General features: G+C 66.7%; 48 protein-coding genes, 1 tRNA gene and 1 riboswitch (2 of these 50 running past the window's edge). Of the genes, 24 read left to right on the forward strand and 25 right to left on the reverse strand.

Annotated elements, in window-relative coordinates:
* From BLT81_RS11875 to BLT81_RS11905, 7 genes are all read left to right on the forward strand, one after another.
* Positions 1 to 1,439 carry the 3' portion of an alpha/beta hydrolase-fold protein gene (locus BLT81_RS11875; RefSeq protein WP_019194801.1) on the forward strand. Its footprint begins 493 nt before the window's first position, so the window shows 1,439 of its 1,932 coding nt (coding positions 494–1,932); its start codon lies beyond the left edge, outside the window; its stop codon occupies positions 1,437 to 1,439.
* Positions 1,439 to 1,924: a hypothetical protein gene (locus BLT81_RS11880; protein ID WP_019194800.1), complete on the forward strand. Its 486-nt coding sequence runs from the start codon at positions 1,439 to 1,441 to the stop codon at positions 1,922 to 1,924. The genes BLT81_RS11875 and BLT81_RS11880 overlap by 1 nt, the downstream gene beginning before the upstream one ends.
* A gap of 8 nt (positions 1,925 to 1,932) precedes the next feature.
* Positions 1,933 to 2,874, forward strand: a complete 942-nt coding sequence (locus BLT81_RS11885) for a cutinase family protein (protein WP_019194799.1) — start codon at positions 1,933 to 1,935, stop codon at positions 2,872 to 2,874.
* 37 nt (positions 2,875 to 2,911) lie between these two features.
* The gene (locus BLT81_RS11890; RefSeq protein ID WP_019194798.1) at positions 2,912 to 4,720 is read left to right on the forward strand and encodes a FadD32-like long-chain-fatty-acid--AMP ligase; all 1,809 of its coding nucleotides are present in this window, start codon (positions 2,912 to 2,914) and stop codon (positions 4,718 to 4,720) included.
* A gap of 32 nt (positions 4,721 to 4,752) precedes the next feature.
* Positions 4,753 to 9,483: a type I polyketide synthase gene (locus BLT81_RS11895; protein ID WP_019194797.1), complete on the forward strand. Its 4,731-nt coding sequence runs from the start codon at positions 4,753 to 4,755 to the stop codon at positions 9,481 to 9,483.
* The gene (locus BLT81_RS11900) at positions 9,467 to 11,008 is read left to right on the forward strand and encodes an acyl-CoA carboxylase subunit beta (protein WP_019194796.1); all 1,542 of its coding nucleotides are present in this window, start codon (positions 9,467 to 9,469) and stop codon (positions 11,006 to 11,008) included. Before BLT81_RS11895 ends, BLT81_RS11900 begins: the two co-directional genes overlap by 17 nt.
* A 737-nt stretch (positions 11,009 to 11,745) precedes the next feature.
* Positions 11,746 to 13,023 (forward strand): HNH endonuclease signature motif containing protein, encoded by a 1,278-nt coding sequence (locus tag BLT81_RS11905; protein WP_231908951.1) that lies wholly within the window; start codon positions 11,746 to 11,748, stop codon positions 13,021 to 13,023.
* On the opposite strand, the gene BLT81_RS11910 is transcribed toward BLT81_RS11905, so the two are convergent.
* From BLT81_RS11910 to trmB, 5 genes are read right to left on the reverse strand one after another with little or no spacing between them, the layout of a single operon-like run.
* Positions 13,020 to 13,367: a DUF3054 domain-containing protein gene (locus tag BLT81_RS11910; protein ID WP_019194794.1), complete on the reverse strand. Its 348-nt coding sequence runs from the start codon at positions 13,365 to 13,367 to the stop codon at positions 13,020 to 13,022. The two genes, BLT81_RS11905 and BLT81_RS11910, sit on opposite strands and share 4 nt — an antisense overlap.
* A 10-nt stretch (positions 13,368 to 13,377) precedes the next feature.
* Positions 13,378 to 14,385 carry a lysylphosphatidylglycerol synthase transmembrane domain-containing protein gene (locus BLT81_RS11915; protein ID WP_019194793.1) on the reverse strand — a complete coding sequence of 336 codons (1,008 nt, stop codon included), beginning with the start codon at positions 14,383 to 14,385 and terminating at the stop codon, positions 13,378 to 13,380.
* Complete coding sequence (locus BLT81_RS11920) at positions 14,386 to 16,689, reverse strand: MMPL family transporter (protein ID WP_019194792.1); 2,304 nt, start codon at positions 16,687 to 16,689, stop codon at positions 14,386 to 14,388.
* 9 nt (positions 16,690 to 16,698) lie between these two features.
* Entirely contained in the window at positions 16,699 to 17,382 is a 684-nt protein-coding gene (locus tag BLT81_RS11925; RefSeq protein ID WP_019194791.1) for an NYN domain-containing protein, read from the reverse strand.
* 4 nt (positions 17,383 to 17,386) lie between these two features.
* Positions 17,387 to 18,157: a tRNA (guanosine(46)-N7)-methyltransferase TrmB gene (trmB, locus tag BLT81_RS11930; RefSeq protein WP_040421713.1), complete on the reverse strand. Its 771-nt coding sequence runs from the start codon at positions 18,155 to 18,157 to the stop codon at positions 17,387 to 17,389.
* Between the two features lie 425 nt (positions 18,158 to 18,582).
* Between trmB and BLT81_RS11935 the strand changes: the two genes are divergently transcribed.
* Positions 18,583 to 20,409 (forward strand): phosphoenolpyruvate carboxykinase (GTP), encoded by a 1,827-nt coding sequence (locus BLT81_RS11935; RefSeq protein ID WP_040421711.1) that lies wholly within the window; start codon positions 18,583 to 18,585, stop codon positions 20,407 to 20,409.
* Here BLT81_RS11935 and BLT81_RS11940 read toward each other — a convergent pair.
* Positions 20,406 to 20,732: a leucine zipper domain-containing protein gene (locus tag BLT81_RS11940; protein ID WP_155860867.1), complete on the reverse strand. Its 327-nt coding sequence runs from the start codon at positions 20,730 to 20,732 to the stop codon at positions 20,406 to 20,408. The genes BLT81_RS11935 and BLT81_RS11940 overlap by 4 nt on opposite strands.
* 164 nt (positions 20,733 to 20,896) lie before the next feature.
* Between BLT81_RS11940 and BLT81_RS11945 the strand changes: the two genes are divergently transcribed.
* Complete coding sequence (locus BLT81_RS11945) at positions 20,897 to 21,262, forward strand: integrase core domain-containing protein (RefSeq protein ID WP_231908952.1); 366 nt, start codon at positions 20,897 to 20,899, stop codon at positions 21,260 to 21,262.
* Positions 21,263 to 21,359: 97 nt separating this feature from the next.
* On the opposite strand, the gene BLT81_RS13230 is transcribed toward BLT81_RS11945, so the two are convergent.
* Complete coding sequence (locus tag BLT81_RS13230) at positions 21,360 to 22,682, reverse strand: ABC transporter ATP-binding protein (RefSeq protein WP_331712323.1); 1,323 nt, start codon at positions 22,680 to 22,682, stop codon at positions 21,360 to 21,362.
* The gene (locus BLT81_RS13235; protein WP_019194787.1) at positions 22,679 to 23,011 is read right to left on the reverse strand and encodes an ABC transporter transmembrane domain-containing protein; all 333 of its coding nucleotides are present in this window, start codon (positions 23,009 to 23,011) and stop codon (positions 22,679 to 22,681) included. The genes BLT81_RS13230 and BLT81_RS13235 overlap by 4 nt, the downstream gene beginning before the upstream one ends.
* A gap of 527 nt (positions 23,012 to 23,538) precedes the next feature.
* On the opposite strand from BLT81_RS13235, the gene BLT81_RS11955 reads away from it, so the two are divergent.
* The gene (locus tag BLT81_RS11955) at positions 23,539 to 23,892 is read left to right on the forward strand and encodes an integrase core domain-containing protein (protein WP_081582981.1); all 354 of its coding nucleotides are present in this window, start codon (positions 23,539 to 23,541) and stop codon (positions 23,890 to 23,892) included.
* A 36-nt stretch (positions 23,893 to 23,928) separates the two neighbouring features.
* Here BLT81_RS11955 and BLT81_RS11960 read toward each other — a convergent pair whose 3' ends face one another.
* Entirely contained in the window at positions 23,929 to 24,687 is a 759-nt protein-coding gene (locus BLT81_RS11960) for a class I SAM-dependent methyltransferase (protein WP_019194786.1), read from the reverse strand.
* 5 nt (positions 24,688 to 24,692) lie between these two features.
* On the opposite strand from BLT81_RS11960, the gene BLT81_RS11965 reads away from it, so the two are divergent.
* The gene (locus tag BLT81_RS11965; protein ID WP_019194785.1) at positions 24,693 to 25,757 is read left to right on the forward strand and encodes a glycosyltransferase family 4 protein; all 1,065 of its coding nucleotides are present in this window, start codon (positions 24,693 to 24,695) and stop codon (positions 25,755 to 25,757) included.
* On the opposite strand, the gene BLT81_RS11970 is transcribed toward BLT81_RS11965, so the two are convergent.
* The 4 genes from BLT81_RS11970 to BLT81_RS11985 all read right to left on the reverse strand — a co-directional run bounded on the left by BLT81_RS11970 (position 25,754) and on the right by BLT81_RS11985 (position 28,567).
* Positions 25,754 to 25,978, reverse strand: coding sequence for a three-helix bundle dimerization domain-containing protein (locus tag BLT81_RS11970; RefSeq protein ID WP_019194784.1), 225 nt, complete (start codon positions 25,976 to 25,978; stop codon positions 25,754 to 25,756). The genes BLT81_RS11965 and BLT81_RS11970 overlap by 4 nt on opposite strands.
* A gap of 24 nt (positions 25,979 to 26,002) precedes the next feature.
* Entirely contained in the window at positions 26,003 to 26,185 is a 183-nt protein-coding gene (locus BLT81_RS11975; protein ID WP_019194783.1) for a hypothetical protein, read from the reverse strand.
* Between the two features lie 344 nt (positions 26,186 to 26,529).
* Complete coding sequence (locus tag BLT81_RS11980) at positions 26,530 to 27,897, reverse strand: hypothetical protein (protein WP_019194782.1); 1,368 nt, start codon at positions 27,895 to 27,897, stop codon at positions 26,530 to 26,532.
* The gene (locus BLT81_RS11985) at positions 27,884 to 28,567 is read right to left on the reverse strand and encodes a porin PorA family protein (protein ID WP_019194781.1); all 684 of its coding nucleotides are present in this window, start codon (positions 28,565 to 28,567) and stop codon (positions 27,884 to 27,886) included. The genes BLT81_RS11980 and BLT81_RS11985 overlap by 14 nt, the downstream gene beginning before the upstream one ends.
* Before the next feature lie 75 nt (positions 28,568 to 28,642).
* Here BLT81_RS11985 and BLT81_RS11990 point away from each other — a divergent pair, with 75 nt between their 5' ends.
* From BLT81_RS11990 to BLT81_RS12000, 3 genes are read left to right on the forward strand one after another with little or no spacing between them, the layout of a single operon-like run.
* Positions 28,643 to 29,605: an acyltransferase family protein gene (locus BLT81_RS11990; protein ID WP_019194780.1), complete on the forward strand. Its 963-nt coding sequence runs from the start codon at positions 28,643 to 28,645 to the stop codon at positions 29,603 to 29,605.
* A 16-nt stretch (positions 29,606 to 29,621) separates the two neighbouring features.
* On the forward strand, positions 29,622 to 30,227 hold the full coding sequence (locus BLT81_RS13450) for a DDE-type integrase/transposase/recombinase (RefSeq protein ID WP_414835976.1): 606 nt from the start codon (positions 29,622 to 29,624) through the stop codon (positions 30,225 to 30,227).
* On the forward strand, positions 30,193 to 30,390 hold the full coding sequence (locus BLT81_RS12000) for an integrase core domain-containing protein (RefSeq protein ID WP_081582979.1): 198 nt from the start codon (positions 30,193 to 30,195) through the stop codon (positions 30,388 to 30,390). Before BLT81_RS13450 ends, BLT81_RS12000 begins: the two co-directional genes overlap by 35 nt.
* A gap of 90 nt (positions 30,391 to 30,480) precedes the next feature.
* Here the strand turns inward: BLT81_RS12000 and BLT81_RS12005 are convergent, their stop codons facing one another.
* Together BLT81_RS12005 and BLT81_RS13160 are read right to left on the reverse strand one after the other, a co-directional pair.
* Entirely contained in the window at positions 30,481 to 30,972 is a 492-nt protein-coding gene (locus BLT81_RS12005; RefSeq protein ID WP_019194779.1) for a MarR family winged helix-turn-helix transcriptional regulator, read from the reverse strand.
* Positions 30,969 to 31,244 carry a hypothetical protein gene (locus BLT81_RS13160; RefSeq protein ID WP_231286668.1) on the reverse strand — a complete coding sequence of 92 codons (276 nt, stop codon included), beginning with the start codon at positions 31,242 to 31,244 and terminating at the stop codon, positions 30,969 to 30,971. The genes BLT81_RS12005 and BLT81_RS13160 overlap by 4 nt, the downstream gene beginning before the upstream one ends.
* 338 nt (positions 31,245 to 31,582) lie before the next feature.
* Between BLT81_RS13160 and ribB the strand changes: the two genes are divergently transcribed.
* The 3 genes from ribB to BLT81_RS12025 are packed head-to-tail and all read left to right on the forward strand — an operon-like array spanning position 31,583 to position 35,751.
* Positions 31,583 to 32,335, forward strand: a complete 753-nt coding sequence (gene ribB / locus BLT81_RS12015) for a 3,4-dihydroxy-2-butanone-4-phosphate synthase (protein WP_019194777.1) — start codon at positions 31,583 to 31,585, stop codon at positions 32,333 to 32,335.
* Positions 32,336 to 32,343: 8 nt separating this feature from the next.
* A complete protein-coding gene (locus tag BLT81_RS12020; RefSeq protein WP_019194776.1) occupies positions 32,344 to 33,588 on the forward strand; it encodes a lysophospholipid acyltransferase family protein in 1,245 nt (414 codons plus the stop codon).
* Positions 33,589 to 33,591: 3 nt separating this feature from the next.
* A complete protein-coding gene (locus BLT81_RS12025) occupies positions 33,592 to 35,751 on the forward strand; it encodes an MMPL family transporter (protein WP_019194775.1) in 2,160 nt (719 codons plus the stop codon).
* Between the two features lie 275 nt (positions 35,752 to 36,026).
* Here BLT81_RS12025 and ptsP read toward each other — a convergent pair whose 3' ends face one another.
* From ptsP to BLT81_RS12050, 5 genes are all read right to left on the reverse strand, one after another.
* A complete protein-coding gene (gene ptsP, locus BLT81_RS12030) occupies positions 36,027 to 37,718 on the reverse strand; it encodes a phosphoenolpyruvate--protein phosphotransferase (RefSeq protein ID WP_019194774.1) in 1,692 nt (563 codons plus the stop codon).
* An 8-nt stretch (positions 37,719 to 37,726) separates the two neighbouring features.
* On the reverse strand, positions 37,727 to 38,836 hold the full coding sequence (locus tag BLT81_RS12035) for an HPr family phosphocarrier protein (RefSeq protein WP_019194773.1): 1,110 nt from the start codon (positions 38,834 to 38,836) through the stop codon (positions 37,727 to 37,729).
* Positions 38,837 to 38,840: 4 nt separating this feature from the next.
* Positions 38,841 to 40,838: a glucose PTS transporter subunit IIA gene (locus BLT81_RS12040; protein WP_019194772.1), complete on the reverse strand. Its 1,998-nt coding sequence runs from the start codon at positions 40,836 to 40,838 to the stop codon at positions 38,841 to 38,843.
* Positions 40,839 to 41,001: 163 nt separating this feature from the next.
* Positions 41,002 to 43,932, reverse strand: coding sequence for an alpha-(1->3)-arabinofuranosyltransferase domain-containing protein (locus tag BLT81_RS13240; RefSeq protein ID WP_019194771.1), 2,931 nt, complete (start codon positions 43,930 to 43,932; stop codon positions 41,002 to 41,004).
* A 9-nt stretch (positions 43,933 to 43,941) separates the two neighbouring features.
* Positions 43,942 to 44,139 (reverse strand): DUF2613 domain-containing protein, encoded by a 198-nt coding sequence (locus BLT81_RS12050; RefSeq protein WP_040421702.1) that lies wholly within the window; start codon positions 44,137 to 44,139, stop codon positions 43,942 to 43,944.
* A 30-nt stretch (positions 44,140 to 44,169) separates the two neighbouring features.
* Here BLT81_RS12050 and BLT81_RS12055 point away from each other — a divergent pair, with 30 nt between their 5' ends.
* The 4 genes from BLT81_RS12055 (at position 44,170) to BLT81_RS12070 (ending at position 49,376) form a co-directional block, all read left to right on the forward strand.
* Complete coding sequence (locus BLT81_RS12055) at positions 44,170 to 45,357, forward strand: glycoside hydrolase family 3 N-terminal domain-containing protein (protein WP_051011551.1); 1,188 nt, start codon at positions 44,170 to 44,172, stop codon at positions 45,355 to 45,357.
* A gap of 182 nt (positions 45,358 to 45,539) precedes the next feature.
* Positions 45,540 to 47,111: a VanW family protein gene (locus BLT81_RS12060; protein ID WP_051011557.1), complete on the forward strand. Its 1,572-nt coding sequence runs from the start codon at positions 45,540 to 45,542 to the stop codon at positions 47,109 to 47,111.
* A 124-nt stretch (positions 47,112 to 47,235) separates the two neighbouring features.
* A complete protein-coding gene (locus BLT81_RS12065) occupies positions 47,236 to 48,570 on the forward strand; it encodes a YjiH family protein (protein ID WP_019194767.1) in 1,335 nt (444 codons plus the stop codon).
* Positions 48,571 to 48,671: 101 nt separating this feature from the next.
* Positions 48,672 to 48,792, forward strand: a riboswitch (SAM riboswitch).
* Positions 48,793 to 48,806: 14 nt separating this feature from the next.
* On the forward strand, positions 48,807 to 49,376 hold the full coding sequence (locus tag BLT81_RS12070) for a hypothetical protein (protein WP_019194766.1): 570 nt from the start codon (positions 48,807 to 48,809) through the stop codon (positions 49,374 to 49,376).
* Here BLT81_RS12070 and BLT81_RS12075 read toward each other — a convergent pair.
* Together BLT81_RS12075 and BLT81_RS12080 are read right to left on the reverse strand one after the other, a co-directional pair.
* Positions 49,373 to 50,080, reverse strand: coding sequence for a CPBP family intramembrane glutamic endopeptidase (locus BLT81_RS12075; protein WP_019194765.1), 708 nt, complete (start codon positions 50,078 to 50,080; stop codon positions 49,373 to 49,375). The genes BLT81_RS12070 and BLT81_RS12075 overlap by 4 nt on opposite strands.
* Positions 50,081 to 50,174: 94 nt before the next feature.
* Positions 50,175 to 50,248, reverse strand: a tRNA-Gly gene (locus BLT81_RS12080).
* Between the two features lie 65 nt (positions 50,249 to 50,313).
* On the opposite strand from BLT81_RS12080, the gene dcd reads away from it, so the two are divergent.
* On the forward strand, positions 50,314 to 50,877 hold the full coding sequence (gene dcd / locus BLT81_RS12085; protein WP_019194764.1) for a dCTP deaminase: 564 nt from the start codon (positions 50,314 to 50,316) through the stop codon (positions 50,875 to 50,877).
* Positions 50,878 to 50,921: 44 nt separating this feature from the next.
* Positions 50,922 to 52,238, forward strand: coding sequence for a UDP-glucose dehydrogenase family protein (locus BLT81_RS12090; RefSeq protein WP_040421696.1), 1,317 nt, complete (start codon positions 50,922 to 50,924; stop codon positions 52,236 to 52,238).
* Between the two features lie 81 nt (positions 52,239 to 52,319).
* Here BLT81_RS12090 and BLT81_RS12095 read toward each other — a convergent pair whose 3' ends face one another.
* The 3 genes from BLT81_RS12095 to BLT81_RS12105 form a co-directional block, all read right to left on the reverse strand.
* Positions 52,320 to 53,219, reverse strand: coding sequence for an endonuclease domain-containing protein (locus BLT81_RS12095; RefSeq protein ID WP_155860865.1), 900 nt, complete (start codon positions 53,217 to 53,219; stop codon positions 52,320 to 52,322).
* A 148-nt stretch (positions 53,220 to 53,367) separates the two neighbouring features.
* Positions 53,368 to 54,669 (reverse strand): pyridoxal phosphate-dependent aminotransferase, encoded by a 1,302-nt coding sequence (locus BLT81_RS12100; protein WP_019194761.1) that lies wholly within the window; start codon positions 54,667 to 54,669, stop codon positions 53,368 to 53,370.
* 48 nt (positions 54,670 to 54,717) lie between these two features.
* Complete coding sequence (locus BLT81_RS12105) at positions 54,718 to 55,332, reverse strand: DUF1707 SHOCT-like domain-containing protein (RefSeq protein WP_051011549.1); 615 nt, start codon at positions 55,330 to 55,332, stop codon at positions 54,718 to 54,720.
* 341 nt (positions 55,333 to 55,673) lie between these two features.
* Between BLT81_RS12105 and BLT81_RS12110 the strand changes: the two genes are divergently transcribed.
* A protein-coding gene (locus BLT81_RS12110; protein ID WP_019194759.1) for a Rib/alpha-like domain-containing protein crosses the window boundary here: on the forward strand, positions 55,674 to 57,671 show its 5' portion. 354 nt of this gene lie beyond the right edge of the window; 1,998 of the gene's 2,352 nt are visible here — the first part of the coding sequence; the start codon lies at positions 55,674 to 55,676; its stop codon lies beyond the right edge, outside the window.

The following is a 57,671-nucleotide window of genomic DNA, read 5'->3' on the forward strand; positions in this document are numbered from 1 at the left end:
TCTACGCCGACTGGCAGCGCCCGAACAACGGCAAGAACTACAAGTGGGAGAGTTTCCTCACCAAGGAGCTCGTCCCGATCATGACGAACCACTTCCGCTCGAATGGCAAGCGTGCCGTCGTGGGCATCTCCATGGGCGGCACCGCCGCGGTGAACCTCGCGGAGCGCAACCCGCACCTGTTCGACTTCGTCGGGTCCTTCTCCGGCTACCTCGACACCACGACGACCGGCATGCCGACGGCCATCAAGGCGGCGCAGATGGATGCGGGCGGCTACAACTCCGATGCGATGTGGGGCCCGCCCGGCTCCCAGGACTGGATCGACCACGACCCGAAGCTCGGCATCGAAAACCTCCAGGGCATGACCGTCTACGTCTCCTCCGGCTCCGGCCGCGACGACTTCGGCGACCCGAACTCCGTGGCCCGCGGCGCGGCAAACCTCGCGGGCACGGGCCTGGAGATCATCTCCCGCCTGTCCACCCAGACCTTCGTCGACTACGCCTCGCGCACCAACGTCAAGCCCATCGTGATGTTCCGCCCCTCCGGCGTCCACTCGTGGGAGTACTGGCAGTTCGAGATGACGCAGGCGTGGCCCTACATCGCCGACGCGCTGGAGGTCCCCCGCGAGGGCCGCGGCGCTGACTGCGCCCCGATCGGCGCGATTGCGGAGACCACGAAGTCCGGCGTGATTGGCTCCTGCGTGAACAACGAGTACGACGTGGCCAACGGCGGCAAGGCACAGGACTTCCGCGGCGGGCAGGCGTTCTGGTCGCCGACAACCGGCGCGCACGCCCTCTTCGGCGCGATCCTGGCCAAGTACAACGGCCTCGGCGGCCCGGCTGGATGGCTGGGCTTCCCCACCACCGGAGAGACACCCACGCCGGACAAGCGCGGGCGCTTCGTTCACTTCGAACACGGCTCGATCTACTGGACCCCGGAGACCGGCGCCTACGCCATCCCGGGTGACATGTTCAAGGCTTGGGGCACCCACGGCTACGAGAACGGCCACCTGAAGTACCCAGTGGCGGAGGCCCAGAGCATCAACGGCGGCTTCGTGCAGCAGTTCGAGAACGGCTTCCTCACCCGCAACCCGAACGACGGCGGCCACTACATCGTCCACGGCGCGATCGGTGCCAAGTACGGCGAGATGAACACCGCGGCCTCCGGCCTCGGCTACCCGAAGGGCAACGAACGCGCAATCCGGGGCGGCTTCTTCCAGGAGTTTGAGAAGGGCAACATCTACTGGTCGCCCGAATCCGGCGCCCACGCCATCTACTACGGCGAGATCTTCGATGCCTGGGGCAAGGAGGGCTACGAGCAGGGCCGCCTTGGCTGGCCGGTCTCCGACATGAAGGAGATTCCCGCCGGCGGGCTCACCATCGACTTCCAGCGCGGCACCCTTGAGCAGGTCAACGGCACCGTGCGAGAAAAGAGGCGCTAATGCGTCTCACGGCAACCAGCGGGGTGCTCGCCGCGCTCGTCGCCTCCTGCCTTGCGCTCTCCGGCTGCGGCTCCGCGACGGTCGAGAGCACCGACGAGACCACGGAGGAGACGACGTCGGAAAGCGCCACAGCGACGACGCCGGAAAGCGCCACAACGACGACGGAGAGTGCGACCACGACGGCGGCGTCTGAGGAACCGCCCGCCGACGGCGAGCGGCCCGCCCGTGAGGTGGAGTCCGTCCCGCCCGCCGGGCCGAGCTACACCGCCGAAGAAGAGCGCTTCCTGGATGAAATCAGAAACAACGGAGTGAACGTCGAGGGAGTTGAAGACCAGCTCACAGCAACGGGGCATAGCCTCTGCGCGGGTACAAACGTCACGCGTGACGCGGTCGCCGGCCAGCTTGTGGAGCAGCGGCGCACCAACCTTGACCCCGCTGACCTAGCAACGCTCATCGAAGAGACCGCGCACGCACACCTCTGCTAAGGAGATTCATGCGTAAGCCTCTCATCGTCGGCGCGGTCGTGATCGTGCTGGCTCTCATCGGCCTGGGCATCTACCAGTGGCAGGTTGGCGAGACCCCGCTGCCCCCGGGGGAGCACGAGCCGCCGGCGAGCTCCGAGGCCCTGCCCCCGCCGGAGCCGGACTGGTGCCCCGCCGTCGAGGTGGTGTCCATCCCCGGCACGTGGGAGTCCTCCCAGGACGACGACCCGTTCAACCCGCAGGCGAACCCGTATTCCTTCATGCTGTCGATCACCCGCCCGCTGCAGGAGGCCTACTCCATCGACGACGTGCGCGTGTGGACGACGCCGTACACGGCCCAGTTCCGCAACATCCAGACGGCCGCGGGCCGCACGGAGATGACCTACGACGAGTCCCGCGCCGAGGGCACCGCCCGCGCCAACGGCGAGCTCGCCTTCGTCAACGAGACCTGCCCGAGCACGAAGTTCATCGTTATGGGCTTCTCGCAGGGCGCGGTGATCGCCGGCAACATCGCCAACCAGATCGGGACCGGAGCCAACGCCGTTCCGCCGGAGAAGCTCCTGGGCGCGGTCATGATCGCCGACGGCCGGCGCGAGCCGGGCGTCGGCGTCAACCCTGGCGTGGAGATCCCGGGCACCGGCGCGGAGATCGCCCTCCAGCCGCTCAACCGCGTCGTCCAGGCGGTGACGCCGGGGGCGACCATGACGGGGGCGCGCGAGGGTGGCTTCGGCGCCGTCGCGGACCGCGCCTTCGAGATCTGCGCGCCGAACGATTCGGTGTGCGACGCGCCGCAGGACTTTGGCACGCTGCTTGACCGCGCGGGCGAGCTCTTGCTGGCCAACGGCAACCACGCGCAGTACGCGACCAACCCGGAGGTCATCCCCGGCACGACAACGACCCAGTGGTCGATCGATTGGGCCCGTGGCGTGATCGACCAGCAGCTCGGGCGGTAACATTTCAAACGCCCAAACAAAACAACGAAGGAGTCTCATGGACCTGAGCGTCATCATCCAGCGCTTCATCGACGACGACGGCACAATCGCCCTCCCGCAGAACTTCACCATCCCCGCGCTCACCGAAATGCTGTATTTCATGGGTGCGCAGCTGGGGCAGTTGGATGAGATCAACATCCGTTTCTGGGACTTCTCGGAAAGCTCCGAGGGCGAGCTGCGCACCATGACGCGCCGGGAGGTCAACACCCGCGTGAAGGCTGTCGCGGCGCGCCTCATGCAGGTGGGGCAGCCGGGCGACCGGGTCGCCATCCTGGCGAACAACTCCCCCGAGTACCTTTTCGGTTTCATGGGCGCGATGTACGCCGGCCAGGTGCCCATCCCCCTCTACGACCCGAACGAGCCCGGCCACGGCGAGCACCTGCGCGCCGTGCTCAGCGACTCGGGGGCGACAACCGTGCTGACCAACAAGGCGGGCGGGCCCGCGGTGCGCGCCTTCTTCGCCGACCTGCCCGCGGCCCAGCGCCCCCGCATCCTCTCGGTGGATTCCCTGCCCGACTCCCTGGCCGAGTCCTGGGTGCCCCTGGAGACGCCTGAGGGCACGGACACGGCGAACGACACCGCCTTCCTGCAGTACACCTCGGGGTCGACCCGCATGCCGGCCGGTGTGATCATCACCAACGAGTCCATCGTGACCAACGTGATCCAGATTTATACGGCGGTGGACCTGCAGCAGCCGCTGCGCGCCCCGATCTGGCTGCCGCTGCACCACGACATGGGCATCATCGTCTCCATGCTGCTCGTCGTGCTGGGCAACGAGATCGAGCTGATGTCCCCGCGCGACTTCATGCAGCAGCCGAAGCGCTACATCAAGCAGCTGTCGCGCCGCGAGGACGACCCGGACGACGTGCACATTTACTCCCTCGTGCCCAACTTCGCCCTCGACGTCATGGCCCGCTACGCCAAGCTGAGCGAGGAGGACGGGGTGGATCTGTCCGCCGTGGAGGGCCTCATCATCGGCTCCGAGCCCGTCACTGAGCGGGGAGTGGAAACCTTCGTGGGGGCCTTCGAGGAGTACGGCATGCGCCGCCCCACGATCCGCCCGGGCTACGGCCTCGCGGAGGCGACGCTCATCGTCACCACCGCGCAGACGGAGGACCGGCCGAAGTTCCTCAAGCTCGACCGCGAGAAGCTCACGGAAGGCAAGGCGGTCGCGTCCGAGGATGGCGTGACGATGGCGTCGACAGGCCAGCCGGTGCGGTGGATGAACTTCGCCATCGTGGACCCGCAGACCCGCAACGAGGTGCCCGAGGGCACCGTCGGCGAGATCTGGATCAACGGCGCCAACGTCGCCGGCGGCTACCTCGACCGCGAGGAGGAAACCCGCGAGGCCTTCTCCAACACCATCGGGGAGACGCTGCAGGAGGGCCTGCCCGAGGACAACTGGCTGGCCACGGGCGACCTCGGCGCGCTCGTCGACGGCGAGCTCTACATCACCGGCCGCCTCAAGGACCTCATCGTGGTCGCCGGGCGCAACCACTACCCGCAGGACATCGAGGACACGGTGCAGCGCGCCACCGAGCACGTGCGCACCGACTCAGTCGCGGCCTTCGCCGTGCCGGGCGATAACGTTGAGTGCCTCATCGTCTTCGTCGAGCGCGCCGACGACGCTGACCCGGCCGGGGACGCCGCCGCGGAGGACGCCATCCGCTCGGCCGTGACCTCGGTCCACGGCATCTCGCCTGACGTCATCGCCTTCCACGCCCCGAACGAGATCGCGCGCTCTTCCTCTGGCAAGATAGCCCGCCGGGTGAACATGACGAGGTTCCTCGAGCGAGATAACGGGTAACGCTCGGGCCCTCGTCAGCGATAGGGAGTGCTATGACTGAAAATGAGCTAAGCGTCTGGCTGCAGAAGTGGGTCGCGGAGGCCGTCGGCCTCGAGCCAGATGAGGTCGAGCCGACGAAACCGCTGGAGGCCTTCGGTTTATCCTCCCGCGACGCGGTCATCATGTCCGGCGAGCTGGAGAACCTGCTCGGCCGCCGCGTCGACCCCACCGTGGCGTACCAGTACCCGACGATCGCCACGCTCGCGGCCGCGCTGACGGCGGCCGAGGGGGAGAGGCGCCCGGTGAGGCGTCGTCACGCGAGCTCGTCCCCGGGGGCGCACGACATCGCGATCATCGGCTCGGCCGGGCGCTTCCCCGGCGCCGAGAACAACGACGAGTTCTGGCAGGTGCTTATCGACGCCCGATCGACCACCGGGCCCCTGCCGGAGAAGCGCTGGTCGGAGTACGCGGGCGACCCCGTCGTGCGCTCGAAAATGGCGGAGGAGAACACCGACGGCGGCTACCTGTCGGACATCGAGAGCTTCGACAACGAGTTCTTCGGCCTGAGCCCGCTGGAAGCGGTGAACATGGACCCGCAGCAGCGCGTCATGCTGGAGCTGGCGTGGGAGGCGCTCGAGGACGCGAAGCTGCCCGCGAGCTCGCTGCGCGGCGAGCCAGTCGGCGTCTTCGTCGGCTCCTCCAACAACGACTACGGCATGCTCATCGCCGCGGACCCGGCGCAGGCGCACCCCTACGCGCTGACGGGTTCGTCGAGCGCGATCATCCCGAACCGCATCTCCTACGCCTTCGACTTCCGCGGGCCCTCTATCAACGTTGACACGGCGTGCTCCTCGTCGCTGGTCTCGGTGCACCACGCGGTGCGCGCGCTTCGCGACGGCGAAGCCGACGTCGCTCTCGCCGGCGGCGTGAACATCATGGCGAACCCCTTCGCCTCCCTCATGTTCGCCGAGCTCGGCGTCATCTCCCCGACGAGCAACATCCACGCGTTCTCCGAGGATGCCGACGGCATTGTCCGCTCGGAGGCGGCGGGTTTTGTCGTGCTCAAGCGCGTTGACGACGCCCTGCGCGACGGCGACACCATCCTCGCCGTGATCAAGGGCTCCGCCACCAACTCCGACGGCCACTCCAACGGCCTGACCGCGCCGAACCCCGACGCGCAGGTCGACGTGCTCGAGCGCGCCTACGCGGACGCGGGACTCGACCCCGCCGCTGTCGACCTCGTCGAGGCGCACGGCACCGGCACCCTGCTCGGCGACCCGATCGAGGCGACGGCCCTGGGCACGGTGCTCGGACGCGGCCGCGACGGCGCCAGCCCGCTGCTGCTCGGCTCCGCGAAGTCGAACATCGGGCACTCTGAATCCGCCGCGGGCGTGGTCGCGCTGATCAAGGTGCTCGAGGCGCTCAAGCACGACACGATCCCGGCCTCCGTGAACTACGTCGGGCCGAACACCTACGTCGACTTCGACGCGCAGCACATCGAGGTGGTGGAGGACCCGCGCGAGTGGCCGCGCTACTCCGGGCGTCGCGTCGCGGGTGTGTCCGGGTTCGGCTTCGGCGGCACGAACGCCCACGTCGTGCTCGCGGACTTGGACCCGGCCGAGTACGACACCGACGCGGCCGCCACGCCCGCCGAGCTGCTCGGCGCGGGCGCCGTGGGGCTGCCGGTGTCGGGCCTTTTGCCCTCGCGCCGAGCCGCGGCTGCCGCCGGGCTCGCCGACTTCCTCGAGGGGCGCCCGGACGCGGACCTGCAGCCGGTGGCCCGCTCGCTGGCCACACGCAACCACGGCCGCAGCGCCGCTGTCGTCCAGGCGTCGACCGTCGAGGAGGCGGTGAAAAAGCTGCGCCAGGTCGCCGAGGGCAAGGTCGCCCCCGGCATCGCCGTGGCGGACGCGCCCGCCGCGATGGGCCCCGTCTTCGTCTACTCCGGCTTCGGCTCGCAGCACCGCAAGATGGCGAAGCGGCTGCTGGAGACCTCGCCGCTGTTCCGCCGCCGCATGGAGGAACTCGACGAGTACGTGCAGTTCGAGGCGGGCTGGTCGATGCTCGAGATCATCCGGGACGACGAGCTCACCTACGACACGCTCACCGGCCAAGTCACCATCACCGCCATTCAGATCGCGCAGACGGACCTGCTGGCCTCCCTGGGCATCACGCCCGCCGCGACCATGGGCATGTCCATGGGGGAGATGGGTGCCGCCTACGGCGCGGGCGGGATCACCGCGCGCGACGCCATCCTCATCGCCTGCCACCGCGCCCGCCTCATGAGCGAGGGCGAGGCGATGATCGCCGGCACCGCCCAGGAGGGCGCGATGGCGGTCGTCGAGCTCAGCCGCGAGGAGCTGAGCGATTTCGTCGACGCCCACCCCGAGGCGCAGGGCGCGGAGCCCGCCGTCTACGCCGGGCCCGGCATGACCACCATTGGCGGCCCCGCGACGGCGGTCGAGTTCGTCGTCGCCGAGCTGGAGAAGCAGGAGAAGTTTGCCCGCACGCTCAACGTGCGCGGCGCGGGCCACACCAGCATGCTCGACCCCATCATGGGCGACCTGGCCGGCGAGCTCGCCGGGCTCGAGCCCTCCCCGCTGACGGTGCCGCTGTTTAGCTCCGTCGACCGCGGCGTGGTGTACCGCCCCGGCGAGGTCGTCCACGACGCCGAGTACTTCCTGCGCATGACCCGCCACTCCGTGTTCTTCCAGGACGCCACGGAGGCGGCGCTGGCCGCGGGGCACACTGCCTTCGTCGAGATCTCCCCGAACCCCGTCGCGGTGATGGGCATGATGAACACTGCCTTCGGCGCGGGCAAGCCCGACACGCAGCTGCTGTTCACCTCGAAGCGCAAGATCGACGAGGTGGCCAGCCTGCTCGACCTCGCCGCGAAGCTCTACGTCCAGGGCGTCGACGTCGACTTCCGGGGCTTCTACGGGCCGGGCCGCGTCATCGACGCGCCGCGCACGCCCTTCAAGCGCACCCCGCTGTGGACAAAGGCCCGCCCCTCCTCCGCGTCGACCTCCCTGTTGGGGGCGAAGGTGACGCTGCCGGACGCGACTGTCGCCTACTCTATCCAGGCCGACCAGGTGTTCAGCCCGCACCAGCTCATCGAGTCGGTCGCGGAGGAGGTCGCGCCGGGTGCGCGGGTCGTGGCCACCGAGGAGTCCGGGTACCTGCCGGCCGACGGCGAGCTGACCACCATCGTCGCCACCTCGCTCGGTGGGGCGAGCATCAAGGTCTACCACGGCTCCGAGCTCGTGGTGGAAGGCTTCGCCACCGCCCTCGAGCTGGGTGAGAAGCGCGGCCTGCAGGGCGTCGCCGACGTCACGCCGACCCCGACCCCGGCGCCCCTCGACGAGGAGATCGAGGCCGTGCGCTGGGACCCGCACAGCGGCGAGACGGTGCGCGAGCGCCTGCGCGCGATCGTGTCCGAGTCGATGGGCTACGACGCCGAGGATCTGCCGGACGAGCTGCCGCTCATCGACCTCGGCCTCGACTCCCTCATGGGCATGCGCATCAAGAACAGGGTGGAAAACGACTTCCAGATTCCCCCGCTCCAGGTACAGGCGCTTCGCGACGCCTCCGTCGCCGACGTCATCAGCATGGTCGAAGACGCCGTGGCGGGCCGCCCCGACGCGCCGCAGCCGCTACCGTACAACTCCGAGAACCGCACCCCGGCGGCCGCCGCGACGAAGGCGCAGGGCGTGGGCGTCGCCCCGCGCGATGCGGCGGAGCGCCTTGTCTTCGCCACCTGGGCGAACTACGTCGGCGCCGCCGCGGCGGGCGTCACCTCGGAGCTCCCGCAGATCACCGAGGAGCAGGCCGAACACATCGCCGCGCGCCTGAGCGAGCGTGCTGGGGTGGAGATCACCGCGGCGTTTGTTCGGGGCGTCGATACGCTCGAGCCCCTCGCCAACGAGGTGCGCGAGGGCCTGGAGACCCCCGTCGAGGGCAACATCCGCGTGCTGCGCGAGCGCACGGAGGGGATGGACGCCCCGAGCGTGTTCGTGTTCCACCCGGCGGGCGGCTCGAGCATCGTGTACGAGCCGCTGGCCCGCCGACTCGGAGAAAACGTGCCTGTCTACGGCGTGGAGCGCCTCGAGGGCAGCCTGGAGGAGCGCGCGGAGGCGTACCTGGAGGACATCGAGCGGCTTGCCGCGGGCCGCCCCGTGGTCCTCGCCGGGTGGTCCTTCGGCGGCGCGCTGGCCTACGAGGTCGCCGAGCGCCTCGGCGACGACAAGGTCGCCTTCATCGCGCTTCTGGATACCACCCAACCCTCCGAACCCACCCCGAACACGCCGGAGGAGACGCGCGCCCGCTGGGAGCGCTACGCCGCCTTTGCCAAGGGCGCCTACGGCCTGGATTTCCCGGTGCCCTACGAGCTGCTCGACTCGGCTGGCGAGGAGGCTGTGCTGAACATGCTCGGCGAGTTCCTGGCCACGACCGACGCCTCCGAGCACGGCCTCGCCGCCGGCGTGCTCGAGCACCAGCGGGCCTCCTTCGTGGACAACCAGATCTTGGCCAACCTCGACTTCGGCCGGTGGGCCGCGGTGTCCGTGCCCGTGCTGCTGTTCCGCTCGGAGCGCATGCACGACGGGGCAATCGTGCTCGAGCCCGCCTACGCGCACATTGACGACGACGGCGGGTGGGGCGCTATCGTGGATGACCTCACCATTGTCCACCTGCCGGGCGACCACCTCGCGGTCGTGGACGAGCCGGCGGTGGGCATCGTTGGCAAGCACATGAACGAATGGATTGACAATGTCGACAGCCTCTAAGCTCGCTGACCTGCGCGCGCGGCTGGAAAAGGCCCAGGACCCCGGGTCGGAACGGGCGCGCAAGCGCCGCGACGACGCCGGGCAGACCACCCCGCGCGAACGCATCCACGCGCTCCTCGACGAGGGCTCCTTCGTCGAGATCGGCGCCCTCGCCCGCACCCCAGGCGACCCCGACGCCGTGTACTCCGACGGCGTGGTCACCGGCTACGGCCGCGTCGACGGGCGGCCCGTGGCCATCTACGCTCACGATAAGACCGTGTACGGCGGTTCCGTCGGCGTGACCTTCGGGCGCAAGGTGACCGAGGTGATGGAGATGGCCATCAAGGTCGGCTGCCCCGTCATCGGCATCCAGGACTCCGGCGGCGCCCGCATCCAGGACGCGGTGACCTCGCTGGCCATGTACTCCGAGATCGCCCGCCGCCAGCTGCCACTGTCGGGGCGCTCCCCGCAGATCTCCATCATGCTGGGCAAGTCCGCCGGCGGCGCGGTGTACGCCCCCGTGACCACCGACTTCGTCGTCGCCGTCGACGGGCAGTCCGAGATGTACGTGACCGGCCCGAACGTCATCCGCGAGGTCACCGGCGAGGACATCTCCTCCGCCGAGCTCGGCGGGGCGCGCATCCAGGAGCAGTCCGGCAACATCCAAGCCGTTGTCGCCACCGAGGAGGAGGCCTTCGACTACGTCCGCGACCTGCTCGCCCTCCTGCCCACCTCGGCTTTCGACGACAGCCCCGTCGCCTGGGCACCCGCCGACGAGGACCTCGACGATTCCGAGTTGGACACCTTCATGCCGGACGATACCAACGCCGGCTACGACATGCGCGAACTGCTCGCCCAGCTCGGCGACGACGACGACCTCGTCGAGATCCAAGCCAACTACGCCGAGAACATCATCTGCGCCTTCGGGCGTATCGACGGCCGAACCGTCGGCTTCGTGGCTAACAACCCGATGCACTACGCCGGCTGCATCGACGCCGACGCCGCCGACAAGGGCGCCCGCTTCGTGCGCACCTGCGATGTGTACAACATCCCGCTCGTCTACGTGGTAGACACACCCGGCTACCTCCCCGGCGTGGACCAGGAGCGGCAGGGCCTCATTCACCGCGGCGCCAAATTCGCCTTTGCCAGCGTCGAGGCCACCGTCCCCAAGGTGGCCCTCATCGTGCGCAAGGCCTACGGCGGCGCCTACGCCGTCATGGGCTCAAAGAACCTCGCCGGCGACATCAACCTGGCGTGGCCCACCGCGCAGATCGCGGTCATGGGCTCCGCCGCTGCCGTCGTGATGATCCAGGGCAAGCAGCTCGACGCCATCGAGGACCCCGCCCAGCGCGAGGCGATGAAGAAGATGTTCATGGACTTCTACGACGAGACCATGACCTCTCCCTACGTCGCCGCTGAGCGCGGCTACATCGACGCGATGATTCAGCCCTCGGAAACGCGTCTCGCGCTGCGCCGAGCTCTGCGTCAGCTGTCTACCAAGTACGACGCTGACCTGCCGAAAAAGCACACAATCTCGCCGCTGTAACGTTTTGGTTACGTCACACGTTAGACTCCTCTAGAAGTCATCGTTCCCAAGAAAGGTTCCGAAACCTATGCTCTCCAGCGCTTTCGACATCGCCGGCGACCTGATCAACTACCTCGTGTGGACCTTCAAGGCCCTCTCCAGCGGCAACCCGCTGTTCAACCTCGGTTCCAGCTTCCCGCGCTAGAAGCTGCGCCTGCGGCACCCGCCCCCAATGGGGTGGGTGCCGTTCTTTGTAATTGCGTGGGCATATTCGGTGGAGCCGTGTGTGGGGTATGCATTGCATAGTCGGGGCGCTCGCCGGCTGGGCGTTGATCCGTATGCATTGCATAGTTGCGGCGCTCGCCGGCTGGGGGCTGATCCGTATGCATTGCATAGTCGCGGGCCCGTCCGCTTCGGGGCCGGGGTGTATGCATTGCATAGTTGGGGCGGTCGGGGGCTGATCGGTATGCATTGCATAGTCGCGGCGCTTGGTTGTCGGGGGTTGATCCGTATGCATTGCATAGTCGGTGCGCTCGACGCTCGGGCGCTGATCCGTATGCATGGCATAGTTTCGGGCCCGTCCGCATGCGGCCGGGGGTATGCGTTGCATAGTTGCGGCGCTCGACGGTCGGGGGCTGATCGGTACGCATTGCATAATCCGTTGCATTCAAACACGCGCGCTATGCAAACGTCGAAAAGCTGCCTTTAGCCAGCTCAACCCACATGTCCGAAGCGTTGTTATACTGTCAATCAAACACATGATCGACACGCTTGGGGGAGCAATGGACACACCACCAACCACCGTCAGCAGGGACAGCGCGCCCTTGCATATCGCGCACACCATCGAAAAAGGGTTCGGCGTATTCTCGCGCCGCAAGGCGCAGATACTCTACGCCATAGCACTTTTCGACGTCCTCGGGCTCGCCCCCCAGTTCGGCGCACAAACGACCGCATTATGGCTTGTTAGGAGCATCGCGGTGCCGAACTCCACCGCCCACGAGTACGTCAGGGTTGCCCGCGCAATGCTGCGCTTCGAGGTGATGGCACAAGCATTCTTGGAGGGGCGAACAAACTACTCCAAGGTCAGATTGATACTGCCGCTGCTCACAAAGGACAACGAGGCTGAGCTGGTGGAGCTGGCCTGCACCATGACGTTTCACGAGTTGGAGATCGCGCTGCTGCAATTCCGCCAGCCAGCAAAGAAAGCGACGAGGACGTCCTACGTGCGTCTAAAAGCCGCGCCGGATGGGCGTATAAAGCTGTGGGCGGATTTCAACGCGGCGGAAGGCGCGCGTGTGATGGCGGCGATGAAGGTCGGGGAACTCGCCTGGCACGACGTGGACTGGGCATCCTTGGCGGGCAACGACGGGGCGGTGGATCCGGAGCGTATCGACGGTGAAATGGACCGTCAGGATAAGCAGGGTAAGAAAGCGCGCGGCTGTTCCGGTTTCGGCCTGCCCATCGGTCAGGTGCTGGTCAGCGCGTTTATGGGTATGGTGAACATGACGTTGTCGCGGCCGCGTAACCCGTTGCGCGCACCGGGGGCGCACGTCAACGTCGTTATGACCACCGACGGCAAGGCCTACCTGCCCTACAACCCTGGTGCGCCCTCGGAGGCGGTGAAAAACTTCCTCGCCAACGCCTCCTACCGGCTCAACAGGGTCGACGATAAAGGGCTGGTGCTCAACAGTGGGCGCGCGTTTCGGCTTGCCTCCGACGCCCAGGTTAACGCGCTGATGCTCATGTGGCGTCACCAGTGCGCGATGCCCGGGTGTAGTCACACGCGCTTCATTGAGATGCATCACGTCCGTGACTGGGCGGACGGCGGGCCGACGGACCTGGACAACTTGCTGCCGTTGTGTTCGGCGTGCCACAGCCTCGTCAGCGACAAGCACATCACGATTTTGCGCGACGGTGGGGACTTTCATTTCCTGGGCCCGGGCGGGGTGCGCTACGTCAGCACAGACCGCGGGCTGCCGGTGCGCAACGACGACGCCCGGACGCTGGAGGAGTTCAACGAGCTCAGCTGGGTCTAGCGGCGCCTCGACACGGCGAGCCTCGCGATGCCGCGCCAGCCGAGCATCAGCGCCGCGGAGGTCGTGCCTGCCACAAGGACGAAGGACCAGTGAGGCAGCTTGTCGCGGTAGAAGCCCCAAATGATCAGGCCGACGACAAGGGTGATCAGCCAAATCAGCCACCCCGTGTTGCGCCGCACCGCAAGCCACGCAAGGGCCAGGCCGACGCCGAAAGGAACAAAGGTCTCGAGCCAACCGAGGAACGTGAACGGCATCTCTTCGGTTTGGTGGGCAGCGCGGGCGAGGAGGGCGAAGGCGGCGATGGCGACGAAATCGGCGGCGATGGCGTAGGGCTTGTGCAACATGACAGGAAGCCTAGCGCTCGGGGGTAGCGGGAGCGCCTAGGACGTAGCCCCGCCCCGCGTAGAAGATGAAGTAGTACACCCAGCCGATGGCGGTGATCAATACGAAGGAGATCAGGCGATAGAGGAGGGTGATGGCGGTGGCGTCGCCAAGCGAGAAGCCCCCGGCGGCGAGGACGCCGACACCGACGGCGTCGACGGTGCCCACGCCGCCGGGGGTGACTTGGGCCGTGCCGGCGAGTTTGGTCATGACGAACGCGAGCATGACGGAGCGCAGAGCTGGGTCGTCGGTGATGGCCAGGGCGGCAAAGTAATACGTGGCCGCGTCGAGGACGCGGTTGAGCAGTGACAGAACGGCCGAGGAGGCGAAGGTACCCGTGGACATGTGAACGGCGGCGATCTGGCCGACGACGTCGGCGACGGGACGTTCGATCCGGCCGGGCAGGTGCCGTACCGCGCGCTGCATGGTGTTCGGGTTGCGGGCCACCCAATACAGGGCTAGGGCAACGCCGACGGACGCGGCCAGGGACGCGGCGAGCGCAGGCAGGGAGAGGTCGGCGCCTAACACGGCGACCGAGAGGACGCCGATGGCCACTAGCCACACCGTGGACAGGGCGCTGGAGATCACGATGAACCAGCCGCACAGCCCGACCGAGGCGCCCCACGAGCGATGCACCTTGAAGGTGAACCAGGCGGAGATCGCGGGGCCCCCAGGGACGGTGGTGGACCACGCGTTGGAGGCCAGCGACAAGCGGTTGCAGGGCGGGAAGCCGACGATGTGGCCCTGGCTGTTAAGCAGCACCTGGCGCACCCCGGACATGGCCACGATGGAGACGTAGGCGACGACGACGGCGGCGATGACGGGGCCCACTCTCGCCCGCGCGAGCGCGTCCCATGCCTCGCCGAGGAAGGGAAGCTGGTCGCGAAGAAAAAACAACGCGAGGATGAGGGCGACGAGGGGCAGGAGCCACCGCGCCCACTTCGCTGCCCGTTCGCGGGCGGTGGTGGCGGGGGTGGACATCTACCGCTCCAGCTCGCGTGGGCCTTGCTCGGAAAGACGGCGCATGAGCTCGTCGAAGGGCACGAGGGAGGAGTCCTCGTCGATGCTGCGGCCGCCGCGGACCGGCAGGGTGTCTGGGATGGTGTCTGAGATGGCGATCTCGCCGGTGCGCGGGTAGGACTCCGGCGTCGCGGGGGCGGGCCCGGAGGAGGACTCGCCGAGGGACGAGTAGGCGCGTTTGACCCAGCGCGGCGCCCACCAGTTGTCCTCGCGCAGCAGGTGCATTACGGCGGGCACGAGCAGGAGGCGGATGATGGTGGCGTCGAGGGCCAGCGAGAAGATCATGCCGAAGGCGATGTACTTCATCATGACGATGTCGCTCATCGCAAACGCCGCCGCGACGACGATCATGATCGCGGCGGCGGCGGTGATGATCCCGCCGGTGCGCGCGGTGCCCGCGGCGATGGCCTCGTCCGTCGACGCCCCGTGGTGGCGCGCCTCCACCATGCGCGAGACGAGGAACACCTCGTAGTCCGTCGACAAGCCGTACAGGATGGCCACGATGAGCACGAGCACGGGGCTCATGAGCGGCCCCGGCGTGAAGTTCAGCACACCCGCCCCCAGCCCGTCGACGAAGACGGCGGTGAGGAAGCCGAGGGTGGCGCCGATCCCGAGCACGTTCATGATCACGGCCTTCGCAGGCAGGATCAGCGACCCGAACAGCAGCGCCATGAGCACGAACGTAGCCACGACCATGTACAGGGCCATCCAGGGCAGCCGCTCGAGCAGCGCCTCGATCGACTCGACCTCCATCGCCGGGGTGCCGCCCACGTACAGGTCGACGCCCTCGGGCGCGTCGATGGCACGCAGTTGCGTGACGACGTCCTCCCCACCGTTTCGGTCCTCCAGCGGCGCAGACAGCACCGTGGTGCCGTCCTGGGAGGGGTGGGTCGGCTCGAGCGGGGAGGTCAGGCCGGTGACCTGGCGCGCTTGGAGGACGACGTCGACAAGCTGCTGGTTGTCCGCCCCGGTGACGACGAGCTTGATGGGGTCGGTCCGGAAAGCGGGGAACGTCTCGTTGAAGGTGTCCTGCGCCTGGCGGGTTTCCTGGTCGGGCGGGAGGTAGGACTCGTTGATGCCGCCGAAGCTGATGCCCACCATCGGGATGGTCAGGGCGATGAGCAGGGCGGACACACCGACGGCGACGCCCTTGGCGTGGCGCATGGCCCAGCGCGGGACCTTGTACCAGACCGTGTCCTCGAGGCGGCGGGCGCGGCGCGACGTGCGGCGCACGGACCACCGGTCGATGTTGTGGCCCAGCGTCCCGAACAGCGCAGGCAGCACCGTCACCGAGATCACGGCCGCGAGGACGACGGCACTGATCGCGCCGTAGGCGACAGACTTGAGGAAGGCCTGCGGGAACATGAGCAGGCCCGACAGGGCGACGCCCACCATAAGCGCCGAGAAGAACACCGTCTTGCCGGCCGTGGTCGTGGTCGCCGCGACGGCCTCCTCGACGTCGACGCCGCGGTCGAGCTCCTCGCGGAAGCGCGAGACCATGAACAGGCCGTAGTCGATGGCCAGGCCCAGGCCGAGCAGGGTGATCACCGACTGGGAGAACACGTTCACCTGCTGCACTGTGGCCAAGATGGACAGCAGCGACAGGGAGCCGAGGATGGAGAGGATGCCCACGATGAGCGGCATCGCCGCCGCGATGACGCCGCCGAAGACGAACAGCAGGATGACGGCGACGAAGATGAGGCCGATGCGTTCGGCGCGGGCGATGTCGTCGGACATGCCGTCGTCGAGCGCGTCCGCGACGGTGGTCGCGCCGGCGATGTGGACGGTAGCGCCGTCGGGCAGCTCGATGCTGCGAAGCGCCGGTTCGATGGTGCGGAAATCCTTGAGCGTCTGCTCCCCGTCGCCGGCGAGGCCGATGGCGGCGAAGGCGCGGGTGCCCTCGGCGTTGACCTGCTGCGGGTTCGGCGAGGCGAAGTAGCTGGCCACCGAGTCGATCTCGGCGGGGAAGCGCTGCTGTAGTTCGGTGATCTGCCGGTTGGCCTCGTCGAAGACGGGGCCGGAGGTGACGCCCGTGGGGGCGTCGACAAGCAGGATGACGTCGCCCGAGTTATCGCGGCCGAAGGTCTCTTCCTCGATGACCGCGGCCGTGGTCGAGTCGGCGTTCGGGTCCTCCCAGCCCTCCTGTGACAGCCGCTCCGGCAGCTTCGAGCCGAAGAAGACCTGCATGAGGATGATGATGGCGATGACCACCACGGGGATGATCCGGCGGAACCGGTAGGCAATGCGCCCCCACGTATAGAACAAGCGAGCCTCCTACTTGTGGTCGCGGTGGTTGTGCAGCAGCGACGACAGCGGGCGGAACGGCTGCAGCCACGCGCCCTCCTCGGGAAGCTGCTCCAGGTTGACCCGGGGCAGAGGCTCGCGGAACACACCCGGGATGTCCTCCAGGTCGACGAAGGTGATCTCCTTCGAGCTCACCGCCCACGAGGCGTGCTCGTGGAAGCCGAGGACGATGACCGGCACGCCGGCGGCGATGAGCTCCTCGATCGGGCCGTGGAAGTTCTGCCCGTCGGCGGAGGCGATGACCACGCCGCGCAGCACGCCCTCGGAGCGGCGGCGCTCGATGTGCGCGAGCATGTCCTTGTCCACGTCCGAGTCGTCCTCGCTCTTCGGCTTGGCAAAGACAGCGAAGCCGACGTTGCGCAGCGCCTCCACCCACGGGCGCACCACGTCCGCGCCCTGCGGCGAGATGTTGGTGAACACGGTGGCCTCGGGCTCGACGCGCTCCTCGATCTCCCGGGAACGCGCCTGGGCCTGGGAGATCAGCCAGCGGCCGATGGCGTCGAAACGCGGGCGGTAGGCCGCTGTGGGGCGGCCGCCGAGGATCGCGCCGAGGCCCATGTCCAGGTTCGGTGCGTCCCACACCAGCAGGAAGCTGTTCGGGCCCGGCGTCGCGCCGGGGGAGTAGGGGTGCGTGATTTCGTGCAGGTCCTGCATTGTCTTAGATCCTCTCCCACAGGTATTCGCGGATAGTGTGGTCCTTGGTCAGGCCTTTGCCCTCGAACTTGGTTATCACCTGGCGGTCCGTGAGCAGCGGCGCCTCCGGCCACGGCCAGCCCCGGTAGGCCAGGCGCGGCTCGACGTCGACCCGCTCGTCGATCCACTCGGCGTAGCCCGCGTGGTCGGTGGCCACATGGAGCACCCCGCCCGGCGCCAGGCGGGAGGCGATGAGGTTCAGGGTGCCGGACTGGATGATGCGGCGCTTGTGATGGCGCGCCTTCGGCCACGGGTCGGGGAAGAAGATGCGCACCCCGGCGAGGGAGGCCTCCGGGATCATGCGGGCGAGGACCTCGACGCCGTCGCCGCGGACCATGCGGATGTTCTCGATGCCGCCGCGCACCACGGCGCCGAGCAGCTTGGCCAGGCCGGGCTTGTACAGCTCGACGGCGATGACGTTGGTGTCCGCCTCGAGGGGGGCCATCGCGGCGGTCGAGGTGCCGGTGCCCGAGCCGATCTCCACGATCGTCGGGTGGCCGGTGCGGCCGAACCAGGCGTCGACGTCAATGGGGTCGTCGCTGAGCACGCGGCCGAGACGCGGCCATTCGGCGTTGAAGAGCGCTTCCTGGTTGTCCGTCAGGGTGCCGCGGCGGAAGGTGACGGAGCCGAGGCGCGGGTAGTCCAAACCGGTGTCGAACTCGGTCTGAAGTGGCCGGCCGTGGGGCAGTTCGCCCACGCCTAGCCGTTTAATTTTAGGGTTATCAGAACTATTCATCACGTTAATTGTCCATATGACGTGGGTAAAGGCAAGTTTCTGGGCACTCTATCGGGCGAGGGAGCACCCGCGTGGCGTCCCACCCCTTAATGGGGGTAGTAAACGGTCACGCGGGGAGGGTTGGGCCGCTTGACTCGGGTGGGGGTGGCGATTGGTGCAGCGTAACGGCCATAACTACGGGGCGACAGGCAGACATTGCCACCCCCGCACAGGGGTAGGATGCCGCGTGTTGTGCGTGGCCTGCGTCACCGGTGGGGACCAATCTGGGGTGCGTGTTATGCGCATTTGTGCAAGATGTGCCGCCCTTTCGGCGTGATTCGATAACCTAGGTGCCTATGTGTCGCCCACCGGCGATCCCCGGTACCCCCGCGGTCGACACGGTGAACGTACAACTGAGGATGCACAGCAATCACACAGGAGGGCAGATGGCCACTGCAGTAAAGGGCATGGCGCAGCCCGCGCCGACTGAGAACGAAGAACTCATCGCGTGGGTCAATGAGGCCGTCGAGCTGTTCCAGCCGGAACGCGTCGTGTTCGCGGACGGCTCCCGCGACGAGTGGGACCGCATGGCGGCCGAGCTCGTGGAGAAGGGCACGCTGACCAAGCTCAACGAAGAGAAGCGCCCGAACTCCTTCCTGGCGCGCTCCAACCCGACAGACGTCGCGCGCGTGGAGTCGCGCACGTTCATCGCCACGGAGAAGCAGGAAGACGCGGGCCCAACGAACAACTGGATGAAGCCGGCCGCGCTCAAAGAGGAGATGCTCTCGCACTTCCGAGGGTCGATGAAGGGCCGCACGATGTACGTCGTCCCCTTCTGCATGGGCCCGATCACGGACCCGGACCCCAAGCTGGGCGTGCAGCTGACGGACTCCGAGTACGTCGTCATGTCCATGCGCACCATGACGCGCATGGGGCAGACGGCCCTAGACAAGATCGAGGGCGATAACTTCGTGCACTGCCTCCACTCCGTGGGCGCCCCGCTCGCCGAGGGCGAGGAGGACGTCGCCTGGCCATGCAACGAAACCAAGTACATCTCCCAGTTCCCGGCGACCAAAGAGATCTGGTCCTTTGGCTCCGGCTACGGCGGCAACGCGATTTTGGCGAAGAAGTGCTACGCCCTGCGCATCGCCTCCGTCATGGGCAAGGAGGAAGGCTGGATGGCGGAGCACATGCTCATCCTCAAGCTCACCTCCCCGGAAGGTAAGAGCTACCACATCGCAGGCGCTTTCCCCTCGGCCTGCGGCAAGACCAACCTGGCCATGATCAACCCAACCCTCGAGGGCTGGTCCGCCGAGGTCGTCGGCGACGACATCGCCTGGCTGAACCTGCGCGACGACGGCCTCTACGCCGTCAACCCGGAAAACGGCTTCTTCGGCGTCGCGCCGGGCACCAACTACGCCTCGAACCCCATCGCGATGCAGACGATGGAGCCGGGCAACACCTTGTTCACCAACGTCGCGCTCACCGACGACGGCGACATCTGGTGGGAGGGCATGGACGGCGACGAGCCGGAACACCTCATCGACTGGCGCGGCGAGGACTGGACGCCGAGCTCCGGCCGCGACGCCGCCCACCCGAACTCGCGCTACTGCGTGCCCATCGAGCAGTGCCCGACCGCGGCCGCGGAGTTCAACGACCCGCAGGGCGTGCGCCTTGACGCGATCCTCTTCGGCGGCCGCCGCGCCGACACCGTCCCGCTGGTGACCCAGGCCTACGACTGGGAGCACGGCACCCTGATCGGTGCCATGCTCTCCTCCGGCCAGACCGCCGCCTCCTCCGAGGCGAAGGTGGGCACCCTGCGCCACGACCCGATGGCCATGCTGCCCTTCATGGGCTACGCCGTCGGCGACTACTTCCAGCACTGGCTCGACATGGGCGCCAAGGGCGGCGACCGCATGCCGGCTATCTTCCTGGTCAACTGGTTCCGCCGCGGCGAGGACGGCCGCTTTCTGTGGCCGGGCTTCGGCGAGAACTCGCGCGTGCTCAAGTGGATTGTCGACCGCATCGAGGGCCGCGTCGGCGCCGAGGACACCCTGGTGGGCCACACCGCGCGCACCGAGGACCTCGACCTCGCGAATCTGGGCACCCCGCTTGACGACGTCAAAGAGGCCCTCTACCCCGACCCCGACCTGTGGATGGAGGACATCGACGACTCCCGCCGCTACCTCGAGGGCCTGGGCCAGCGCGTCCCGCGTGAGCTGTTTGAGCAGCTCGACGCCCTGGAGAAACGCGCGGAGGAGGCCCGCGGCTAGGTGTGCTTCCCCCGTGGCGTTGTGGACGCGTTGTGCGGGGGGTGAGGCTGTCGGTGGCGGTGTGTACCCCACTGGCGGGTCAATCGCAGCTTGATGATGCGTCGTTGGGCGCGCATCGGCAGCTGGTGCGGGCAGCTGCGGGGCCGACTGGACCGGTCGGTGAGCGCTTTCCCCCGGCGGGCCCGGCTCACCCACCTGTCGGCGGTGGCTGGGCAGACCTGGAAGGGTTCAGTGACTCGGCGCTGCGTCCATCCGCGAGTGATGACCAGCTCAACCATCCTTGCTCTGCCGGCCGGGGTCAAGGGTGCGTTGCCGTGTGGCACGGAAGCCTCCGTTGTGGATGTTCGAGTCGGTACCTACAGCTTCCCCCATCCGCTCACACCGTTCACAACCTCCCAGGGAAGTACAGACCGCGTGTACACGGGAGATTGTTGGCTGGCAGATCACCAACCACATGCGCCCATCACTGGCTAAAGACGCGCTCGAGATGGCCTTGTCAGCGCGCGTGCGCGCCGGTGAAGATGTCTCCGGTCTGACCCGTCACTCAGACAGTAGCGTGCAGTACCGGTCGGTCGTCTATGGAGAGACCTTGGCTCAGTCGCAGGTTATCGCTTCGGTTGGCTCGCGGGGAGACTCCTACGACAACGCGATGGCAGAAGCGCTGAACTCAGTGTTCAAAGCTGAACTCATCAACCGTAGAACCCGGCCCTGGCCGGGGCTGCGAGATGTTCTCGTCGCGACGTCGACATGGGTCGGCTGGTACAACAACCGTCGTGTGCACTCGGCGCTGGGGTACCGCTCACCCTGCAAGGCCCATCAGGAATACACCGCCGCGAAAGCCCAAGCGGCCTAATCGACAACAATAGGGCCCTTTACAAAACCTGGGGCTTGATACTTTGTCGTTGAACTATCGACCGATGCCCTTGGTCGCGCCGGTGACGAGAACGTGTTTACGCATCTGAAGACTCCCTGCCGGTCGGCGTACTTTCGACGATTCTCCCGTCGGTGACCGTTAGAACCCGTTCTGCCAGATTCACGATGTTTGCATCGTGGGAGGTAAAGATGATTGTGGCTTCTGTCTCTAAGAGCCTGTTCATTGACAACTCTGCTGATTTTGAATCAAGAGCGGATGTCGGCTCATCTACCAGGATGACCGGCGATTTTTGAAGGACAGCACGGATGATGGCAACTCGCTGTCGCTCTCCTCCGGACAATCCGCTATTGCCGAATCCTACTAACCGGTCGAGGCCGTCGGTACTAGCGAAGTTTCTCAGTCCGAACTGATCTAGCATCGTGATAAGAATTTCGTCTTCGAAACTTTCCTCTGTCCCTAGAGTAAGGTTTTCTCTAAGTGTTCCCGAAAGCAAGTCAGGTTCCTGCTCTACGTAGGTGATCACTGTGCGAAGATCCTTCCTGTTCCAGCCACTAAGATCCCGCCCGCCGACACGGATGTGGCCGGCCGAGGTGTCATAGAATTTCAGTAGAAGACTGAATATTGTGGTTTTTCCCGCACCAGAAGCTCCTGTGAGTGCCACTTTCTCACCTGGTCGAACTGTTACAGTTGCGTTATCTAAGATGGTTCGGCCCTCTCGGCTGTACGATACCGACTCGAATTCGATGGATCCTGGGGGAGCGGGCCAACGCTCTGGAAGTGAATCGTGTTCGATTGAATCTTCAACTTCCAGATCGAAGAGCTGGTTAATTCTGCCCAGTGCCCCCCTAGCCGCAAAGAAGGTTCCGAGGGACTGAGACACCTGCACGATTGGGGCGAGCATCAGGAACAATGCGGTAACGAAGACGGTAAGTTCCTCTCCCGACAAATCACCGTTGTTTAGCCTAATGGACCCGAACAGGACGACCGCGAGAAGTGCCAGGTAGGAAGCCACAGTGCTCAAGGGGTCGAGAACAGCTTCGACGAAGCTCATTTTTCGCCGGCTCCGGTAGGCGTGGTCAATTTCGGTGGACAAGTTGCGAATGACCTTCGTCTCGACCCGGAAGGCCTTGATAGTCCGAATTGCTGATAACGCCGACTGTAAGATTTCCCCCAGCGCTGCGAGGTGGTCCTGGACTTTCGACGAGATATTCTGTAGGGAACTTGAAATAGCTAGAATTATCACTAGGGCTATCAACAGCACTACAACAACGACCAAGAGTAATTTCCAGTCCACCACAGCCATATAAATGAGCGCACCGATGATGACGGTGAACCCACCCACGAAGTCAGTGAGGGTAGAAGAGAGAGCGGTGCTGACGATGGAGGTGTCCGACGTTATCCGTGTGGTGAAGCTGCCCGCCCCCCCTTCTCAAACTCCTTCATCTGCAGGTAAAGAAGGTGGTTCGTGATCTTCTTACGCATGTCGCGGACTGTTCGATCCGCCGCGATGGATACCACGTACATGGTGGCGGCTGTCAAAACGGACGTTCCCAAAATAGTCAGAAGTAGGAGCATCAGTGGTCTCTGAAGCTCTCCGCTACTCACTCCGGATATCAACTGGCCAACAAGTGCGGGTTGAAGAAGAGTAACGGCGGTAGCCAACAATGACAGGAGGATTCCCAGGCTGATCAGTACAGCATTGCTTCGCAGAAGGTTAGAGGCTGTCATTGGTTCGTACTACTCCTCGGTTCAGGCTCTCGCCGGGGGCTGGGGTCACTGCGGAAAGTGTTCGATTCCGTTCCGGACCATGAAACGGTAGTAAAAGACAGGCTCCCCATCATGTGCGTAGCCTGCGTAATGAACCAGTATAACCTCATACTCGGAGGTATGCGTCGACATTTCGTTGGCGGTGGTAACCATAAAATCGGCGACAGCTGGCGTCTTCCCTGAATGACCGCGCTGTCTCCTTTGGAGAGGCCTGTCCAAAAAGACTGTGCGTCTTTCTTCTCGATCGCGCCCTGGGGGGTGTCGCGCCAGGAGTCGAGGCGGCTGCTCCAATAGTGTTTGTAGACGTCGAGTTTGTACCGCACATCGGCACGACTTAAGCGGTGAGTAGTCGCGGAGGTCACCTATCCACCATAAGTACTTCCCCACAAACTACGATCTACCTCACTTATGGTGTGAGTTTTCTCCTCAAAAATCTCCAAAAAAGAGAGCTAGATAAGGGGTACCTGCCTACAGGCAGGCGAACTACCGTGTCAGCGCGCGTGCGCGTCGGTGATAACGTCTCCGGTCTGATCCATCACTCAGACAGGCCCGTGCAGTACAGGTCGGTCGTCTATGGAGAGACCCTGGCTCAGTGGCAGATTATTGCTTCGGTTGGCTCGCGGGCAGACTCCTACGATAACGCGATGGCAGAAGCGCTGAACTCAGTGTTCAAAGCTGAACTCATCGACCGTAGGACCTGGCCGGGGCTGCGAGATGTTCTCGTCGCGACGTCGACATGGGTCGGCTGGTACAACAACCGTCGTGTGCACTCGGCGCTAGGGTACCGCCCACCCCGTCAGGCCCATCAGGAACACGCCGCCGCGAACACCCAAGCGGCCTAATCAACAACAATAGGACCCTCTACAAAAACCGGCGTTCTAGCTTGCGCGCAGCACCACCACGAGGTTGGACACTGCGAACTCGCGCAGCACCGGGACACGGGCGAGCCACCACGCCCACCGGGGGTGGTAGCGGGGAAAGGCGAACACGAACTCGCCTTTCCCTGCTGTCTGCATCTCGCGGGCCCAGTTGAGGCCGGCGGCGGCGGAGACGTCGAAAAGCGAGGTGCCCCACACGTTTTTCGGCTCGCGGCCGTGCTTTCTCACGTAGCGGCGCCGGGCGAACTCGCCGCCAACGTAGTGCTCCCACAGTCCGGTCTCGTGGCCGCCGAAGGGGCCGAGCCACACGGTGTAGGACAGCACGACCAGCCCGCCGGGGCGGCACACGCGCAGCATCTCTGCGCCCATGTCGCGCCAGTTGGGGATGTGCTCGGCCACGTTGGAGGAGTAGACGAGGTCGAAGGAGGCGTCGGCAAAGGGCAGGGCGGCGCCGTCGCCGCGCACCGCGCCGTAACCGGTGAGCCCGGCCGCGCTCATCTCGGAGACGCTGGGCTCCAGGCCGACGTAGAAGGAGTCGGCGAAGGCGTCGGCGAAGTAGCCGGGCCCGCCGCCGACGTCGAGCACGCGTGCGCCGCGGACGGGCGTGCCGGTGAGGTCGGTGGAGAGGGCGTCGAGAAGCTGGCGCGTATCGCGCGCGAGGCCGGAGTAGAAGATGCTCGGGCGCACCTGCTCGTAGGGGAAGGACCGCAGAAGCCGAAGGGAACGGCGGAGCGTGGCCAGGCGGCGGGTACGGTACATAACCTATGAAGATACTTCTCCTATGCTGGCGCGATACCACCCACCCGCAGGGCGGCGGTTCGGAGCGCTACCTCGAACGCGTGGGGGAATACCTCGCCGGGCGGGGCCACGAGGTGGTCTACCGCACGGCGAAGCACACGGACGCGCCGCGGCGCTCGACGCGCGGCGGGGTGCGCTACGAGCGCGCGGGCGGGAAGTACGGGGTGTACCTGCTGGCGCCGCTGTCGGTGTGGAGGCACCGCCCGGACGTCATCGTGGACACCCAAAATGGCATTCCTTTCTTCGCGCGCGCGTACTCGCGAGCGCGATCGGTGCTGCTGACCCACCACTGCCACAAGGAGCAGTGGCCGGTCGCGGGCCCGTTCATCGGGCGCTTCGGGTGGCTGTTGGAGTCTGTGGTGGCCCCGTGGGTCTATCGCGGGGCGCAGTACGTGACGGTGTCGGAGGCGTCGAAGGCGGACCTGGTGTCCCTCGGCGTCGCCCCCAGCGACATCGCGATTGTGGAAAACGGGGCCGACCCGGTGCCCGAGGGGGTGCCCTCGCTTGTCGACGACGGTCTCGTCCACGTCCTCACCCTCTCGCGCCTGGTGCCGCACAAGCGCCTCGAGCACGCCATCGACGCGGTCGCAGAACTCGACGGGGTGGTGCTCGACATCGTGGGGTCCGGCTGGTGGGAGGATAAGCTGCGCGCCTACGCCGAGCCCTACGGCGACAAGGTGGTGTTCCACGGGCACGTCAACGAGGCGCACAAGCACGCCCTGCTCGAGCGGGCGGAGCTGCACCTCATGCCCAGCGCGAAGGAGGGCTGGGGGATCGCGGTGACGGAGGCGGCGCAGCACGGGGTGCCCACCGTGGGCTACTACGACGCAGGCGGCCTGCGGGACTCCGTCATCGACGGGGCCACAGGCCGCCTGGCGCGCAATCGCGCTGAGTTCATCGAGGTCACGAGGGCGTTGCTTGACGACGCCCCCGCACGCGCCCGCCTCGGCGCTGCCGCGCGGGAACTGGCCACCCGGCTGTCTTGGGCGGAAACGGGGCGCAAGTTCGCGCAGCTGCTCGCGGGTGGTTAGAGCGCCCCGCTGCGCAGGCGGTCGAGCATCTCGGCCTCGACGAGAACGGGCAGGAAGTTGTCCACCGTTGCCTTTTCGCGGTGCGAGGCAAGGACGGAGTCGAAGTTGTCGCTGATCTGGTTCTCCGCGTAGCGGTCAGACCAGGTGGAGATGAGGTCCTCGCGAATGTTGCGCAGGGCCTTCTCGCGGATGATGCTGAAGTCGATGGTCTTCTTGGTCATGGTGTTTCCCTCCTTGGGGAATTGTTAGAGAGAGCCGAAGCGCATCCGGCCGAGCATTTCGGCCTCGAGGAACAGGGGCATGAAGTTCGTCTCGCCGAACTTATTGCGCTGGGCCATCTCGTAGGTGTCGCGGACGCGGTTCGTGCGGTGCCGGTTGGCGCTGATGTTTTCGCGGATGGTGTGAAGGTTGATGTTCTTCTTGGCCATAGTGGAACTCCTTAGGGTTGGTCGTGGTGCCTTAGAGAAAGGCGGGGCAGGAGGCGGTGATTGCTGCCGCCGCTGCGGAAGGTTGGTCGTGTGCGTCGGTCATTGTCGGAATCACCCTTTCGCTTCGAATCGCGGTTACCGTGGTATGTAACCTGGCGTTCAACTGAAGTTCACTTTATACCTGGAGGTATGTGGTGGCAAGCCGGGAACGATCCCACGGCGCAAAAATGCTGGGCTTTAGCCAACTTATGCGCATGTCCATGCAGGTCAAGGCATTGATAACAAAAGTATAACAATGGGTCGTGGCCCACGGTTCCGGGCGAAAAGGGCAGATTAACCGAAGGTTAATAAGGTGTCCTTCTCGTGCATCCCCACAGCCCCAGGGCGACCCAGATGACCAGGAGCGCGACCCCCGTTGGCGGCAGATCGCGCGCCGGCGCCCCCGTATCCACGACGCGGCCGTCCGGGTACACGACAAGCCCGATACCGAGGCCGCGCAGGGCCCCCGCGTCGCCGACGTTCTCCGCGGCGGCGCGCCACCGCGGAGAAACCTCGTCCACCACGACGCCGTCGACGACGAGCTCGCCGGGCTCCACCACGTTCATCACCTTGGGCGCCGGGTCCACCGCCGGGGCGCCGTCGGGGCGCAGCACGAGCGCGGGCCGGTCGACGAAGAAGACGTCGCGGCCGCGGTGGTCGACGGCCGGGACTTCGACGCCATCGACCGGCCGCAACGCCGCAACGGCCACGGCGGCGTCGGGCACCTGCAGAAGCGCCAGCGCGAGGGCGGCCGGCGCGGCCCGCGGGGGCAGGGCACCGGCGGCGCGGACGAACGCGGGGAGGGCGAGGATGAGCCACTTGTGGGCGTCGCGAAGCAGCCCACCCCCGGGCAGCTCGGTGACGGCCCACGCCAGCGCGCCGCCCCACGAGGCCAGGGCGATCCCGACACCGAGCGCGGCGAGAACGAGCAGGCGCGCCTCCACGCCGCGCCAGCCGGCGGCGAGAACCACGACCAGGGCGATGCCGAAGAGGGCGAACCCCGCCTCGCGCGAGTCCGGCACCGCGGCGCCGTTCCAGATCCCGCCCAGCCCGGCGAGCGTGCCGAGCGTGCCCGCGGCCTCCTCGGCGCGGGGGGCAAACACATCGGCCGATGCCGCCGAGGCCGTCCCTGACCCAGAGGCGAGCATGCCGGGCACCACCCACGGCAGGCACAGCGCGGCCGAAAACACGGCGGTGCCCAGGCTGCGCGAGCTCACCACCGCCGCGAGCGCACCGGTCGGCGTGAGCGAGGCCAGCCAGCGCCACCCCCACGCGGGCGCGACCGCGATCCACGGCATGAGCCACGCCGCCACCGCCAGCGACCACTGCCCCTGCAGCAGGCGTTCCACCACGAAGGGGTTCCACACCGCCACCGTCATCGCGGCGGAGCGCCCCCACGCGGTCTCCGCCGCGCGCCACCCCGCCCGCGCAGCGCACGCGGCGGCCGCCACCACCATCACCCGCACGATGAGCACCGGAACGGGAAGCACTCCGAGCAGCGCGTCCTGCGGCACGTTGCGCGCGGGAAGGTCGCCGAAGCCCAGCGCCGCGCGGGTCAGCGCCATGTCGGGCAGCACCATCATGTCGCGCAGCGCGAACGCCTCGCCCGGCAGGAAAAAGGGCCACGTCAGAGCGAGGACGAGGACGACCCCCCAGGCCTTAGCGGCGCGCAACGGCCACCGCCAGCCACGCGAGGGTGAGCACCGCGACGGCGCGCGAGAGCCACGACAGTACCTCGAAGCCGCGCAGCATACGCACGCTGCCGCGCGCCGTATCGACGGCCGCTCGGCGCGACTCCTCCGACAAACGGAACAGCCCGTCGGCGGTGGACCACGTCTCGTCGAGCACGCGCCCGGTGCGCCTCTCTAGGTCAATGATGCGCTCGGCCTGGTAGTCGCCCTCGTCCACCACGGCGCGGTACTGGTAGGTCTCCACGCCCGCGACGTTGCCGGGGCCGACGTAATCCAGGGGCACGGCGCCCGACGCGAACGGGTCGGCGTAGGGGTAGCTGCGCGGCCGCGGCACGGCGGGGAACAGATAGGTCAGGCCCGGCCGGTCGTCGACGGGCAGGGCGGTGTCGGCGCGGGCGGTGTAGGAGTCGCGGTGCTCTGTGGCGTCGATAAGCATGCGTGCCTCAATGGCGACCTCGCCGCGGGTGGCGCCGCGCGTATAGGAGACCTCGAGGGAATAGGGCACCGGCCCGTCGTAGGTTGCGGTGGTTGTCGACGGGAGGGGCAGGGCGCGCTGCGCGGAGACGAGGGCGGGGATGAGCAGGTTGAGCGCGAGGCAAGCGAGGAGGACGGCCGCGGCGATGCGCAGGCGTCTGACTCCTACAATGAACACATCAGAAACAATAACCTACTGCCCGAACTCGAGGGCCTGCGCGCCGTCGCCGCCCTCGGGGTCCTGACCACGCACGTGGCCTTCCAGACCGCCACCGAATCGCGCATCCTCGAACGCTTCGACTACTTCGTCGCGGTGTTTTTCGCGCTCTCGGCGTTCCTCCTCGCGCGCGGCGGGCGCACACCCGGCTACTACCCGCGCCGCCTCGCGCGCCTCGCCCCCGCCTACGTGGTATGCGTCGTCGTGGTCGCGCTCACCCTACCCGAGCTGACGAACCTGAGCGTGCCCACCTTCCTGGCCAACCTCTTCCTCGTGCAGATCTACGTGCCCGACGCGCTCATCGCGGGCCTGACGCAGATGTGGTCGCTGTGCGTCGAAGTGGCCTTCTACCTCGTCCTTCCGGCGTACCTCGCCCTCGGCACGCGCGGGCGCTGGGCCGCGCTCGCGGTGGCGGTGCCGCTCTCCTTCGCCTGGCCGTGGCTCATCGACTCCGTGGACTGGGTCAACATGCAAATCTGGCCGCCGTCCTACATCTCGTGGTTCGCGGTGGGCCTCGCCGCCGCCGAACTCGAGCGCGCCGGGGTGCGCTGGCGGTGGCCGCGCTGGCCCGTCGCCCTTCTTTTCCTGCCCATCGCCTGGCTCGGCGGGGTCGCCGGCCCCCCGGGCCTCGAGCACCCCACCCCCGCGGAGTTCAACCTCCGCATCCTCCTCGGCGCCTGCTTCGCCGCCGTCCTCGTCGTGCCCTTCGCCCTCGGGCCGCGTGACGACGCCCCCCTGGCCTCACCCCTCATGACCCGCCTCGGCCGCTGGTCCTACTCCATCTTCCTCTGGCACGTGGCCGTCCTCTCTTTCGCGTTCCCGATCCTCGGCGTGCCGCTTTTCAGCGGGTACTTCCTCCCGGTGCTCGCGTTCACCGCAGCGTTCAGTATCGCGGTTGCCTACGTCTCCTACGAGTGGATCGAAGTGCCGGGAGCGCGGTGGCTGCGCCGCGCACTCGCGACGGGCACGCCGCGCGGCCAAGAGACAGTGGGGCGGTAGGGCGCCGGGGTATGCATTGCATACCCCTGGCCTGAATCATCTCGATCTATTCGCGACCGACAACTACTCTTGCCATGGAGCGCGCACACTATGGGCCGAGGTCAACCGCCGAGGCGAGTTCGGTCGCCTCGCCCGGTGCACCGTTGAGCGTCTCGTGGCACTCGACAACATCCGTGGTATCCGGCGCCGGAGGAAAAGGCCTTCCACCCGCAGCGCTGCCCCCGATAACTGCCCAGTCGACTTGGTCGAGCGCGACTTTTGTGTCGATGCGCCGAACCGGCTGTGGGTCGCGGATATCACATACATCCCCACGCGTGTCGGGTGGGTGTACGCCTCGTTTGTCCTCGACGCGTATACCCGGGAGATTGTTGGCTGGCAGATCACCAACCACATGCGCACGTCACTGGCTAAAGACGCACTTGACATGGCCTTGTCAGCGCGCTTGCGCGCCGGTGAAGATGTCTCCGGGCTGGTCCATCACTTTAGACAGGGGCGTGCAGTACAGGTCGGTCGTCTATGGAGAGACCTTGGCCAAGTCGCAGGTTATCGCTTCGGTTGGCTCGCGGGGAGACTCCTGAGACAACGCGATGGCAGAAGCGCTGAACTCAGTGTTCAAAGCTGAACTCATCGACCGTAGGACCTGGCCGGGGCTGCGAGATGTTCTCGTCGCGACGTCGACATGGGTCGGCTGGTACAACAACCGTCGTGTCCACTCGGCGCTAGGATACCGCCCACCCCGCCAGGCCCATCAGGAATACACCGCCGCGAAAACCCACACGGCCTAACCAACAACAATAGGACCCCCTACACAACCCGGGGCTTGACATGTTCTGGATGCGAGTGTTGATTCGATCCGGCCGCGATGGGACTGGAACCTAGAGCTTGTTGAACAGGTGTGGGTAGCGCTTCTTCATGGCTGCGCTTAGGGAGGGGTCAGTCAGTAGACAGGTCAGTTGGGTGAGGATGTCCTCCGGGTGAGCGCTGAGCGCGTGGGCGAGGGCATCACCGATACTGTCGTCGAAGTTCTTCTTGAGATTGGTGATCGCGGCAACCATTTCACGACCGGCCGGCGTGAGAGCGTGGAGGGTTGCCCGTTTATCTGTGGTGGACTGGGAGGTCATTGTCAGCCCTTTGGATGCGAGAGTGGTGAGCAGGCGACTGGGACTGCCGGATTCGCAGACGAGGTAATCGCCGACTTCTCGAGTGCTCATCGGGCCGTAGGTGCCGATGACTTCGATGGCTTCGGCTTGGGAATTGGTCAGGTCCAGCTGTGCAAAGAGATTGTTGAGTTGTCGGTTTCCTTGCCGTTGGAGGGCGAGGATCAGGTAGCGGAACTCTTCAGGGTGGTCGGCAATGGTCTTGTTCATGAGGGGATGTCGTGTGGGGAGGAGTTGTTGAGGGTCTGGGCGAGGCGGGTCAGGCGTTTGTGGGGGACGAGCGAGGCTTCGTGGTCACCGATGATGGCGGTGAGGACACCGTGCTGGTTGATGGTGTGGGCGACCGTCGTGCCGCGAGGATCTGGGGTGAGGGTGAAGGTGGATTCTTCGGTGAGGCCCGGGATCTCGATATGAAACGTGATGACGTCAGGGGAGGGTTGCGTGTAGGTTAATTTTCCTTTCAGGAGGCTACGGACGGTCACGGAATGCGCACCGTCGGAATCTTCTGGCCCGATATTGCTGAAGGCAGGGTTCCATGTGGAGAGATTGCTGATGTCGAGCAGGATTTTTCTAATCATAGACGGATCATGCTCAAGAGTAATAACCGCGGAATTCTGAGTCTTTAATGACATGGCATGAATGATAGGTGATCACCCTGTAAAAAGCGAGTGCTTACTCATTACGCTGGAGTTATATAGCAAACTACCCCCAATTTTGGGTACTTTACCGTTCGTGTGGAGCACATTTGCGGCCTGGAGTACAAATACCAATGACACAACATCGATGTTGCGTCACGGGTATTTCTTGAAAGGATCTGACCATGACCCGCATGCTGACCGACATTCCACAGACCAACGACACCAAGACCACCGCTCGCCTCGATGCAGAAACCCATCTGGCTCCCATTGAAGACATCGTCGCGGATATTGCCGCCGGCAAGATGGTCGTTCTCGTCGACGATGAAGATCGAGAAAACGAAGGCGACCTCATCATGGCCGCCGAAGCGATCACTCCCGAGACTGTCAACTTCATGATCTCCCAAGGCAAGGGACTGCTGTGCGTTCCCATGACCGCTGAGCACGCCCGCACCCTCAACCTCGCTCCCATGGTCGAACGCAACGAAGACGACTTCGGCACCTCCTTTACCGTCTCTTGCGATGCCACCGCCGACTTCGGCATCACCACTGGCATTTCCGCCTCCGACCGCGCCGCAACGATCAACCTGTTGGCCTCCGGGGGAGTAGCCAGCAACTTCCACCGCCCCGGCCACGTCTTCCCACTCATGGCACGCGAGGGCGGCGTGCTCACCCGCATCGGCCACACCGAAGCAGGCAGTGACCTCGCCGCCATGGCTGGATTCGCTCCCGTGGGAGCCATCGTCGAAATCATCGGCGACGACGGCGAAATGCTGCGCCTGCCACAGCTCGTGGAATGGTGCGCCGAACGCAGCATCGCACTATCCACCATCGAGCTCTTGCGCGCCTACCGACAAGAACAGGTCGCCGCCGGTGTCGCGATCACCCAACGTCCCGACGGCTCCCCACTGGCCACCCCCCTGACGAGCGTGAAGTAAGTGCCACCATGGTCAACCACAACACCACCCGCATCGGGCAATACATCCGCAAAATATCGACCCCTCGCATCCACGACCTCGTCCTCCGACACGTCGGTTATGTCGAAGGACTAGAGAATATCCCACGCACAGGACCGGTCATCCTCGTCGCCAACCACTCGTCCTACATGGACCACTTCGTGATGAAAACCCTCGCCGAGTCTGTTCGCCCCGGCCGCATCTGGTTCCCGACAAAGGCGGAAGCCTTCGGCACCTTCTTGTCGCGCGTCTGGCACGAATCCATGGACTGCTACCCCGTGGATCGCAACGCGCCCAGCGAAGAAATCTTCCAACGTGCCCGCGACGTCCTGGATCGTGACGACACACTCGTTCTCTACCCCGAAGGAACCCGCAACACGGGAGAGGGGCTCCTCCCGTTTAAGTCCGGAGCGTTCCGGATGGCATTGGCCAACAAGACGCCCGTCATTCCCGTCGGGATGACCGGCCTGGCCGAGGTGCTTCCGAAGGGTGCGTCCATTCCCCGCCGCCGGTTGTTCTCTGTCGCGATTGGTCAACCGTTGACGGTGCCGACCAGTGGTGATGAACGTGCCCGAGCGCGCGCCATGCGCGATGACGCTTTCGACAAGATCTCGGGTCTGAAGTACCGCTCCAGTCACGTCACCGCGAAAGATTCCGGCCAGGCGCTCGACGGGATGGTTACGCTCTCCCACACCATGGTGGCTGAGAACCTCACGGTGGACGGAAACCTGCCCGCCGAGGTTGTCTCCCGGATTCAGCTTCTGCTGAGACTTGCAGATAAAACGTCCCGACGGCGCTTGGACTTGCAGGTACAGAAAACACGCATCGACGGCTTCCGCGCTTTAAACTCACTGACTCCCGTGGGCACGATGGTGCGTGCCGCTGTCGTGAATCAAAAAGCCGATCGACTTTCCGACCTGCATTCGTCCTACGACTTCGCGGCCTACCTCGCTGGTCGTAGCTCTCTGGTCCTGCCGCCATGGATGGGAGGCGGCACAGGCAAAGCGAGCACGCACTTCAAGCGTGCCGTCGCCCGCGAAGGGCAGATGACATCACAGGCCTATGTGGGGCTTGGGGAGTCTCTTGCTGCCGCCGGTGACACCTCCGGCGCCGTCGACGCCTACGAACACGCACTACACAACATTGATGCTTCTGACCCCCGAGGAGTCGCGCGCAAAGAGAAGATCTCTCGTGCCGTAGCCCAGCTCACCGGCGCAGCACACGGGAGGCCATAACTCATGATTCTTACGTTTGTTCAGCGTCACGCCAAGCTCGTGATTCTCCTGTGGGCAGTAGTGTTCGTCCTCAGCGCGGTCGGCGCATGGCACCTTAACGACTCCGTCAAAGCCGGCGGCTTCAATGACCAACACGGTCAATCGTTCGCCGGCCAAGACGTCAACCGCGAGGCCTTCGGTGATGCCGACAATGAACTCTCCGTGGTGCTCACCTCCGACGAGACCGTTGATTCTTCAACACTGGATGCCGTGGAAACTGCCATCCACGAGCTGCCACACGTTGAGTATGTGACGGATGGACGACAAGTCGCGCAGCTCGGCTCTGACTCCGGGCAGACGCAGATCGTCCAAGTCGGCTTCGACGCCGACAACACGACGACACAGAACATGGTGCCCACACTCCGTGACAAAGTCGCCGAGGCTGTCGACGGCACCGCGGTAGACAGTCACGTTACGGGCGCCGCGGCACTGGACTATGACCTGAATATTCAGTCCCAGCAAGATGCCCTGCACGCGGAAATGATCGCCTTCCCGCTGCTCATCCTCGTGCTGCTGTTCATCTACCGCGCCGTCGGTCCAACCGCGGTCACGCTGATCACGGCAGGCATCTGCCTGGCGGGAACACAAGGTGCCGGGACGGTCTTGGCTCAGTTCATGGATGTGTCGAACATGTACGTCACGGGTGCATCATTGATCGGCTTGGCCGTGAGCGTGGACTATTGTCTCTTCCTCACTGCTCGTTACAAAGAGAACATCCACGCTGGGGTGGACACACCGGAGGCATTGCGCCTGGCGACGCATACCGCGGGGCATGCCATCCGCTTTGGTGGCCTGAGCGTCATCGCCGCCTTGTGCGCCCTGTTTATCGCTCGGAATATGGTCTTTTCTTCTATTGCGTTAGCAGGGATCATTGTGACGACGATTGCGCTGCTTGCTCTGTCCACCCTGGTGCCGGCCATCATCACCGTGCTCGGCGACCGACTCTTCTTCGGCAAACTGCCGGGCTTCCACGACGCGCTGGTTATCGAGGAGGAAAAAGATTCACCGATGCTCCGCACCGCGCTGACCAAACCAGCCATCGTGGCTCTCTCGGTCGTCGTGCCACTGCTCGTAAGTGCCGCACCGTTAGCGGGAATCAAGCTGCAGGTCCCAGTCGCCAGCGTGTCGATCCTCCCAGAGGGCAAGGATTCCCGTGAGGGCATCGAAGCGATCCAGTCCGAACTCGATGCCCGCGCCTTGTTCCCCACGAGCGTGACCTTCGAAGGGGCACCAGGCGAATCAGCTGAAGACGTGCAGGCGAAAGCCACAGCATTCGCCGACCAACTTGATGGCGTCAGCAACGTCGATCAGGTGCTTGTCCCGGGGACGCCAGAGGAAAAGTTCTCCCCCTACCCACTATCGGGATCGCAACAGTCAGTGAATTACTCTCGCGTGCTCGTCACCTCGACGGGACTGCCGGATTCTGATGACGCCCACGAGATGATCCGAGATATTAAAGATCTCACAGGCGACCAGGCTGATGTCTACGTCTCGGGAGCCACCGCCCAGGGGGACGATTTCGACCGCTTGGTCGAAAGCTCCATTCCCTGGATCATCGCAGCCGTGGTGCTCATCTCGCTGGCCCTGCTGGGCTGGGCATTCCGCTCGTGGCGCCTGCCCGTCCTCGCGGTTGTCCTCAACGGACTGGTGGTGTCTGCGGCGATGGGACTGTTGTCCTTTATATGGAAAGCCGTGACGGGTGATTCCATCAACTCGGTCACCCCGATCGTTATCTTCGCAATCGTCTTTGGCCTATCGATGGACTACATGGTCCTCATGGCCTCCCGCATGAAAGAAGAATTCGTTAACGGTGCGGCCCACCGTCGTGCCATTGCGTTGGGAATCGCCAAGACGTCACGGTTGGTGATCTTCGCGGCGATCATCATGATCGGAGTATTCCTGTCGTTCCTAGTCGCGGAAATCAGCATTGTGCGCGAGATCGGTCTGGGCTTGGCCATGGCCGTCGCGATGGACGCGCTGATCGTCCGTCCACTGCTGCTGCCGTCGATCTTGACGCTGATCGGGCCGAGCGTGTGGGGTGGTACCTCCACTACCACGACGGAGTTGGGGGGAGATGAAGCCTATGACCCCCGACGCCCAGAGCCCACACCCGTGGCCGTTTGATGACGCGGACATCGTGAATATCTACCCCGTGCAATTGGCCCATGACCCGCAGGGTGGTGTGGGCGCCGGGGTATGCATTGCATAGTTTTTGGGGCCGCCGGCCTAGGAGCAGTGTGGGTGCCGGACTATGCATTGCATAGTTTTTGCGCGGGGCTGCGGCCACGAAATGGCCTGGACGCCGGGCATGCATTGCATAGTTGGTATGCATTGCATAGTTTTTGGGCGGGGCCTCCCCACACTCCCCGGATACATGAACCCGCAGGGCCACTACCGGATCAAAGCAACGCCTCGAGCTTCGGGTTGGCGAGCGCGGCGACGGCTGCCTTGGCGTCGGCGGCGGTGAGGGCGTCGACGGCGTAGGCGGCCATCTGCTGGCAGGTCGCGCGGTCGTGCATGTGCAGGGCGGCGCGCACGGCGGGGATCTTCGAGGGGGCCATGGACAGGGAGCTCACCCCGAGGCCGACGAGCACGAGGGCGAGCAGCGGGTCGCCGCCCGCTTCGCCGCACACGCCGATGGGTTTGCCGGTGGCGTCGCCGCCCCGGCAGGCGGTGCGGATCATGGTGAGGACCGCGGGTTGCCACGGCGAGAGCAGCTCGGAAAGCGCGCCCTGCATGCGGTCGGCGGCCATCGTGTACTGGGAGAGGTCGTTGGTGCCGATGGACGCGAAATCGACGACGTCGAGAAGCTGCTTGGCGCTGATGGCGGCGGCGGGCACCTCGATCATGATGCCCACGTGGGGCAGCTGGCGGGCGCGGGCCTTGTCGGCGAACCAGCGGGCCTCCTCCATCGTGGCCACCATGGGTGCCATCACGCGTAGGTCGGCGCGGCGGTCGGTGGCCTCGAAGGCGGCGGCGAGCGCGTCGAGCTGGGTGTCCAGCAGGTCCTCGCGCGCCTGGGAGAGGCGCAGCCCGCGGCGCCCGAGCGCCGGGTTGTCCTCCTCGCCCAGGTTGGCGAAGGCCAGGGGCTTGTCGGCGCCGGCGTCGAGGGTGCGCACGACGACGCGGCGGGTGCCAAAGGCCTCGAGGACGCGGGAGTATGTCTCGGTCTGTTCCTCGAGCGTGGGGGCGTTGGCGTGGTCGAGGAAGAGGAACTCGGTGCGGAACAGGCCGGTGCCTTCGACGTCGCGGGCGGTGGCGGCCGCGCCGTCCTCGGCGGTGCCGATGTTGGCCAGCAGGCTCACGGGGTAGCCGTCGGCAGTCCTGCCGGGGCCGGTGGATTCCGCGAGGGCCGCTTGTCGACGCTCCGTGCGGCGCCTCATCTCGTCGACCTCCTCATCGGAGGGGCGGACGATGACCTCGCCGGCCCCGCCGTCGAGGGCGACGAGGGTGCCCTCGGGGACATCCATGACCCCCTCCGCCCGGACCACGGCGGGGATGCCGAGCTGGGCGGCGAGGATGGCGGTGTGGCTGGTGGGGCCGCCAGCGGCGGTGATGATGCCGACGACGAGCTGGGGGTCGAGCCCGACGGTGTCGGCGGGCGCGAGGTCCTCGGCGAGCAGGACGGAAGGTTCGTCGATGGTGGGGACGCCGGGCTTGGGCAAGCCGCGTAGCTCGCAGATGGTGCGGTCGCGCACGTCGTAAAGGTCGGTGACGCGTTCGGCCATGTAGCCGCCCAGGTTGCTGAGGATCGTGGCGTAGTCCTCGACGGCCTCGTGGACCGCGCGGGTCACTCCGGCGCCGGCTGTGAGCTTCTTGTCCGCGGCCTTTGCCAACGCGCGGTCGGAGGCGAGCTGGGCGGTGGCCTCCAGGATGGGGCGGGCCTTCGGGCCGGCGGTTTCGGCCTGCTGTTTGAGGGACGCGGTGACCGCGGCCATCGCGGCGCGGATGCGCTCGCTGTCGGCGGCGGGGTCGGTGGAGGCGGGCTCGTCGGCGTCCACGCCCGGCGCGGGGAGGACCTTGACTGCCTCGGCGCTCGCTGTGCCAGGGGAAACGCCAATGCCGTAGATGACGGTGTGCTGTTCAAACATGGTTCCTCCTACTCAGAGCTGAGGTCGCGTTCGAGCATAGCGGCGAGGGCGTCGAGCGCGTCGGCGGCTCCGTCGCCGGTGGCGGAGAGGGTGACCACGTCGCCGTGCTTGGCGCCCAGCGCCATGACCTCCAGGACGGAGGCGGCGTCGGCCTGCTGCCCATCGAAAGATACGGTCACGTCGGCGCCGGACGCCGCGGCCGCTTCGGCGAAGAGGGAAGCCGGGCGCGCGTGGAGCCCGATCGGCGCGGCGATCGTGGCGGTGCGGGTGGGGGTGGCCGCCTCCACCATGCGGGCGATGTGGAGGGTCAGGTAGGACACCTCGTCCTCGGTGAGGGCTGCGCCGAGGCGCAGCTCGATAAGCGCCGCGAGGCGCTGGGCGCTGCGGTAGGCGCCGGGGGAGGAGTCGCGGATGGCGCGGCCGATGGCGGAGGAGTGCTCGCTGAGCTGCTCGTGGTTGGCGATGCGCACGAAGAGGTAGCGCAGGTGGGTGATAAAACGCGCGACGCTCACCGACCCGGAATCGAGGGCGATGCCGTAGTCGCTTTCGACGTGGTCGAGCAGCTGGTTGAGCATGCCCGTCATCGTGTAGGTGAAACTCAGGTCACCGGTGGAAAAACCGGCGTTGACCAGGTGCAAGGCGATGGCCACGGCCTCCGCGTCGGGTAGCGGGGCGAGCTCACGCTGCACCACGGCGCGGTTCACCGCCGCGACGATGGCCTTCGCCTGGCGGTACTCCTCGCCGTAGAGCTGGCTCACCTCCGCCTGGAGGGGATAATCGAGGCGTTGGCCGCTCGCCGCGCGGGAGATGGCGAAGCCGATGTGGTCCGCCAGCGCGACGAGCAGCGAGGCGCTGTGCGCCAAGGAGTCCGGCAGCCCGGCCTCCGCGACGGCGTCGGTGACCAGGGTGACATGCGCCAGCGGGATCGAGCTGAGCATCGTGGCCACGTGGTCGGGGTCCCGCCCGTCTTCGGGAACGAAGGTCCTGGCAACGCGGGCGTCGTCGATGACGTCGCCGGGGTGCGCCTTGAAGCCAATGCCCCGGCCGGTGACGATCTTCTCGCCGGCGGAGTCCTTGGCCAGGACCACGTTGTTGTTAAAGACGCGCAGAATCTCCATGGCGCTACGGCTGCACCTCAATGACGGTGGTTCCGGCGCCGACGGTGCCGCCGGTGATGGGCTCGACGTGGGACATCTTCTTCGTGTTGGTCACTGTGACGAGTGTGGTCGTGGGGTAGCCCGCCTCGGCGATGGCAGTGAGGTCCACAGTGGCCAGCAGGTCGCCTGCCTCGACGCGCTGCTTCTTTTCTACCGCGACCTCGAAGCCCTCGCCGTCCATCTTCACCGTGTCGATGCCGATGTGGACGAGCACCTCGACGCCCTCGTCCGTCTTGATGCCGAAGGCGTGGCCCGTCTTCGCCACCGTCATCAGCGTGCCGGCGACGGGGGAGACCACCGTCGGCTCGCTCGGGATGATGCCCAGGCCCGCGCCGAGGGCGCCGGAGGAAAACACTTTGTCGCCGGTGTCCTCCAGGCTGATCGCCTCCCCGGCGACGGGGGCGGTGACGTGGACGGTCGACGGGGCGTCGTCACGCGGCGCGGGCTCCGCCGTCTCACGCTGGGCCTGCTCCGCGGCGGCGACGCGCGCCTTGACCTCGGCCCGCTGTTCGGGCGTGCGGTAGTCCGTGAGCACAATCGCGAACATGGCGACGAAGAAGGCCACCGCGATGGAGATGGCATACACCCACATCGGGCTGAAGACCACGGTGGTCAGCAGCGATGTGAACACGAAGGCTTGGGTTTGCACCCCGTCGAAGGGGGCGGAGAGCACGGCGATGGTGATGCCGCCGGCGAGGCAGCCGAGCAGCATGCGCGGGTAGATGCGCTTGAAGCGCAGGTGGATGCCGTAGAGCGAGGGCTCGGAGATGCCGCCGAACAGGCCCGCGGCGAGCGCGCCGGAGGCGGTCTGGCGCATCTGGGTATCGCGGTCGCGCATGGAGAGGGCGAGGACGCCGGCGGTGGCGCCGAAGCAGGCGAAGTTCCACACGCCCATCGGGCCCTGGATGAAGTCGTAGCCCAGCGTCTGGATGTTCACCAGCATGAGCGCGTTGAGCGGCCAGTGCAGGCCCAGCGGGACGAGGAAGGGGTAGAGCAGCGGGATCATGACCGCGAAGACGAACGGCGCGTTGGAGTTCATCCACGCCAGGCCCTCGCCAATGCCGTTGCCCAGCCACACGCCCAGCGGGCCGATGAGGAAGGCGGTCAGCGGGATGATGATGAGCATGGAGATGAACGGCACGAACACCATCTGCACGTTCTCCGGGAAGACCTTCTTCAGGCCGTGGTAGACCAGCGCGAGGATGGGCACCATGAGCAGCGGCACGAAGACCTGGGAGCCGTAGTCGTTGAGCTGCATCGGGATGCCGAAGATTTCGGTGGTGAAGAACTCCTGGCCCAGCGACTCGTTGACGGCGGAGGTGGTGTCGGCGAAGCGCTCCGGGTCGGACAGGCTCATGAACTCCGGCGTCATCAGCGCGGCCATGACGGCGGCGCCGAGCCACGGGTCCACGCGCAGCTTCTTCGCGGCGTTGTAGGCGATCATCAGCGGCAGGAAGTAGAACACGCTGCGCCACATGGCGTCGACGAACACCCAGGTCGCCGGCTTGTCCTCCGCGCGGAAATCGACCACGCCGAGCGCGTCGAGCACGGCGGCGATGGCGATGATGAGCGAGGCACCCAGCAGGACGCCGAGGATCGGGCGGAAAGAGTCGGACAGGTACTCGAAGAAGTTGTCCAGCCAGGAGAACCTCCCGCGCCCCCTCGCCCGCGCGGCGGCCTTGACGTCGGCGTCGGAGGCGCCGCCCTTCATCTCCGGGAGGTTCTTGATCGCGGCGTACGTCGACTCGACGCCGCCGCCGCAGATGACCTGGTAGCGGTTGCCTCCCTGGCGCACGACACCGAGCACGCCGGGGGTGTTTTCGAGCGCCGTGTCGTCTGCCTGGGCGGGGTCGTTGAGCTCAAGCCGCAGACGCGTCGCGCAGTGGGTCAGGCTGGAAATGTTGCCTGGCCCGCCGAGGTTGGCGACGATATCGCGGGCGGCGGACTCTGTGGTCGTTGCCATCGTGGCCTTCTTTCTTCCGGAGGTGACTGTCGCTCGCATGAAAAAAGACCCGAGGCACCACGACGTGGCGGCCTCAGGTCTTGCCTCGTGCGAGTAACAACCCTGAATCAGTTCCTACGCTTCCCTAATGTAGCCGCAAGGTTGCCGCGCGGTAAAGGCCGCGCTACCCCCGGGTGGAGGGCTCGTCCGGCAGGGCGAGCGCCGCGACGGCGACGCACCCGGCCACGAGGACGAGCAGCGAGTCCCCGGCGTAGCCCTCCTGTGGCCACGGTGCCCGCGCCAGCCACAGCCCCATGACCACGGCCGAGCCGCCGGCCAGCACGCGCGAGCTGATGAGCGTGTAGCGCCGGATCGCCCACACCGCCGCGGCCGCCACCGCGCCGGGCACAAGGCCCACGCCGACCGCCGCCACCAGCGGGGACAGGGCGCGGGGAGCGTCCTGTGGCTCGGCGCGCGGGGAGCGGCGGCGCGCGGCCAGCGCCAGGCAGGCAAGCACGGTGGCGGCGGAGAGCGCGCCGCCGAGGAGAAGGCTCAGGCGGTAGGGGCGCTCGCCGGCGAAGGAGAACGTGAGCTCGCCGCTCACACCCGGGGGGACGCGGAAGGCCTGGGCGTTGGCGTCGATACGCTCGGGCGCGAGCTCGACCCCGCCGACGTGCGCGCGCAGCCCCTCGTTGAAGGCTCGCGTGGTCAGGATGAGCTGGTCGCGTGTCGACGCCCCGACCTCGCCCCCCAGGGGCTCCCAGCGCGGCAGGTGCAGCGGCGCCCGCGACACGAGCAGCGTCTCGGCCTCCGTCAGCACCTCGTGCGTCCCCGCCGCCAGCGCCACGGTGCCCTCGACCTCCTCGCCGTCGATGACGGCGGGCGCGCTGAGCGTCCACGTGGCGTCGTGGGCGGTGGTGAAGCGGCGCTGCACGAGGTCGGTGGCCGGAAACACGCGCTGGAAGAAGTACGCGTCCGCGGTGCCGGGCACGTCGACGATGCGCGTGGTGCCGGTGTCGAAGGCGCTGATGCCGGCGGGCTCCGACAGCGTGATGCGCACCGGCCCGGCGGGCACCGCGAGCGAGCGCGGCTCGTCCGCGACGAGCGAGACCGTCCGCTCGGCGCCGCCGGCGGTGACGGTGACGGTGGTGTCGCGCGTGGCGGTGATGCTCACCCGCCCGTCGGGGGATTCGGACTCGATCCATCCGGTGGTGTCCCCGGGCGCGGGCCACCAGGCGGTGGAGTCGAGCCCGTCGAAGGCGGCGGTGAGCGAGGCAGAGGGGTCGGCGCCGCCGAAGGCGGTCGCGTCGGCCGCGGAGCTCGAGGCGCGCGCCGTTCCCTCCTGCGCCACCCCGACGCGGGTGCCCGCCGAGGGGTAGTCCTTCAGCCGGTTGCGCACGTCCGCGCCCTCGGATTCCGTGAGCAGGTGGGCCGAGACCGGCGAGTCGAGCGTGCCGTAGTTGCGGGCGGCCAGCGCCGGGGTGTCGGTGACAATGTCGGGGCTGTCGCCGGAGACGAGCCGCGCCGGGGCGTAGCCCAGCTCCCGGTAGAGCAGGGCCAGCACCTCGCCGCCGCCGTCGACGCGGAGGGGCTCGTCGGCGGTGACCATCATGTCGCGCTGCTGCTCCAGCAGGTGGATGTCCACCTCGCCGAAGCTGACCGTCGGCTCGCCGAGGTCCGGCGGCTCGGGCCCGTCCTCGAGGTCGTGGCGCACCACCACGGCGCTAACGCCGATGGAGCGCAGCGCCTCGGCGTCCACGGCGGCGACCTGGCCGTCGAGTCCGCGGATCGCCTCCGGGTCCACCAGCGGGATCGCGTCGCGCACGGCGAAGCGCGCGCCGGTCAGCGCCTGGATCGGCTCGTCGCGGGTCCACCCCCACGTCTGGCGGGCGAAGGGCGCCGCGGGCACGACGAGCGTGCGCGTGCCGGCGGCGTGTTCGTCGAGCCAGCGGCCCGCCTCCACCCAGTCCGGGGAGACCTCCGTCCACGTCCCCTGCGGCAGCAGGCGCAGCGTCCACGCCGGGGCGACGGCGACGGCGAGGGCGAGCGTGGTGGCGACGGCGGCGGGTGGGCGCACACGGGAGCACAGCCAGCCCAGCCCGATGGCGAGGGGCAGGCGCACCAGCGGGTCCAGTTTGTGCAGATTGCGGACGGGGGCGAGGGGGCCGTCGTAAAGCGGCGTGACAAAGTGCGCGGTGCCGAGCACGAGGAAGCCGAGGCTGAGAAGGAGGACGAAGTAGCCGCGCCACGGCGAGCCGCGGCGCGCCACGCCGACGAGCCCGGCGGCGGCGACGAGCGTCGTGGCCAGGATGAACACGGGCTCGGTGACAAGCAGGTAGCCGGCGGTGCGCTCGGTGTCGACGAAGGGCGCCCAGCTGGTCGTGCCGCGCAGGATCTCGACGGGGTTGAGCCACTGCGTGGTCACGGCGGCGGACTCGATGAACTCGAGGAACGGCGGGGAGTAGCGGCCGAGCACGAGCAGCGGGCCGATCCACCACGCGCTGACGAGGGCGGTGCCCGCCGACCACAGCGCCAGCGGCGCCCACGCGCGGCGCCACGCCAGCAGCACGAAGGCGGGCAGGCACGCGAGGACGGTGGCGGTGGCGTTGACGGCGCCCATGAGCGCGACCGCGACGAGCGAGGCCGCCACGTTCGGCCGGCGGGAGAGGAGGGGAAGGAGCGTCCACGGGACGAGCGCCACCGGCCAGGCCTCGGAGGAAATGGCGGTGAGCGTGGTCAGGATGCGGGGGCTGAGCGCGTAGGCGAAGGCCGCGGCGACGGCGGGCACGCCTGGGGCGACGCCGACGCGGCGGGCCACGGCGAGCGTGCCGGAGAACGCGAGGCCGAGCAGCAGCGCCCACCACAGGCGCTGCAGCACCCATTCGGGCAGCGGGAGCAGGAAGAACGCGCCCTGCGGGAAGAGGTAGCCGTAGGCCTGGTTCTGGATCTGGCCGAGGGTGAACTGGTCGGTGTAGGCGTGGGTGGCCTGGCTCAGAAAACCCGCCGGGTCCTGCGTGAGGTCGAACTTCGTGTCCGCGGCCACCCGGCCGGGAGGTTGGAGGAAGCTGAGCAGGGTGAGCACTGCCCAGCCGACAACGTGGCCGCGCACGTTCACGCGGCGTGCTTACTGGCGCGAGCCGTACTCCGGGCCGCCGAGCACGGCCTGGTCTGCGGGGACGGCGTTGCCGGCGGGGATGGTGCTCTGGCCGGAGAAGGAGGCGATGCCGATCACGCCGACGGCGCCGAGCATGACGCCGACCACGATGCTGGCCACGAGGGGCGAGACGGTGCGGCGAAGCAAAGACGGGTTCTCCTGAGACATGCTGGCGAGTCTAGCAGCGCTAGAGTAGGTATGTTCAGCGCACGCACGGGGCAGGTGACGTGGGAGGTGAGGCCTGTGCGCTACCCGAGGGGGAAGGTTGCTGTCGCGCTCGCCGCGGCCGGCATCGTGGCGGGGTGCGCGGCGGGGGAGGAGCCCGAGCCCATGGTCGAGCCTGCGGCCCCGTCTCCGTTTGTCGTGGAGCCGCCGCCGAGCGAGGCCGAGGCGCGCGTGCCCGAGGACCTGCGCGCGAAGGTCGCCTCGCTCATGGTGGTCGGCGTGTCGGACTACGGGCAGGCCCGCGCCGCGCTCGACCAGGGGGTCGGCGGCCTGTTCATCCCGAGTTGGGCGGACCCGGCGCTGTTGACGGAGCCGGGCCGCGACATCGCCGCCCTGCGCGCCGAGTACCACCACCCCTTCTCCGTCGCGGTGGATTTCGAGGGCGGGCGCGTGCAGCGCCACAGCGAGGTTTTTGGCACGTGGATGGCGCCGCGCGATCTCGCCGCGCAGCCCCCTCAGGTGATCCGGGGGACCGGCTACGACATCGGCCGCGCGCTGCGCGCCCGCGGCGTGAACGTGGATTACGCCCCGGTGCTCGACGTTGACGTCTCCGACATGGAGATCGTGGGCGACCGCGCGTTCAGCGGCGACCCCCAGGAGGTGGCCCGGGTGGCCGAGCTGTTCTCGCAGGGGCTTATCGACGCCGGGGTGACGCCCACCTTCAAGCACTTTCCCGGCCACGGCCGCGCCTCGGGCGATACCCACCTGGCGTTGTCCGTCACCCCGCCGCTGGGGGAGCTGCACGGGCTGGACCTCGTGCCCTACGGCCCGGCGCTGGAGAGCTTCCCCGCGGCGAGCGTGATGGTGGGGCACATGATCGTGCCAGGCCTGGGCGCCGAGGGCGTGCCCAGTTCTCTCAACCCCGAGGCGTACCGCATCCTGCGCGAGGGCGACTACCCCGGCGGGGTGCCCTTCGACGGCGTCGCCATCACGGACGACCTGTCGGGGATGCGGGGGCTGCTCGATTACGCTCCGACGGCGGAGGCCGTGGAACGAGCCATCGCCGCTGGTGCGGACCAGGCGCTGTGGTCCTCGGGGGCGGACGTGGCGGGCATCATCGACAGGGTGACCGCCGCGACGGCGCAGGGCGCGATCCCGGCGGAGCGCATCGACGAGGCGGCGGTGCGGTGCCAGGAGCAGCTCCTCGAGGTCGGCTTGTAGGGGCACCGGGTATGCCCCGCGGGGGTAGCCCAATTACCCTAGGCAAGGTGAGTAGCGTAAACGATTCTTCGGGTCAGAGGCCGGGTCAGGGGCAGGGCGGCGGCCGCGCGGGGCGGATCGCCCTCGGCGTCGTCGTGGGCGTGTTCGCAGTAGCGCTCACCGTCTACCTCGCGGACCTTGCGATGAACCGCGGCACCGTGCCCCGCGGCACGACGGTGGGGGGCGTGTCCATCGGGGGCATGACTCAGGACGAGGCGGTGGCGGAGCTCGAGAGCGAGCTCGGCTCGTCCGCGCAGGAACCCGTCACGGTGCGGGCGGCGGAGCTGACCGCCGAGGTCGTCCCGGCGACGGCGGGTCTGGGCATCGACTGGCGCGCCACGGTCGAGGCCGCCGGCGTGGAGTCGGCCAACCCCTTCAGCAGGCTGGCGAACCTGTTTCGCACCCGCGAGATCGACGTGGTGCCCACCGTCGACGACTCCCAGCTGAGTCCCGAGCTGGACCGCGTACGCGGCGAGCTGCACGCCGACCCGGTCGACGGCTCCATCGCGATCGAGGGGGGCGAGGCGAAGGTCACGGACCCGGTTCTTGGCCAGGAGGTCGAGCGCGCCGAGCTGAAGGAGCGCCTGACCACCGGTTGGCTCGACCCGGAGGGCGTCGAGGTGGAGCCGGAGGTGCTGCAGCCGGCGATCAACGAGGACGTGATCTCCGCCGCGATGGACGGCCCCGTCAAGGAGGCGCTGTCCGGCCCGCTGACGCTGCGCGGGCGCGACGACGTTGACGCCGTGGTGGCCACGGAACAGATCGGCGAGGTGGTGCAGTTCCCGAACGTCGAGGGGCGCATCGAGCCCGAGGTCAACCGGGAGCGCGCCGCCGAGATCTTCGGCGAGCAGCTCGCTCCGACCGTGACCGAGATGAAAAACGCCCGCGTGCTCCCCGGCGGCGGCGTCGAGCCGAGCCAGGACGGCATCGTGGTGGACTGGGAAGTGACTCTCGACGGCGTCGAGGAACGCCTCCTCGGCCCGGCCGAGCGCACGTGGGACGCGGAGTACAAGGAGGTGGCGGCCGACTTCACCACCGAGGAGGCCGAGAATGCCACCTTCGACGAGGTCGCCGGCAGCTTCACCACGAGCGGCTTCAACGCGGCTTCGGGCACGAACATCCGGCTCGTGGCCAGCACGGTCAACGGCGCGATTGTGAACCCGGGCGAGACGTTCTCGCTGAACGGCTACACGGGCCCGCGCGGCACGGCGCAGGGCTACGTCGAGTCGGGCATCATCCTCGACGGGCGCGCGGACACGGCCGTGGGCGGCGGCATCTCTCAGTTTGCTACGACGCTGTTCAACGCCGCCTACTTCGCAGGCATGACCGATGTGGCCAGCACGCCGCACTCCTATTACATCTCCCGCTACCCGGCGGGCCGCGAGGCGACGGTGTACGAGGGCGCGATTGACCTGCAGTTCCGCAACGATTCGCCCTACCCGGTGAAGATCACCGCCAGCGTCGGCGCCAACGACCTCACGGTGAGCCTGATGGGCGTGAAGACGTACAACGTGGAGTCCATCAACGGCGGCCGGTGGGCCTACACCCAGCCGCGGCAGCAGACGGTGACCGGCCCCGGCTGTGCGCCGTCGTCAGGCGCGCCGGGCTTTACGACGTCCGACACCCGCATCGTCTCCGACCTCGCAGGCAAGGAGCTCTCCCGCGAGACCACGACGACGGTCTACGACCCGCAGCCGATTATCACCTGCGGGTAGCACCGCCCCGGCCCAAAGTCTCGCATCCGAGACACCCGGTGTGTTCTGCCTCATGTAATTGTGGAAATTGTTGGCTAAGTTACATCACAACCTGGCCAACGATCATATGACGGAGGTACGCGCCATGGCCATCGCGACCGGCACGACCACCACGAACCGCCCCGGCCCCACCGGGACCGGTGCCTGGCGCATGTTTGTCTACAGCGCCATCGGCGCGTTCGTGTTCTTTTTCCCGGTGACCTACAAGGACAAGAAGTCCATCCCCCTAGACCACATGGTCACCTTCATCCGCGACAACTTCGGCGTCGTGGTGCCCTGGTTCATCCTCGCCCTCGCCGGCTACGGCGTGTGGCGCTCCTTCGCCGGCCGCGCGTGGCAGGAGGGGCCGCTGAAGGCGACCTTCGCCGTCCTCAACGTCGTGGGCCTCATCGTCGCCGCGCTCACCGTGGTGAACGCGCTGCCGTGGGTGCTGGGCGAGGAGGACCTCGTGCCGTTCCTCTGGAACAAGATCGCGGTGCCGGTGGGCCTCATCGTCCCTATCGGCGGGGCGTTCCTTGCCTTCCTCATCGGCTTCGGTCTTCTCGAGTTCGTCGGCGTGCTCATGCAGCCGGTCATGCGCCCGCTGTGGCGCACCCCGGGCCGCTCGGCGATTGACGCGGTCGCCTCCTTCGTCGGCTCCTACTCGCTGGGCATCCTCGTCACCGACCGCGTCTACCAGCAGGGTGGCTACACCGCGCGCGAGGCGGCCGTCATCGCCACAGGCTTTTCGACGGTTTCCGCGGCCTTCATGGTCATCGTGGCCAAGCAGCTCGACCTCATGGAGCACTGGGGCACCTACTTCTGGGTCACCCTTGCGGTCACCTTCGCCGTCACGGCGATCACGGTGCACCTGCCCCCGCTGCGCCTCATCCCCGACACCTACCACCCCGAGGCCACCCCTGACCCGGAGCAGCCCGTCACCGGCAGCCGGCTGAAGGCGGCCTGGAACGCGGCGCTGCAGACCCTCGAAAAGGTCCCCTCCCTGCCGGTGCTGGTGTGGCAGAACCTGCGCGACGGCGTGCGCCTCGCCGCGGCGATCGTCCCCTCGATCCTGTCCGTCGGCCTGATCGGCCTCCTGCTCGCGCGCTTCACCCCGGTCTTTGAGTGGATCGGCTACCTGTTCTACCCGTTCGCCGCGCTGGTGCAGCTGCCCGAGCCGCTCTTGGCGGGCAAGGCCGCCGCGATGGGCATCGCCGAGATGTTCCTCCCCGCCACCGCCGTCGCCGGCTCGGAGTCGATGGTGCTGAAGTTCGTCATCGGCGTCGTCGCGGTCTCCGCGATCATCTTCTTCTCCGCGATGGTGCCGTGCATCATGGCCACGAAGATCCCGCTCAAGCTCTGGCAGCTGGTGGCCATCTGGTTCGAGCGCGTCGCGCTCACCATCCTCATCGCGACCCCGATCGCGCACCTGCTGTTCTGACGCCCCCGCGCTCCGCCGCCGCACCCCCGTGGGGTGCGGTTTTTGTTGTGCCCCAGCGCGGTGTTGCAATAGACAAAGCGGTCTAATAGGATCGGGGGCGCGATCACGAAGCCCGACGTTCACAGCCTCCCGGCTCGTCGGCTGGCAACCGCGCTCATCGCGCACGGTGCCCCCGGGAGAAGATCGGCCGGCGTCGGCAACCGCGCGCCGGAAGTGCGATTCACCAAGGAGCAGCCATGTCCCTCGACATGTCGACTTTTCTGTCCTCTGACCACCCCAACGACTGGACTCCCGCCACGTTCAACAATCTGAACGTGGTGACCCTGACTTTCTCCGCCGGCGGAGAAAGCATCGTGCGGGAGTTCGCTTCCCCGCTGGCCGCGCTCTCGCTCATGCGCGAAATGGGATTCGACTTCGAGTTCTCGCCGTCGCGCAACGCGGTGCGCACAAGGGCCGGTGACGTCATCCTCCTGCCCACGCTTGACAAACCCCGTGTCCGTGTGGAGCCGAGCAAGTGCACCCTCGTGGCGAAGGGGCACAAGCCGCACTGGGGCCCAGCGTTGCGGGCGGCGAACGGCCCAGCCGACGCCTGGGCGCCCGTGGTCGTGCTCAGCGTCGAGGGGACCAAGGTGACTCTCGCCACCCCTGACGGGGAGATGGTCATCTACGACCACGGGGGGCAGTGGATGGAGGAGCGGCTCGAATACAACGCTGAGTGGGGCATGCTGCGCGGGCCGAGGGACGACTCGGGTCGACGTACCGCCTTCTGGATCTCCCGCACCCCCATTACGCCGTGCACCGCCTAACCGGGTAGGACGACGATCAGGCTGGCCAGGGCGTTGTTCACGGCATGGATGATCACCGGTGCGGTGAGCGTCCCAAACCACAGGCGCGCCATGATCAGGGAAGCGCTGGTGAAGATGAGGTAGACCATGGCCGCGGGGCTCACGTGGGCCACCGTGAACGCCAGAATGACAATGCCCGCCGCCAGCCACATGGGAAGGTGCCGCCCCAGCCAGTCCAGAAGGACGCGGCGGAACACAACTTCCTCCAGCAGCGGCACCGCAACCGTCACGCACGCGACCAACGTCACGACTAGTGGCAGCGGAAGGATGAGACCGTCTGCAGTGGCGGATGACGGGTCGGCGCTGAGCCCGAGCAGATGCCCCAGGGAGCTCGCGCCGACCGCACCCACGACCACTGTCAGCGGAATCCACCACAGCAGATGCCACAGAGAATGCGCCGGCGCGACGAAACCGAGTTCGCGGCGGCCCCACCCGCAGCTGCGCCGGAAACCGATGTAGCCTATCCCGAATCCGGTGAGTGTGGCCCCGAGCATTACCCCCAGGGCTATGAGTGCACCCCGGTCGAGGTTGAAGGGCTCCGCAAGGTAACTCAAACCGAGGCCGAGCATGAACGCTCCGGCGACGGTGCCGAGCGCGAGAGCGGCGGCCCACGCGACGTGGCGCAGCGTGGGAAGCGGGTGCAGGGGACCTCGGAGACGAGGCACTGATTTCCTCCTCACTGGGAATCGACGACGTCGTCTATATCCCGGACGCTACGTGCGTGAAGAGAGAAGCGGGCATTCCCCCTGGGGGAAGAAGTGGAGCCGGCGACGAGAATCGAACTCGCACTCTCAGCTTGGGAAGCTGATGTTCTACCACTAAACTACGCCGGCAATGCAGGCAATGCTAGCACCTGGCGGCTCGTGAACGAAAACGGCCTCCCGCTACACTGAACGACGTGCTTCTTTCAGATCATGACATCCGCGATGCCCTCGCGGCCGGGCGCCTCGGCATCGACCCGTACGATGCGGGATTGGTTCAGCCGTCGTCAGTCGACGTGCGCATGGACAGGTTCTTCCGGGTGTTCAACAACTCGAAGTACACCCACATCGACCCGAAGCTGGAGATGGAGGACCTGACCACGCTTGTCGAGGTGCCGGAGGGGGAGGCGTTTGTGCTCCACCCGGGCGAGTTCATCCTGGGCTCCACCCTGGAGAAGTTCACCCTCCCCAACGACCTGGCGGGGCGCTTGGAGGGCAAGAGCTCGCTGGGCCGGCTTGGTCTGCTGACGCACTCCACCGCGGGGTTTATTGATCCAGGCTTCTCCGGCTACATCACCCTGGAGTTGTCGAACGTGGCTAACCTGCCCATCACCCTGTGGCCGGGCATGAAGGTGGGCCAGCTCGCGCTGTTCCGGTTGACCTCGCCCGCCGAGGTGCCCTACGGCACGGGGGCGCTGGGCTCGAAGTACCAGGGCCAGCGCGGGCCGACGCCGTCGAAGGCGTACTTGAACTTCCGCTGATTCTCCCCCGGCGAAGTGCCCGCCCGCGTGCGATGATGGGGCGCATGCGTATGACGGTTATTGGCACCGGGTATCTCGGTGCGACCCACGCTGCCTGCATGGCGGAGCTCGGTCACGAGGTGCTGGGCGTGGACGTGGACGAAAGCAAGATCGAGCGGCTGCGAAACAGCGAGGTCCCCTTCTACGAGCCGGGCCTGCCGGAGGTGCTCGAGCGCAACATCGCGGCCGGTCGGTTGGGCTTTACTACCGACTACGCCCGCGCCGCGGGGTTCGCTAACGTGCATTTCATCGGGGTGGGCACGCCGCAGCAGCGCGGCTCGTACGCGGCGGATACCCGCTACGTGGAGGCGGTCATCGACGATTTGGTGCCGCTGCTCGAGGGCGAGCACGTCATTCTGGGCAAGTCGACGGTGCCGGTGGGGACGGCGGCGGCGCTGCAGAAGCGCGCCGACGCGGTGGCGGGGCCGGGCACGCGCGTGGAGATCGCGTGGAACCCGGAGTTTCTGCGGGAGGGCTTCGCGGTCAAAGACACCATTGAGCCCGACCGCATCGTGCTGGGCACCCGCCCGGAGAACTCGCGCGCGGAGGAGGTCGCCCGCGAGGTGTACGCGCAGCCGCTGGCGAAAGGGACCCCGTTTATCCTCACGGATCTGCAAACGGCGGAGTTGGTGAAGGTGTCGGCGAACGCGTTTTTGGCGACGAAGATCTCGTTTATCAACGCGGTCAGCGAGGTGTGCGAGATCGTCGGGGCGGATGTGACGCAGCTTGCCGACGCCATCGGCCACGACGACCGCATCGGCCGCAAGTTCCTCGGCGCGGGTTTGGGTTTTGGCGGCGGCTGTTTGCCGAAGGACATCCGCGCGTTCATGGCGCGCGCCGGCGAGGTGGGCGCGGATCAGGCGTTGACGTTTTTGCGTGAGGTGGATGCGATCAATATGCGCCGCCGCCAGCGCGTGGTGGACATCGCGCGGGAGGAGCTCGGCTCGCTGATCGGGAGGCGGGTGACGGTGCTGGGTGCGGCGTTTAAGCCGAACTCGGACGACGTGCGCGATTCTCCGGCGCTTGCGGTGGCGGGGCAGCTCTCGTTGGCCGGGGCGGCGGTGCGCGTCTACGACCCGCAGGCGATGGACAACGCGCGGCGGGTTTTTCCCACGCTTGACTACGCCGCATCGCTTGACGACGCCCTCTCCGGCGCCGAGCTCGTCATCCTGGCGACGGAGTGGCAGGAGTTCCGGGAGATGGATCCTGAGGCGGTGGGGGAGGGCGTCGATAAGCGAGTGCTCATCGACGGCCGCAACGTCCTCGACGCCGACGCCTGGCGCGCGGCCGGGTGGACCGTCCGCGCGCTCGGGCGGGGCTAAGACCCCCAGGACAAGAACGAAACGGCAAGAATCCGCCCCCGGAGGCCGGAACGGTGGATTCTTACCCTTTCGTTCTTGCGTTTAAGCGCGTGAGGAGCGCACTGCCTCGACCATCCGCAGCACGGCGTCCATGTCGCGGAGCATGTCCTCAAAATAGACGCGCCGGACGGTGAAGCCGCGGTTGAGCAGTGCCCGCTCCCGATCGCGCTCCCGCATGAGGATGTCGTGCGGCGCCTGGGCGTACTTTGAACGGCCATCGATCTCGAGGACGAAGAAGTCGTCAAAGAGGAAGTCGGCGCGATAACCTGCGATGGGGGCCTGGAAAGTCCATCCCGTGACGCCGCGCTCGATGAGCACGCCGCGGAACCAGCTTTCCAGGGGCGAATCCGCGTTCAGGCAGGCGTGCTCCAACACGCGGAGCACCTCGCGTTTGCCCCTGCACCGCCCCATTCGTTCGAGGTGCCAGCGCATGTCCGCCGCCGTGAGCGCGAAGTCGCGCAGCGCCGCGTCCGTGGCAATGAGCCCCTCGACAAAGCCGTGGTAGCGCGCGATGTCGATGCAGGTCCTCGCCGGCGTGGTGGCCCGAACCCCATGTACCTGAAGAATCTCGTCGCTGCCGAGGCCCGCCTTCCGGTAGCGGATGCCCGGGATGCGCCCCTTGGCCGAGGGGACACCGCCCGAGGGCACAGCGGCTTCGGGCACCTCGTCGCTCAGCGCGATGACCGGGATCCCTGTCACGCGCGCGGCGGAACGCCCGACGAGCACCCCCTTCGTCATGCTGCGGCCCGTCGCGATCGCCTTCAGGTTCTGCTTCTGCCAGTGCGGCAGGCCATCCCAGATGTCGCGCGGCACAGCTTGGGTTGGCGCCGCGAAGTGGTATTCGTGCTGCGCCAGGCGCAGCCGCATGCTCTGGTCGTGTCTGGTCAGCCGACGTGTGTCCGTGAGCAGCGCCGCCAAGTCCCCCACATTGTCAAACCTCATGCCGACATCATTGCCGCTGGGGGCCTGGCGGGCCACACGCCGGGCGCGGGGCTGTGGATAACCCCTTCACGTGAAGAACAAAAGGGCAAGAATCCCACAATTTCTCCACCGAAAGCGGATTCTTGCCGTTTAGTTCTTACCGAGAGTGCTAGTGCTGGTGGTAGTCGCTGAGGAAGTTGCCGAGGCGCTCGATGGCGTTTTCCAGCTGCGAGGCCCACGGGAGGGTGACCACGCGGAAGTGGTCCGGGGTGGGGTAGTTGAAGCCGGTGCCCTGGACCATGAGGATCTTCTCGGACTTGAGCAGGTCCAGCATGAAGCGCTCGTCGTCGTGGATGTTGTACATCTCGGTGTCGATCTTGGGGAAGGCGTAGAGCGCCCCCTTCGGCTCGACGACGGAGACGCCGGGGATCTCGCGCAGCTTCTGCACCGTGATGTCGCGCTGCTCCTTGAGTCGGCCCCCCTGCCCGGTGAGCTGGTAGATCGACTGGCGCCCGCCGAGCGCCACCTGGATCGCGTGCTGGCCCGGCACGTTCGAGCACAGGCGGGTGCCAGAGAGCAGGTCAAGGCCTTCGATGAAGCCCTTGGCGCGGCGGCGCGGGCCGGTAATGATCATCCAGCCGGCGCGGTAGCCGCAGACGCGGTAGGCCTTGGACAGGCCGTTGAAGGTGACGGTGACCAGGTCGGGGCCCACCTCCGCCATGGAGATGTGCTCGGCGTCGTCGTAGAGGACGCGGTCGTAGATCTCGTCGGCGAAGACAACGAGCTCGTGCTCGCGGGCGATCTCGGCGATCCCCTCGAGGATGTCGCGGGAGTAGACCGCGCCGGTGGGGTTGTTCGGGTTGATCACCACGATGGCCTTCGTCTTCGGCGTGACCTTGGACCGGATGTCCTCGAGCGAGGGGTTCCAGTTGTCCTCCTCGTCGCACAGGTAGTGCACGGCCTTGCCGCCCGCGAGCGTGGAGGCGGCCGTCCACAGCGGGTAGTCGGGGGCGGGGATGAGGATCTCGTCGTCGTTGTTGAGCAGCGCCTGCGTGCACATCGTGATGAGCTCGGAGACGCCGTTGCCCAGGTAGACGTCGTCGATGTCGAAGTGGGGGAAGTCCTCGATCACCTCGTAGCGGGTGACAATCGCGCGCCGCGCCGGGATGATGCCTTTCGACGTCGAATAGCCTTGCGACGTCGGAAGAGCGGCGATCATGTCGCGCATGATGACGTCGGGGGCGTCGAAGCCGAAGATGGCCGGGTTGCCGGTGTTGAGCTTGAGGATGGTGTGGCCGTCGCGTTCCATCTCCTCAGCGGTGGCGCTCACGGGGCCGCGGATGTCGTAAAAGACGTTCTTCAGCTTGTCCGCCTGGTCGAAGTGGCGGTGCTTGCGCAGCGGCTTTTTCGCCTGAGTCTTCTTTTTCGGGGATTCTGTCGATCCGGTGGGCTCGTCCTTCTGAGTGCTCATACGGCACAATACTAGCCACGGCGCGCCCACCCGAAGCCCGGAATACGGCTACTGCTTCTTGAAACGGTTGACCGTCTGCTGGGCGACGTCGAGCGCGTCGGAGGTGAGCTTGTTCACCTGCTGCCGGCGCTGCGCGCGCTGCGCCGCGATCTCGTCGGCCTGGGCGGCCTCGAGCTCGATCTGCCGGGAGCGCACCAGCTCGCGGCGCTGGCGCTCCAGTTGGCGCAGGCTGGGGGTGTACCACGAATCGGGGCCCACCTTCATGACGTAGAACAGAACAAACAAGGTGGGGATGATGAGCAGCGGGACGGCCGATGCGGCCGATGCGGACGCGGCAGCCAGTGTCATCGTCCCGCCGAGGGAGGCGAACGTGCCTAGCCAAAACACGCCCGCGCGGGTGCGCTGGCCCTGACGACGGGCACTGCGGATCTCGTCCGCGGTGTAGACGCCGGGCTGCATGGGAGTCGGGGATGTGCTGCGCGCCGGGAGGTCCCGGAAAAGGGGGTCGAGCTCCTCTTTGAATTGGGCGTGGGCCACGGCCTCGCAGCGGGTGTCGAACTCCTCCATGCTGAGGCGGCCCTCGCCGAGCGCTTGGCCGAGGGCGTCGATGGCCGTGGAGCGCTCTGCGTCGCTGATCCTGAAATTGCCGGAAGGGGTGGTCACCTGCCCCATAGTAGCCAGTCGCATGCGTCATCACGGTCACGATGGGAACCGGCACGCATATCGGCGACGGAAAAACTCAAAATTCACCTTTGATTCAGCGGATTTTTCGGTCCGAGCTATCCGTGAGCCGGACGTTGCGGGCTGGCGCCGTTGTGCCAGCTCATGCGGGATGGGTGTCCACGCTACTCGGCGATGGAAAGTGAAGAGAGCGTAAACCTTTCCGCGTGGCGCCGTGCTACTGCGCACCGAGCCGTCCTGTCTTCTTTTCTTGGCAGGCACTGTGTGCAGCCTTAGGTTATTCTGCATTGTGGTCGTCGTATCGAGGAGCTAAAGGAGTCCCCGTGTCCAAGAGAGTCACCTCTACCCTGTCCGCGGGCGTTGCCGCCGCCCTGGCGGCTGGCGTAGTGGCAGTCCCCCACGCACACGCAGAAACAAAAACGAACCTACAGCAGCCGTTGGCGTGTAACTTGCAGCTGAAGAACCCGGGCGGCATTCCTCTCGGCTTCGCTAGCGCCGTTGAGGGTGTCTACAACTCGGCGAACAAGAGCTACAGCAACTTTAAGGTCACTCTGGATAAGACTGAAGCGCCGGACACGGTGCCTCAGGGGGAGACTTTTGACTACATCATCGATGCCGGCACACTGAGCGTTCCAGCAAGTATCAACGCGGCAGTGACCGCGAATGTGACGCGGGTGAGCCAGCTGAATATCTGGTACCAGCTTCCCCAAAACGCCGAGCTTGTGAGCTTTAAGGCAGAGGGAGGGGCGCAAGGGTTGAAGGTCGAACGTGAGGGGGCTAGGCTGCGCGTGTGGGTCCCGGCACCCACGAAACAAAGCCAGGATGTGACGAAATGGTCCAAGAACACGCGCAACGCGTTTGCCCATGGTGGCGCAGAGGCCACGAAAGCCGGGGATAGCTTCACCATTGCGATGCCGAAGATCACACTCAAGTTGAAGGCAACTGGCCAGCCCGGCACGAAAATCCAGGCCGGCCTACCGAAGGCTGACGCAAACACCTTCAGCCCAGAGCTGCCGATCCAGTTCTACGCGGACGCGTCTGCGCGTTTTGTGTTAAAAATCAATGCAAACGGCTTCATCCGCTGCGGGCTGTCCGAGGACGACACGTACTGGCCAGGGGAAAACGGTACGAATCTCCCCGCCGACAAATTCTCGACCGTTACAATCACTGAAGCCCGTGCCACTGGGATGGCCGATGCACACGATCCTCGGGCGGCAGGTCCGGTCACAATCGCACGTGGCGGCGCGCTCCCGAATGCGGAAAACGTTATTGCGAACTTCGCTGACCTTCCGAGCGGAACGCGTGCTCAGTGGGAGTCGACGCACACTACGGTCGGGGATAACCAGAGCGGCCGAATCACCGTGACCTACCCTGATGGCACCACTGACGTGGTCGACGTGACGGTCCATGTCAAAGACGCATGGGTGCCGCGCGCACAGACTAACCCGGTCGTCGTTGAGCAGGGCAGCACCATCGCCGATGACTCTGCGAGCGCGTACATCGCTAACGCGGACGGTGCTCCGGCTGGAACGACGTTCGAGTGGGCGACTAAGCCGGACACGACGCAGCCTGGTGAAACCACGGGGACGGTGAAAGTGACTACCCCAGACAGCCAAGCCCACACGATCACCGTCCGTTTCTTCGTTCAGGGGACGGGTGCGCCCAATGTTTATATCCCCCAGGTGACCGAAGAGCCCCAGAAGGTCAACGTCGGCGAATCCGTACCCGATGACCCCAGATACCTGATCACTAACGCGGATGCCGCGCCGGCTGGAACTACGTTCGAATGGGCGATGAAGCCCGACACGGCCACGGCAGGGTCCGCCACGGGGACGATCCGGGTTGTGGTGCCGGGGCAGCCGCCAGCAGAGCGTACCGTCAACTTCAGCGTGGCAGCGGTTTTCACCCCCACAGCCAAGCAAGAAGCGACAGCTGTTGACTTCGAGGCAGACATCGCGGACGCGGACGCGAAGGCCCAGATTGCCAACGCGGATGCCGCACCAGCGGACACCACGTTCCGCTGGGCAGAGAAGCCGGACACCACCAAGCCGGGCTACACCACCGGCAAGGTGGAAGTGAAGGTGCCCGGCCAGGACGTCATTGAAGTCACGGTCAGCTACTTCGTCCGCCTGCCGGAGTCCAAGCTCCTGATCAGCGGCGAAAACGGTCCTATTTTTGCCCCGGGTACCGTCCTTGGGTTGAAGGACAAGAATGGGCACACCGTGAACGTCAAGGCCGACGAGAACGGTGCAATCACTATTCGCCCGACTGACAATCTGATGCCCGAGCAGACCGTTACTGTCACTGCGGCCGATGGCATG

The sequence above is a fragment of the Corynebacterium timonense genome (genome assembly GCF_900105305.1).
Taxonomy (GTDB): Bacteria; Actinomycetota; Actinomycetes; order Mycobacteriales; family Mycobacteriaceae; genus Corynebacterium; species Corynebacterium timonense.

Coding starts and splice junctions, on each gene's coding strand:
- BLT81_RS12060 (WP_051011557.1), top strand. CDS start 45,540: ATGAACCGCGGCACCGTGCCCCGCGGCACGACGGTGGGGGGCGTGTCC.
- trmB (WP_040421713.1), bottom strand. CDS start 18,157: ATGAATAGTTCTGATAACCCTAAAATTAAACGGCTAGGCGTGGGCGAA.
- BLT81_RS11935 (WP_040421711.1), top strand. CDS start 18,583: ATGGCCACTGCAGTAAAGGGCATGGCGCAGCCCGCGCCGACTGAGAAC.
- ptsP (WP_019194774.1), bottom strand. CDS start 37,718: ATGTTTGAACAGCACACCGTCATCTACGGCATTGGCGTTTCCCCTGGC.
- BLT81_RS12090 (WP_040421696.1), top strand. CDS start 50,922: ATGCGTATGACGGTTATTGGCACCGGGTATCTCGGTGCGACCCACGCT.
- BLT81_RS12005 (WP_019194779.1), bottom strand. CDS start 30,972: ATGAACAAGACCATTGCCGACCACCCTGAAGAGTTCCGCTACCTGATC.
- BLT81_RS11925 (WP_019194791.1), bottom strand. CDS start 17,382: ATGCAGGACCTGCACGAAATCACGCACCCCTACTCCCCCGGCGCGACG.
- BLT81_RS12065 (WP_019194767.1), top strand. CDS start 47,236: ATGGCCATCGCGACCGGCACGACCACCACGAACCGCCCCGGCCCCACC.
- BLT81_RS12070 (WP_019194766.1), top strand. CDS start 48,807: ATGTCCCTCGACATGTCGACTTTTCTGTCCTCTGACCACCCCAACGAC.
- BLT81_RS11890 (WP_019194798.1), top strand. CDS start 2,912: ATGGACCTGAGCGTCATCATCCAGCGCTTCATCGACGACGACGGCACA.
- BLT81_RS12020 (WP_019194776.1), top strand. CDS start 32,344: ATGGTCAACCACAACACCACCCGCATCGGGCAATACATCCGCAAAATA.
- BLT81_RS12050 (WP_040421702.1), bottom strand. CDS start 44,139: ATGTCTCAGGAGAACCCGTCTTTGCTTCGCCGCACCGTCTCGCCCCTC.
- BLT81_RS11970 (WP_019194784.1), bottom strand. CDS start 25,978: ATGACCAAGAAGACCATCGACTTCAGCATCATCCGCGAGAAGGCCCTG.
- BLT81_RS12025 (WP_019194775.1), top strand. CDS start 33,592: ATGATTCTTACGTTTGTTCAGCGTCACGCCAAGCTCGTGATTCTCCTG.
- BLT81_RS12100 (WP_019194761.1), bottom strand. CDS start 54,669: ATGAGCACTCAGAAGGACGAGCCCACCGGATCGACAGAATCCCCGAAA.
- BLT81_RS11880 (WP_019194800.1), top strand. CDS start 1,439: ATGCGTCTCACGGCAACCAGCGGGGTGCTCGCCGCGCTCGTCGCCTCC.
- ribB (WP_019194777.1), top strand. CDS start 31,583: ATGACCCGCATGCTGACCGACATTCCACAGACCAACGACACCAAGACC.
- BLT81_RS11915 (WP_019194793.1), bottom strand. CDS start 14,385: ATGTCCACCCCCGCCACCACCGCCCGCGAACGGGCAGCGAAGTGGGCG.
- BLT81_RS12095 (WP_155860865.1), bottom strand. CDS start 53,219: ATGAGGTTTGACAATGTGGGGGACTTGGCGGCGCTGCTCACGGACACA.
- BLT81_RS11975 (WP_019194783.1), bottom strand. CDS start 26,185: ATGGCCAAGAAGAACATCAACCTTCACACCATCCGCGAAAACATCAGC.
- BLT81_RS11895 (WP_019194797.1), top strand. CDS start 4,753: ATGACTGAAAATGAGCTAAGCGTCTGGCTGCAGAAGTGGGTCGCGGAG.
- BLT81_RS11900 (WP_019194796.1), top strand. CDS start 9,467: ATGTCGACAGCCTCTAAGCTCGCTGACCTGCGCGCGCGGCTGGAAAAG.
- BLT81_RS11905 (WP_231908951.1), top strand. CDS start 11,746: ATGATCGACACGCTTGGGGGAGCAATGGACACACCACCAACCACCGTC.
- BLT81_RS12035 (WP_019194773.1), bottom strand. CDS start 38,836: ATGGAGATTCTGCGCGTCTTTAACAACAACGTGGTCCTGGCCAAGGAC.
- BLT81_RS12055 (WP_051011551.1), top strand. CDS start 44,170: ATGTTCAGCGCACGCACGGGGCAGGTGACGTGGGAGGTGAGGCCTGTG.
- BLT81_RS12040 (WP_019194772.1), bottom strand. CDS start 40,838: ATGGCAACGACCACAGAGTCCGCCGCCCGCGATATCGTCGCCAACCTC.
- BLT81_RS11965 (WP_019194785.1), top strand. CDS start 24,693: ATGAAGATACTTCTCCTATGCTGGCGCGATACCACCCACCCGCAGGGC.
- BLT81_RS11960 (WP_019194786.1), bottom strand. CDS start 24,687: ATGTACCGTACCCGCCGCCTGGCCACGCTCCGCCGTTCCCTTCGGCTT.
- BLT81_RS13235 (WP_019194787.1), bottom strand. CDS start 23,011: ATGACAGCCTCTAACCTTCTGCGAAGCAATGCTGTACTGATCAGCCTG.
- BLT81_RS11885 (WP_019194799.1), top strand. CDS start 1,933: ATGCGTAAGCCTCTCATCGTCGGCGCGGTCGTGATCGTGCTGGCTCTC.
- BLT81_RS12000 (WP_081582979.1), top strand. CDS start 30,193: ATGGCAGAAGCGCTGAACTCAGTGTTCAAAGCTGAACTCATCGACCGT.
- BLT81_RS11945 (WP_231908952.1), top strand. CDS start 20,897: ATGGCCTTGTCAGCGCGCGTGCGCGCCGGTGAAGATGTCTCCGGTCTG.
- BLT81_RS11910 (WP_019194794.1), bottom strand. CDS start 13,367: ATGTTGCACAAGCCCTACGCCATCGCCGCCGATTTCGTCGCCATCGCC.